Source organism: Roseateles sp. 22389 (assembly GCF_052044995.1).
Taxonomy (GTDB): domain Bacteria; phylum Pseudomonadota; class Gammaproteobacteria; order Burkholderiales; family Burkholderiaceae_C; genus Roseateles.
Genome location: NZ_JBQEOF010000013.1, coordinates 1 through 56,524, shown reverse-complemented (window position 1 = coordinate 56,524; position 56,524 = coordinate 1). Strand labels below are relative to the sequence as shown.

46 protein-coding genes and 3 tRNA genes (1 of these 49 cut by a window edge) are annotated in these 56,524 nt (G+C 70.1%); 32 read left to right on the top strand and 17 right to left on the bottom strand.

Features of this window, described 5'->3' with window-relative positions; genetic code table 11:
• Both ACTJKJ_RS18045 and ACTJKJ_RS18040 read left to right on the top strand, forming a co-directional pair.
• Nucleotides 1–594: the 3' portion of a helix-turn-helix transcriptional regulator gene (locus tag ACTJKJ_RS18045; protein WP_297380439.1), read on the top strand. Its footprint begins 102 nt before the window's first position; 594 of the gene's 696 nt are visible here — the last part of the coding sequence; the start codon falls outside the window, past its left edge; its stop codon occupies nt 592–594.
• The gene (locus ACTJKJ_RS18040) at nt 591–1,151 is read left to right on the top strand and encodes a DUF6036 family nucleotidyltransferase (RefSeq protein WP_091728250.1); all 561 of its coding nucleotides are present in this window, start codon (nt 591–593) and stop codon (nt 1,149–1,151) included. Before ACTJKJ_RS18045 ends, ACTJKJ_RS18040 begins: the two co-directional genes overlap by 4 nt.
• Before the next feature lie 14 nt (nt 1,152–1,165).
• Here the strand turns inward: ACTJKJ_RS18040 and ACTJKJ_RS18035 are convergent, their stop codons facing one another.
• Nucleotides 1,166–2,671: a M28 family peptidase gene (locus ACTJKJ_RS18035; protein ID WP_297380453.1), complete on the bottom strand. Its 1,506-nt coding sequence runs from the start codon at nt 2,669–2,671 to the stop codon at nt 1,166–1,168.
• A gap of 66 nt (nt 2,672–2,737) precedes the next feature.
• Nucleotides 2,738–3,409: a dienelactone hydrolase family protein gene (locus ACTJKJ_RS18030; RefSeq protein ID WP_297380455.1), complete on the bottom strand. Its 672-nt coding sequence runs from the start codon at nt 3,407–3,409 to the stop codon at nt 2,738–2,740.
• A gap of 104 nt (nt 3,410–3,513) precedes the next feature.
• Here ACTJKJ_RS18030 and ACTJKJ_RS18025 point away from each other — a divergent pair, with 104 nt between their 5' ends.
• Both ACTJKJ_RS18025 and ACTJKJ_RS18020 read left to right on the top strand, forming a co-directional pair.
• Nucleotides 3,514–4,464, top strand: a complete 951-nt coding sequence (locus tag ACTJKJ_RS18025; RefSeq protein ID WP_297380457.1) for a DUF2157 domain-containing protein — start codon at nt 3,514–3,516, stop codon at nt 4,462–4,464.
• Nucleotides 4,461–6,110 carry a GDYXXLXY domain-containing protein gene (locus tag ACTJKJ_RS18020; RefSeq protein ID WP_297380459.1) on the top strand — a complete coding sequence of 550 codons (1,650 nt, stop codon included), beginning with the start codon at nt 4,461–4,463 and terminating at the stop codon, nt 6,108–6,110. Before ACTJKJ_RS18025 ends, ACTJKJ_RS18020 begins: the two co-directional genes overlap by 4 nt.
• 92 nt (nt 6,111–6,202) lie before the next feature.
• Here the strand turns inward: ACTJKJ_RS18020 and ACTJKJ_RS18015 are convergent, their stop codons facing one another.
• Nucleotides 6,203–6,430 (bottom strand): hypothetical protein, encoded by a 228-nt coding sequence (locus ACTJKJ_RS18015; RefSeq protein WP_297380460.1) that lies wholly within the window; start codon nt 6,428–6,430, stop codon nt 6,203–6,205.
• Between the two features lie 53 nt (nt 6,431–6,483).
• Here ACTJKJ_RS18015 and ACTJKJ_RS18010 point away from each other — a divergent pair, with 53 nt between their 5' ends.
• Nucleotides 6,484–6,765: a DUF427 domain-containing protein gene (locus ACTJKJ_RS18010; RefSeq protein WP_091728236.1), complete on the top strand. Its 282-nt coding sequence runs from the start codon at nt 6,484–6,486 to the stop codon at nt 6,763–6,765.
• A gap of 58 nt (nt 6,766–6,823) precedes the next feature.
• Here ACTJKJ_RS18010 and mltA read toward each other — a convergent pair whose 3' ends face one another.
• From mltA to apaG, 3 genes are all read right to left on the bottom strand, one after another.
• Nucleotides 6,824–8,116 (bottom strand): murein transglycosylase A, encoded by a 1,293-nt coding sequence (gene mltA, locus ACTJKJ_RS18005; protein WP_440821283.1) that lies wholly within the window; start codon nt 8,114–8,116, stop codon nt 6,824–6,826.
• A 127-nt stretch (nt 8,117–8,243) separates the two neighbouring features.
• Nucleotides 8,244–10,268 carry a site-specific recombinase gene (locus ACTJKJ_RS18000; protein WP_440821282.1) on the bottom strand — a complete coding sequence of 675 codons (2,025 nt, stop codon included), beginning with the start codon at nt 10,266–10,268 and terminating at the stop codon, nt 8,244–8,246.
• Nucleotides 10,268–10,642, bottom strand: a complete 375-nt coding sequence (gene apaG / locus ACTJKJ_RS17995; protein ID WP_091728220.1) for a Co2+/Mg2+ efflux protein ApaG — start codon at nt 10,640–10,642, stop codon at nt 10,268–10,270. The genes ACTJKJ_RS18000 and apaG overlap by 1 nt, the downstream gene beginning before the upstream one ends.
• A 110-nt stretch (nt 10,643–10,752) precedes the next feature.
• Between apaG and ACTJKJ_RS17990 the strand changes: the two genes are divergently transcribed.
• From ACTJKJ_RS17990 to ACTJKJ_RS17975, 4 genes are all read left to right on the top strand, one after another.
• The gene (locus tag ACTJKJ_RS17990; RefSeq protein WP_297380466.1) at nt 10,753–11,637 is read left to right on the top strand and encodes a substrate-binding periplasmic protein; all 885 of its coding nucleotides are present in this window, start codon (nt 10,753–10,755) and stop codon (nt 11,635–11,637) included.
• Between the two features lie 76 nt (nt 11,638–11,713).
• Complete coding sequence (rpe, locus tag ACTJKJ_RS17985; RefSeq protein ID WP_147241869.1) at nt 11,714–12,400, top strand: ribulose-phosphate 3-epimerase; 687 nt, start codon at nt 11,714–11,716, stop codon at nt 12,398–12,400.
• 22 nt (nt 12,401–12,422) lie between these two features.
• Complete coding sequence (locus tag ACTJKJ_RS17980; protein ID WP_217648453.1) at nt 12,423–12,902, top strand: low molecular weight protein-tyrosine-phosphatase; 480 nt, start codon at nt 12,423–12,425, stop codon at nt 12,900–12,902.
• A gap of 94 nt (nt 12,903–12,996) precedes the next feature.
• On the top strand, nt 12,997–13,605 hold the full coding sequence (locus ACTJKJ_RS17975; protein WP_440821281.1) for a DNA-3-methyladenine glycosylase I: 609 nt from the start codon (nt 12,997–12,999) through the stop codon (nt 13,603–13,605).
• A 90-nt stretch (nt 13,606–13,695) separates the two neighbouring features.
• On the opposite strand, the gene ACTJKJ_RS17970 is transcribed toward ACTJKJ_RS17975, so the two are convergent.
• From ACTJKJ_RS17970 to exaC, 5 genes are all read right to left on the bottom strand, one after another.
• A complete protein-coding gene (locus tag ACTJKJ_RS17970) occupies nt 13,696–16,857 on the bottom strand; it encodes an efflux RND transporter permease subunit (protein ID WP_440821280.1) in 3,162 nt (1,053 codons plus the stop codon).
• 50 nt (nt 16,858–16,907) lie between these two features.
• Entirely contained in the window at nt 16,908–18,218 is a 1,311-nt protein-coding gene (locus ACTJKJ_RS17965) for an efflux RND transporter periplasmic adaptor subunit (protein WP_297380473.1), read from the bottom strand.
• Nucleotides 18,219–18,375: 157 nt separating this feature from the next.
• Complete coding sequence (locus ACTJKJ_RS17960) at nt 18,376–19,308, bottom strand: pseudouridine-5'-phosphate glycosidase (protein WP_297380476.1); 933 nt, start codon at nt 19,306–19,308, stop codon at nt 18,376–18,378.
• A 30-nt stretch (nt 19,309–19,338) separates the two neighbouring features.
• Nucleotides 19,339–20,424 (bottom strand): carbohydrate kinase, encoded by a 1,086-nt coding sequence (locus ACTJKJ_RS17955; RefSeq protein ID WP_297380479.1) that lies wholly within the window; start codon nt 20,422–20,424, stop codon nt 19,339–19,341.
• A 212-nt stretch (nt 20,425–20,636) separates the two neighbouring features.
• Nucleotides 20,637–22,157 (bottom strand): acetaldehyde dehydrogenase ExaC, encoded by a 1,521-nt coding sequence (gene exaC / locus ACTJKJ_RS17950; protein ID WP_091728193.1) that lies wholly within the window; start codon nt 22,155–22,157, stop codon nt 20,637–20,639.
• 292 nt (nt 22,158–22,449) lie between these two features.
• Here exaC and ACTJKJ_RS17945 point away from each other — a divergent pair, with 292 nt between their 5' ends.
• Nucleotides 22,450–24,561: a sigma-54-dependent Fis family transcriptional regulator gene (locus ACTJKJ_RS17945; protein WP_440821279.1), complete on the top strand. Its 2,112-nt coding sequence runs from the start codon at nt 22,450–22,452 to the stop codon at nt 24,559–24,561.
• A gap of 328 nt (nt 24,562–24,889) precedes the next feature.
• Here the strand turns inward: ACTJKJ_RS17945 and ACTJKJ_RS17940 are convergent, their stop codons facing one another.
• Nucleotides 24,890–25,879: an endonuclease/exonuclease/phosphatase family protein gene (locus tag ACTJKJ_RS17940; protein ID WP_440821278.1), complete on the bottom strand. Its 990-nt coding sequence runs from the start codon at nt 25,877–25,879 to the stop codon at nt 24,890–24,892.
• 363 nt (nt 25,880–26,242) lie between these two features.
• Here ACTJKJ_RS17940 and ACTJKJ_RS17935 point away from each other — a divergent pair, with 363 nt between their 5' ends.
• Together ACTJKJ_RS17935 and ACTJKJ_RS17930 are read left to right on the top strand one after the other, a co-directional pair.
• A complete protein-coding gene (locus ACTJKJ_RS17935) occupies nt 26,243–28,729 on the top strand; it encodes a PAS domain-containing protein (protein ID WP_440821277.1) in 2,487 nt (828 codons plus the stop codon).
• On the top strand, nt 28,722–30,245 hold the full coding sequence (locus ACTJKJ_RS17930) for a CHAT domain-containing protein (protein WP_440821276.1): 1,524 nt from the start codon (nt 28,722–28,724) through the stop codon (nt 30,243–30,245). Before ACTJKJ_RS17935 ends, ACTJKJ_RS17930 begins: the two co-directional genes overlap by 8 nt.
• A 33-nt stretch (nt 30,246–30,278) precedes the next feature.
• Here ACTJKJ_RS17930 and ACTJKJ_RS17925 read toward each other — a convergent pair whose 3' ends face one another.
• The 3 genes from ACTJKJ_RS17925 to ACTJKJ_RS17915 all read right to left on the bottom strand — a co-directional run bounded on the left by ACTJKJ_RS17925 (nt 30,279) and on the right by ACTJKJ_RS17915 (nt 34,266).
• Nucleotides 30,279–31,439, bottom strand: coding sequence for a hypothetical protein (locus ACTJKJ_RS17925; protein WP_440821275.1), 1,161 nt, complete (start codon nt 31,437–31,439; stop codon nt 30,279–30,281).
• Nucleotides 31,440–31,568: 129 nt separating this feature from the next.
• On the bottom strand, nt 31,569–32,579 hold the full coding sequence (locus ACTJKJ_RS17920; protein ID WP_440821274.1) for a patatin-like phospholipase family protein: 1,011 nt from the start codon (nt 32,577–32,579) through the stop codon (nt 31,569–31,571).
• An 82-nt stretch (nt 32,580–32,661) separates the two neighbouring features.
• The gene (locus tag ACTJKJ_RS17915; protein WP_440821273.1) at nt 32,662–34,266 is read right to left on the bottom strand and encodes an OmpA family protein; all 1,605 of its coding nucleotides are present in this window, start codon (nt 34,264–34,266) and stop codon (nt 32,662–32,664) included.
• 193 nt (nt 34,267–34,459) lie between these two features.
• On the opposite strand from ACTJKJ_RS17915, the gene gph reads away from it, so the two are divergent.
• Complete coding sequence (gph, locus tag ACTJKJ_RS17910) at nt 34,460–35,119, top strand: phosphoglycolate phosphatase (RefSeq protein ID WP_440821272.1); 660 nt, start codon at nt 34,460–34,462, stop codon at nt 35,117–35,119.
• Nucleotides 35,120–35,141: 22 nt separating this feature from the next.
• Here gph and ACTJKJ_RS17905 read toward each other — a convergent pair whose 3' ends face one another.
• The gene (locus ACTJKJ_RS17905) at nt 35,142–35,837 is read right to left on the bottom strand and encodes a chalcone isomerase family protein (protein WP_091728171.1); all 696 of its coding nucleotides are present in this window, start codon (nt 35,835–35,837) and stop codon (nt 35,142–35,144) included.
• A gap of 379 nt (nt 35,838–36,216) precedes the next feature.
• On the opposite strand from ACTJKJ_RS17905, the gene trpE reads away from it, so the two are divergent.
• From trpE to ACTJKJ_RS17830, 15 genes are all read left to right on the top strand, one after another.
• Complete coding sequence (gene trpE / locus ACTJKJ_RS17900) at nt 36,217–37,701, top strand: anthranilate synthase component I (protein WP_440821271.1); 1,485 nt, start codon at nt 36,217–36,219, stop codon at nt 37,699–37,701.
• Nucleotides 37,702–37,721: 20 nt separating this feature from the next.
• Nucleotides 37,722–38,306, top strand: coding sequence for an anthranilate synthase component II (locus ACTJKJ_RS17895; protein ID WP_440821270.1), 585 nt, complete (start codon nt 37,722–37,724; stop codon nt 38,304–38,306).
• Nucleotides 38,303–39,388 (top strand): low-specificity L-threonine aldolase, encoded by a 1,086-nt coding sequence (gene ltaE / locus ACTJKJ_RS17890; RefSeq protein WP_440821269.1) that lies wholly within the window; start codon nt 38,303–38,305, stop codon nt 39,386–39,388. Before ACTJKJ_RS17895 ends, ltaE begins: the two co-directional genes overlap by 4 nt.
• Nucleotides 39,389–39,401: 13 nt before the next feature.
• Nucleotides 39,402–40,442, top strand: a complete 1,041-nt coding sequence (gene trpD, locus ACTJKJ_RS17885; protein ID WP_091728158.1) for an anthranilate phosphoribosyltransferase — start codon at nt 39,402–39,404, stop codon at nt 40,440–40,442.
• Between the two features lie 78 nt (nt 40,443–40,520).
• Entirely contained in the window at nt 40,521–41,312 is a 792-nt protein-coding gene (gene trpC, locus ACTJKJ_RS17880) for an indole-3-glycerol phosphate synthase TrpC (protein WP_440821268.1), read from the top strand.
• Nucleotides 41,313–41,320: 8 nt separating this feature from the next.
• Complete coding sequence (locus ACTJKJ_RS17875; RefSeq protein ID WP_440821267.1) at nt 41,321–42,022, top strand: uracil-DNA glycosylase; 702 nt, start codon at nt 41,321–41,323, stop codon at nt 42,020–42,022.
• A gap of 187 nt (nt 42,023–42,209) precedes the next feature.
• Nucleotides 42,210–43,154 carry a BadF/BadG/BcrA/BcrD ATPase family protein gene (locus ACTJKJ_RS17870; RefSeq protein ID WP_147242518.1) on the top strand — a complete coding sequence of 315 codons (945 nt, stop codon included), beginning with the start codon at nt 42,210–42,212 and terminating at the stop codon, nt 43,152–43,154.
• Between the two features lie 16 nt (nt 43,155–43,170).
• On the top strand, nt 43,171–43,914 hold the full coding sequence (locus ACTJKJ_RS17865; protein WP_091728146.1) for a GntR family transcriptional regulator: 744 nt from the start codon (nt 43,171–43,173) through the stop codon (nt 43,912–43,914).
• A complete protein-coding gene (gene nagA / locus ACTJKJ_RS17860; protein ID WP_440821266.1) occupies nt 43,911–45,050 on the top strand; it encodes an N-acetylglucosamine-6-phosphate deacetylase in 1,140 nt (379 codons plus the stop codon). Before ACTJKJ_RS17865 ends, nagA begins: the two co-directional genes overlap by 4 nt.
• Nucleotides 45,040–46,050 (top strand): SIS domain-containing protein, encoded by a 1,011-nt coding sequence (locus ACTJKJ_RS17855; protein WP_147242522.1) that lies wholly within the window; start codon nt 45,040–45,042, stop codon nt 46,048–46,050. Before nagA ends, ACTJKJ_RS17855 begins: the two co-directional genes overlap by 11 nt.
• 67 nt (nt 46,051–46,117) lie before the next feature.
• Nucleotides 46,118–47,599: a beta-N-acetylhexosaminidase gene (nagZ, locus tag ACTJKJ_RS17850; protein ID WP_440821265.1), complete on the top strand. Its 1,482-nt coding sequence runs from the start codon at nt 46,118–46,120 to the stop codon at nt 47,597–47,599.
• Between the two features lie 22 nt (nt 47,600–47,621).
• On the top strand, nt 47,622–48,941 hold the full coding sequence (locus ACTJKJ_RS17845) for an MFS transporter (RefSeq protein ID WP_440821264.1): 1,320 nt from the start codon (nt 47,622–47,624) through the stop codon (nt 48,939–48,941).
• On the top strand, nt 48,938–49,840 hold the full coding sequence (locus ACTJKJ_RS17840; RefSeq protein ID WP_440821263.1) for a glycoside hydrolase family 16 protein: 903 nt from the start codon (nt 48,938–48,940) through the stop codon (nt 49,838–49,840). Before ACTJKJ_RS17845 ends, ACTJKJ_RS17840 begins: the two co-directional genes overlap by 4 nt.
• A 28-nt stretch (nt 49,841–49,868) precedes the next feature.
• On the top strand, nt 49,869–50,942 hold the full coding sequence (locus ACTJKJ_RS17835; protein ID WP_440821262.1) for an acyltransferase family protein: 1,074 nt from the start codon (nt 49,869–49,871) through the stop codon (nt 50,940–50,942).
• 28 nt (nt 50,943–50,970) lie between these two features.
• The gene (locus tag ACTJKJ_RS17830) at nt 50,971–51,681 is read left to right on the top strand and encodes a DUF6445 family protein (protein WP_440821261.1); all 711 of its coding nucleotides are present in this window, start codon (nt 50,971–50,973) and stop codon (nt 51,679–51,681) included.
• A gap of 129 nt (nt 51,682–51,810) precedes the next feature.
• Here ACTJKJ_RS17830 and ACTJKJ_RS17825 read toward each other — a convergent pair whose 3' ends face one another.
• Nucleotides 51,811–54,450, bottom strand: coding sequence for a TonB-dependent receptor (locus ACTJKJ_RS17825; RefSeq protein ID WP_440821260.1), 2,640 nt, complete (start codon nt 54,448–54,450; stop codon nt 51,811–51,813).
• A gap of 468 nt (nt 54,451–54,918) precedes the next feature.
• On the opposite strand from ACTJKJ_RS17825, the gene ACTJKJ_RS17820 reads away from it, so the two are divergent.
• From ACTJKJ_RS17820 to tuf, 4 genes are all read left to right on the top strand, one after another.
• Nucleotides 54,919–55,004, top strand: a tRNA-Tyr gene (locus ACTJKJ_RS17820).
• An 82-nt stretch (nt 55,005–55,086) separates the two neighbouring features.
• A tRNA-Gly gene (locus ACTJKJ_RS17815) sits at nt 55,087–55,160 on the top strand.
• A gap of 71 nt (nt 55,161–55,231) precedes the next feature.
• A tRNA-Thr gene (locus ACTJKJ_RS17810) sits at nt 55,232–55,306 on the top strand.
• Between the two features lie 43 nt (nt 55,307–55,349).
• Nucleotides 55,350–56,524 (top strand): elongation factor Tu (gene tuf / locus ACTJKJ_RS17805; RefSeq protein ID WP_440821259.1); only part of this gene is annotated, 1,175 nt, incomplete at its 3' end.

Here is a 56,524-nt window from a genome sequence, read left to right as displayed (position 1 = left end):
GACATGGCTGCGAAAGTCGGCATCACTCGAAACACGCTGAGGGCGGTGGAGTCGGGCGATCCTGCGCCTTCCATCGGGAGCTACCTGCGCGTGATGTCCGTCTTGGGCGTGAGCGCTGAACTTGCCTTGCTGGCTGGCGACTCGTTGCAGCCGCCGCCGGCGGATTCGGCTGCTGCGAGATCGCGGCGCGACGCGCCGGTGGTGCGCGTGCTGGTATCGGCCCGGGAGACGCAACATCGACTTCAGGATCTGCAGAGCCTCGCCTTGCATGAAGAGGCGGTGCGGCGAGTCAAGGCCGATCCGTCGCTCGTGCATCGCGCCGAGGCCACCGTCGAGCGCTGGCTGGCGGCGGGGGATGCCAGATCGGCGCCGCTGTGGCGGGAATGGCAGGACATCCTGCGCGCCGGGAGCTGGCGCAAAGTGCTTGGCGTGTCGCGCCGGGCGCAGCAGTTGCGGCAGGCATCGCCGCTGGTCACGGTCCTCCCGGATGAGGTGCGACAACACATCTTGAGGCAGGTGAATCAACTGAAGACAGGCGTCATGCTTGGCCCGGATTCCGGCACTCCGCCGGACGGGCCAGGACAGACATCTTGAAGCGTCAGGAACTCGAGCACATCATCCGCGCCAGCGGCGACATCACGGACCAATACGAATTCGTGATCCTGGGCAGTCAGGCCATCCTCGGCACCGAGGCCCACCCCGATGCCGTCTTCACCGTCTCCATGGAGGCGGACATCTATCCATTGCGCGCGCCGCAATTGGCTGATCGGATCGATGGCGCGATCGGTGAAGGCTCCCGCTTCCACGATACCTACGGCTACTACGCCCAGGGCGTCGGGCCGGAAACGGCAGTGCTTCCTGATGACTGGATGACGCGTGTGCGCCGCGTGCAGAACGGCAATACCAACGATCGGGTCGGCTACTGTCTGGGTGTCGTGGACCTGTTCCTTGCCAAGGCGGTCGCGGGGCGCGACAAGGACCGGGAGTTCTGCATGGCGCTGCTGGCACAGGGTTACGTCCTGCCGGAAGACGCGTTGCGATTGACGGAGCGCATGGACCTGGATGCCCAGGCAGAACGACGGCTCCGCGCCACGATCCGTCGATGGGCGGAGGCGGCTTGTCCCACCCGGCCGGCCGGACCGGAGGGCTGACGTGAAACGACGCCTCAGCGCGCCAGCGGCAGCGGATAACTCGCCAGGCTCGCGTGGCCGGAACGGGACACCGCCTGCACGCCGAAGATCAGGTTGTCCTTGGACTGCGGCAGCGTGACCGTCGTGACCTTGCCGACGTCCTTGGCGCCCTCCCAGGCCTGCGACTCGCTGCGGCGCCAGACGACGCGGTAACCCGCCAGCTCCGGATCGGTGCTGGCGGTCCACAGCAGCGTCGTGTCGTTGGTCAGCTCGCGCGCGTCGATGCGGGCGCCCTTGACCGGCGCGGGCGCCCAGGCCAGGGTCGCCAGGCCGGCGAGGTTGATCCGCGCCACATCGGCCACGTAGGCGAAGTCGACGAATTCCGGCAGGTCGCCGTAGACCACCCCCTGCTCGGTGCGCAGGTTCTGGTGCTGGTGGCGGAAATCCTCGAAGGGCTCGGAGAAACGCACCGCCGCGTAGCCGCGCTCCAGGAAGGGCAGGTGGTCGCCGCCGCGCAGGTAGCGGTCCCGGCGCTGGATCAGGTCGATGCGGAAGCCGGGCAGGTAGCGCTCGCCCTCGGCCTTGAGGTGGCGGCCGAACTGCTGCGTCGGCAGGTCCTCGCCGCCGCCGGCCATCGCCAGCGGCTGCAGCTGCTCGCGAATCGCCGCGTTGGTCTTGACCTCGTCCTCGTTGGCCGGGCTGTTGGCGTTCGCGTTCACCAGCAGGCGCAGCAACGGATCGAAGCCATCCGCGAACAGGCGCAGCCGCTTGGGATCGTGCTCGCCCTTGTCGCCGCGGGAGCTGCCGATGATGTCGTTGGTGATCATGCCCTCGACGTTCAGCCCCTGCGCCCGGGCCCGTCGCGCCCAGTGCCGCGCGCCGAGCAGGCCCTGTTCCTCGCCGGGCACCGCCATGAATACGAGCGTCGCGTCGAAACGCTGCTTCGCCGCGGCGCAGGCCATCTCCATGACGGCCGCGGTGCCGGAGGCATCGTCGTTGGCGCCCGGCGCCTCGCCCTGCGCATCCATGACGTCGCTGTTGCGCGAGTCGTAATGGCCGCTGACGACCAGCACCCGCTCGCGCGGCGTGCCGGCCGACGCGCCGGGCAGCGTGGCCACGACGTTCACCAGCTCGGTGGGCGCCGACAGCCGGTTGCCGGCCGGCTCGATGAAGGCGTCCATCGTGACTTGCAGCCGCCCGCCGGTCTTCGCGCTGCAGTCCTTGAGCTGGCGCTCGATCCAGCGCCGCGCCGCGCCGATACCGCGCGTGTCGCTGGTCGTGTCCGACGCCGTGTGGCGCGTGCCGAAGCCGGCGAGCTTGCGGATCGTCTGTTCGATGCGCTCGGCGGAGATGTCCGCGAGCATCGGCGCCACGCGCGGATCGGGCGGCGGCGGGGCGGTCTCCGAGACGGCGCGCGCCGTGGCCGTCGCCGGTCCGGACGCCGGCGTGGTCTGCGCGGCGGCGGACGCGGCGATCAGGGCACCGGCGGCGGCGAGGGAGGCCGGGCGAACCAGACGAACCAGAAGAAGAGGACGGCGCATGGGCGATGGCGTTGGGGTGAGGGGACCGGCGGGCGCCAGGGCCGAGGCCCGGCGGACGGAGGCGCGTCAGGCGAGGTGTCGCTTCAGGAAGTCCAGCGTGCGCGACCAGGCCAGTTCGGCCGCCGCCTCGTCGTAGACCTCGGGGCGCGTCTTGTTGAAGAACGCGTGGTCGGCGACGTAGCGGTGGATGACGGGCTGCCTGCCGGCCGACTGCATGCGCGCCTCGAGCGCATCGACCTTCTCCGGCGTGCACCAGTCGTCGCGGGTCGCGAAGTGGCCGAGGAAGGGCGTTTCGATGTGCGCCGGATCGGCGAACTCGGCCGGCGGGATGCCGTAGAAGCAGACCGCCGCCTGCAGGTCCTTGACGTGCACGCCGGCCGCGATCGTCAGCGCGCCGCCCATGCAGAAGCCCATCACGCCGACCTCGCCGCAGCCCAGGTGCTCGCGCAGATGGTCCAGCGCGCCCTGCAGGTCCTGCGTCGTGGCGTCGGCGAAGTCCAGGCCGTTCATCATGTGGCTGGCCTCGTCGGCATCCGCGGCCAGGCGGCCCCGGTAGAGGTCGGGCGCGAGCGTCGTGATGCCGGCGGAGGCCAGGCGCTCGGCGATGTCCTTGATGTGGGGCTTGAGCCCCCACCACTCCTGGATGAGGATCATGCCCGGCGCGCCGTCGCCGGCGCTGGCCAGGTAGCCGGCGGTGCGTCCGCCGTCGGGGCGGTCGAATTCGATCATCTGTCCCATGTGGAACTCCCAGTGCGAGAACGGAGGATGGAAGGAAGAATCGACGCCCTCGAAGAACACCACGAGCGATCCCTGCGGGCGGTCGCATCCTGAGGGAGGACCCTGTGAGTCTGCACGAGCAGTTGTACCAATGGACGGCCCGCCAGGGCCTGGATGCGACCAGCGCACGCCGCTTGCGGGCGCTCAGCGGCCTCGATGATCCGCCACGCGACCTGTGGACGCCGCTGCGCCTGGGCGCGGGCGCGCTGGCGGCGGGGTTGATCGGCTTCGGGCTGATCCTGTGGGTGGCGGCGAACTGGGACGACTTCGGCCGCGCGATGCGTTTCGGGCTGCTCGAGGCGGTGACGGCGGTCAGCCTGGTCGCGGCGGCGCTGCTGGCGGCCTGGCGGGCGCCGCTGGCGCTGGTGGCCTTCCTGACGCTGGGCGGCCTGCTGGCCTACTTCGGCCAGACCTACCAGACCGGCGCGGACACCTACCAGCTGTTCGCGCTGTGGGCCGCGCTCGGACTGCCGATCGCCTGGGCGGCGCGCTCGGACCTGGTGTGGACGCCCTGGGCGCTGGTCGTCGCCACGGGGATCGGGCTCTGGATGGAAACCTTCGGCGGGCACGGCTGGCGTTTCGACGGCTCGACGGTGCCGGTGCATGCGCTGGGCTTCGTCGCCTACGGCGCGCTGTGCGCGGGGCTGGCGCTGCGGCCGTCGGCGGCGTCCCAGCCCTGGGCCTGGCGGCTGGCGGTGCTGGCCTCGGTGATCGCGGTCTCGGCGACCGCGCTGGGCGGGCTCTTCGCGCGGCATGTCGCGCCGCAGTACTTCCTCGGCCTGGGCGTGATGGGCATCGGGCTGGTGCCGGCCTGGCGCCGCGCCGAGGTCTATGCGCTCAGCGCGCTGGCGCTCGCGGTGGACACGCTACTGGTGGCAGGGCTGACCCGCCTGGTCTACGACGCCAAGGGCGACCTCGGCGGCCTGTTCCTGATCGGCCTGGTCGCCTGCGGCCTGCTGGCCGTCAGCGTGAGCCTGATCATGCGGCGCGTGCGCGCCGTGGAGGTCCGGGCATGAGCGACCAGGACTGGATCGAACGCGCCCGGGCCGAAGGCCTGGCGCCCGCTGCCGAGGCGCAGACGCCGCGGCCCTGGCCGGTCGTGCTGCTGACCGCGCTGGGCGCCTGGCTGGCGGTGCCGCCGTTCCTGCTGCTGTTCGCGACGCTGTTCGGCGGCGACTGGGACCAGGGGCCGATGCCGTATGTCGAGGGCATCGCGCTGGTCGCGCTGGCGGTGGTGCTGCTGCGCAAGCCCTCGACGCCGCTGTTCCTGGAGCAGGCCGCGGTGCCGCTCCTGCCCACCGGCCTGGCCTGCCTGGGCTACGGGCTCGTGCGCGACCTGTCCCGGGCCGATGCCGCCTGGGTCGGGCTGCTCATCGGCGCCGGGCTGATCGCGCTGCTGAAGCAGGGATGGCTGCGGTCGCTGCTGGGCATCGGCATGGCGATGCTGGCGGGCTTCCTGGGGCATCTGGCGCTGGAGGGCGTCGCGCCGCGTGACTGGTATGAGCGCGGGGGCGGGCTGTCGCTCGCGGCGGCCGCGCTGCTGCTGGCCGAGGGGCTGCTGCTGATGCTGCTGCAGCGGCGCCTGGGCCGGGAGGCGCGCACGGCGGGCGCGGCGGCGGCGCTCGAGCCGGCGCTGGGCGGCTGGTGGGTCAGCGTGCTGGCGATCCATGCGGTCGCGGCCGGCTGGTCCTTCGTCGCGGCCGGGCCGATGGGGGGCGGCGTGCTCATGCAGGGGATGGCGGAGGTGCTGACGCCGTCGCACCGGGTGCTGATCGGAGCGAGCCGGGCGCTGGCGGTGCTGCTGACGCTCGCGGGCGCGCTCTGGCTGCTGCGCCGCTGGCGTCCGGCCGGCGCGATCCGCCTGCTGCCGCCGCTGGTCGTGCTGGCGGCGCTGGCTGCGCTCATGCCGGCGCTGGGCGGCATCCTGCTGCTGCTGGCGCTGATGGTCTCGACCCGCCGCTGGCGCCTGGCCATGCTCGCCGGCGTGGCGGCGGTGTGGGCGCTGGGCGCGCTGTATTACGAATGGCGCCTGCCGTTGGCGCACAAGTCGCTGGCGCTGGTGGTGGCCGGCGTGGCGCTGGCCGCCTGGGCGCGCTGGCTGGCCTGGCATCCGACCGCGGGAGGCTCGACGACCGGGGCGTCGCGCGCCGTGCTGGCGATGCGCGGCGCGCCGGCGGTCCTGGTCGGTGCGGGCGTGCTGGTGCTCGTGGTGGTGAATCTCTCGATCGCGAGTCGCGAGCGGCTGATCACCGAGGGCCGGCCGATGTTCGTGAAGCTGGCGCCGGTGGATCCGCGTTCGCTGATGCAGGGCGATTTCATGCGGCTCAGCTACGAGCTGCCGGGTGTCGACTGGCGCAGCCGCCTCGACCGCGACGTGCCGCTGCTCTGGGGCGAGCGGCCGCGGATCGCGGTGATGCTCGATGCGCGCGGGATCGCGCACTCGCCGCGCTTGCTCGCGCCGGGCGAGGCGCCACCCGCCGGCAGCCAGTTGCTCGAGCTGACGCCCAAGGGCGGTGGCTGGACCTTCGTGTCCGATGCCTGGTTCTTCCGCGAGGGCGAGGCCCGGCGCTGGGAGCCCGCCCGGTATGGCGAGTTCCGCGTGACGCCCGAAGGCAAGGGCTTGCTGGTGGGAGTGGTCGGCGAGGACTTGAAGCCGTTGTGACGCCCGCCGATCGGTGCTGCATCGACTCGAGTCGCGCTAATCGCCTCATTTTTGAGGCGATTAACCCGAAGAATCGCCTCACCGCCCGCCGCTCACTCCCCTCGCAGGCCCTCCGGCTCGCCGCCGTCGATCATCAGGTCGATGAGTTCGCGCAGGAAAGCGAGGGCCTCCTCGGCGGTGGCAAAGTAATACTCGCCGCCCAGGTCGGCGGCGTCGCCGTCGGGCCCGACGTGGACGACGGACCATCCCTCCGCGCCGCCGCCGATCGCGCAGATCCCGAAGCTGCCCGGCGTGAGGTCGCGCACGGAGCCGGCGGTCACGAAGATGTCCTTGCCCCGATGGGCGAAATAGCGTTTGAACACGAGGAGTTGGAATGAAGGCAATCTGGAACGGCGAAGTCATCGCCGAGAGCGACGACACCGTGGTGGTCGAGGGGAACCATTACTTCCCCGCGTCCGCGCTGAAGCGCGAGTTCACCACCTTCAGCAACCACCGCACGACCTGTCCCTGGAAAGGGCAGGCGCACTACTTTAGCCTGCTGGTCCACGGCGACATGAACCCCGATGCCGTCTGGTATTACCCGGAACCGTCCGAGGCGGCGGCCGAGATCAAGGACCGCGTCGCGTTCTGGAAGGGCGTCCAGGTCACCGAATGATCCCGCCCGCGGCGCCCGGCTGATCGAGCGCCCCCGCGCCGCCGACGAGCCGCGCGGCTCAGCGGTCGATCACGGTGCCTGCCGTCCCGGTCGCCCCCGCGGCGCCCGCCATCGCGCCGGCCTCGCGGGGCCACAGCACCCACAAGCGCAGCGGCTGCTTCATCCGGCCCGCCTGGGCTTCGGCCAACTCGCCCCAGCCCCAGAAATAGTCGGCCCGCACGGCGCCGACGATGGCGGCGCCGGTGTCCTGCGCCATCACCAGGCGTCGCAGCGGCGTGGTCGACAGCGGCTCGGTCGTGTCCAGCCACACCGGCGTCCCGTAGGGGATGCTGGCCTTGTCCACCGCGATCGAGCGCCCCGGCGTCAGCGGCACGCCCTGGCCGCCGCGCGGGCCCACGGCCAGGTCCGGCAGGGGCTCCTCGCGGAAGAAGACGTAGCGCGGGTTCGCCCACATCGCTTCCTTGAGCCGCTGCGGATTGCGCCGGCCCCAGTCCTTGATGCCCGGCCACGAGGCCTCGGTGGGCCGCAGCTCGCCTTGCGCGATCAGCCACTGGCCCATCGAGCGGTAGGGCTGCTCGTTGTGCCCGGCGAAGGACAGGCGCACCCAGCGGCTGCTGCCGTCGCGCTCGGTCACCCGCAGCCGCCCGCTGCCCTGGATCTGCATCACCAGCGCGTCCAGCGGGTCCTGCACCCAGGCCAGGCTCAGGCGCGCCAGCGCCGGGTTGCTCTCGATCTGCTGGCGCGTGTCGTAAGGCTTGCGCTGCGCCAGGTCCTGCGGCGGCGCCAGCAGCGGCACGCGGAACTCGCCCTGCGCCTGGCGGCGCGCGTCCAGTTCGGGCTCGTAGTAGCCGGTCACCAGGCCCTCGCGCTGACCGTCGGGCGACTCGACGCGGTAAGGCTGCAGCATCCGCATCAGCCACGCCGTCGCCTCGCGGTCGGCGCCCGGGCGGAAGGCGCGTGCCTGCGCGCAGACCCCGGTCCAGCCCGGCATCGGCTTCTCGCAGCCGCGCAGCAAGGCCGGCCACCATTCCAGCGCGCGGTCCTGGCCCCAGCCAGGCAACTCGTGCCATTCGGCCGCCACCCAGCGGGCGCGCTCGCGCTGCAGGACGCGGCGCCCGGTGCTGTCGTCCTCGCCGTTGAGCAGCTTCTCGGGGTCGACGGGCGCGCGCGCCACCGGCGCCGGCGCGGGCCTGGTGGCAGCGGTGGGGGCGGGGGCGACGGTCGTCGCCTTCGGGGAAGCCCCCGGCTCGCGCACTGCGTGCTGCGGGCCGGCGCAGCCGGAGAGCGCGCCTAGAATCGCCAGCGCCGCGCTCCAGCGGCGAGTTCTGCAACGGATCGGACCACGAATCATGGGCGTGATTTTGCTGGAGGCGCTCGGCGCGCTCGCGCTGCTCGTCTTCATCGTCTGGTGGACGATGTTCTCCGGACGCAAGGGCGGCGAGCGGCCCGACGACCGCGACGCCGCCTGAGCGCCGCGCTCAGCCCTTGGGCGGCACCAGGAAGCTCAGCGGCTGACGGCGCATGCGCGCCCAGATCGCCGCGCGCACCCGCTTCTGGTCGGCCAGCCGGATCCCGCGTGAGCGCAGCGCCACCTTGAACGCCAGGAAGAAGCTGACGCCCACGTTCAGCACGCCGGTGCCCAGGATGCTGATCACGCAGAGCCAGAACGGCCAGTGCCGCAGCACCTCCCACCCGAGCGCCCCGGCCGCCGCGGCCAGCTGGCCAGTCGACAGCGTCACGTGCCTGACCTCGATCGGCAGGCCGAAGAAACCCAGCAGCGCCGGCACCAGCCCCAGCATCAGGCCCAGGCTGATGTTGGCGGTCAGGCCCGAGATGTTCTCGCGCCACCAGCCCGACCAGCGCTTGGCGCGGGTCGCGCCCAGCGTCGCGACGATGCGCGGGTTCCAGGCGATCGCGCTGTCCAGGCGATGGAAGACGAACCAGTTCTCGACCCAGCCCGCGATCAGGCTGGACGCGAACAGCAGCACCCCGGTGAAGGCCGCGAAGAACAGCGACGGCCCCAGCACGGTGAGCGAATGCAGCACGTGCTCCGCCTCGTGCGCGCCGACCAGTGGCTTACCGAAGCTCAGCCATGCCGCCAGTTGCACCACCAGCACCATCGGCGCCGCGAGCGCCAGGTTGCCGATGATGCCGGCGGTCTGGGAGCGGAAGAGATGCGCGACCTCGTCCACGAAGGCCGACAGGCCGGCGTCGCTGTCGATGTGGCGTAGCTTGTCGGCCAGGGCCGGCGCGGTCATCGCGGGCTGCTTGGTCGCCACCGTCCAGTGCAGCAGCAGGATGAGCACGAAGCTCACCGCGTAGTTCACGCCCGCCCAGAAGCCGCCCCAGAAGGCCGACAGCCCGATCGCGGCGATCGCGAACTTCATGAAGGTCGTGCCCGCGATCACCAGCCCGCCGCCACCGGCCCGGCGCAGCATGTCGCCGTACTCCTCGCGGTTGCGGGTGATGTAGTGCTCGCCGGTCTCCGCGCTGCGCTCCGCGACCTTGCGCGCCAGCAGCGAGTAATGCCGCGCGAACAGGGTGCGGATGCTGCGGCGCTCATGCACGACCGCCACCAGGTCGGCCACCAGCCGCAGCAGCTCGCGCTGCGGATGCTCGGCCAGCAGCACCGCGAGCAGTTCCTCGACGCGGCGCAGCCGCGCCTGCATCTGCTCGACGCCGAACATCAGGTCCACCGACACGCCGTGCTCTTCCAGGTGGTCCGGCACCGAGCGCACCGCGGCCCGGCATTCGTCCAGCAGCCCGCGCAGGTACTGCAGCCGGGCCGGCAGCCCGGCGTGCGCCGGATCGACCAGCGCCTGCTCGACCTGCTCCCAGGCGGTGGCCAGGTTGCGGAACGGCCGGCTGGCCAGCCGCTGCGGGTCCATGCGCACGCGCAGCGCGCCGGACAGGCCGGCCGAGCGCACCGCGCTCACCAGCACCGTGATGGCGGCGCGCATCTCCTCGCGCCAGTCGCCCTCGGGCGCGCCGGCGAAGAGCAGGCCCAGGCGCTCCAGCAGCTCGTCGTCGACGGCGTTGATCCACTGCTCGTCCTGCTCATGCGGGAAGAGCAGCTCGAACAGCTCGGCCAGTTCGCGCGTGTCGGCGCTCAGTGGCAGCAGCCGGCGGCGCAGGCGACCGAGGAATTCATTCCACAGCGCCATTCGCGGCGCGAAGCCGACTTCGGCGAACAGGCCGATCGCGTCCACGTCGGCCCAGACGCTGGCGATCACCTCGGCGAAGGCCTTGGCATGGTCGGGATGGCGCTCCAGCATGCGGAGCAAATAGCGCAGGCGACGCACCGGCAGCGGCGCGGACGGCGCCGCCGGCGCGGCCGGGGCAGAGCCCTCGGCGGCCGCGGCGGTCGCCCGGTCGTCCTTCAGCGGCGCATGGCGCAGCCATTCGATCAATCGCACCAGCCAGAGGTTGCGCTCGGCCAGCGGTGCCTGCGGATGCGCCGCGTTGAGCAGCGCGGTGAGGTCCCAGCCCTGACGACGCAGCATCAATGCAGCGATCCGGAGTCGGCCAGCAGGAACTCGGGCACCTCGGCGTGGAAGACCTCGGCATGCTCGGTGACGCACAGGAAGCGGCCGCCCATCGTGCCGTGGCGGGTTCCGATCTGGGCCCAGGAGCTGTACTGGAAGCGCTCGCCCGGTTGCAGCAGCGGCTGGTGGCCCACGACCGCCAGCCCGTGGACTTCCTGCACCTTGCCGTTGGCGTCGACGATGGTCCAGTGGCGGCCGATCAATTGCGCGGTGACGTCGCCGCGGTTCTCGATGGTGATCGTGTAGCTGAACGCGAACTCGTTGCGCTCGGGGAAGGTCTGGTCGGCGAGCGGCTCGACGGCCACGCTGCAGTGGAAATGCGGATGTGCCATCGGCGGATTCTAGAGGCGGCCTCCGCTATGCTGGCTACCGCACACAGCAGTGGCAGTACCCGCTCGAACGGCTCCCCCCACGCGACCGGCGCGACCCGGCCATCTCCGTCATGGCAACCAGAGCAGGACCTCCCTCGGCCCCTTCCCGCCCCGACCGGCGCGACGCGCTGGCGCGCGGCTGTGCCCTCGCCGGTGCCGCCGCCGGGCTGGGCCTGGGCGGCTCGCCCGCTGGCGCCACCCGTGATGCGGCCCGCGACACCCCCACCGGCGATGCGCCCCTCCCGGCCACCGCCAACGCCCCCGGGCCGCTGCGCCTGCGCAGCGCGGCGCAGGCGGGCGCGCCGGCCAAGTACGGCTCCGGCGATCCGCGCCGCCCGGGGCTGTGCGGCGAGATCGTCGCCGCCGTGATGCGCATCGATCCCGGCCTGCGCATCGAGGGCCTGGACCAGTCCGTCCCGCTGCGCCGGCTCGAGCTGATGCTCAGCGCCGGTGAGCTCGACGTGTTCTTCTGCCTGCTCAAGTCCGAGCACCGCCATCCGCTGATGCGCTACCTGCCGGTGCCGCTGTATCGGATCGCGCATGTGCTGGCGATGCGCTCGGACGACGAGCGCGTGCCGCGCAGCTGGGACGAGCTGCGCGCCTTCGCCCGCCGCCATCCGCTGCTGCTGGCGCAGGGCACCAAGCTGGCGTCGACGCTGCAGGTGGCCGACGTCGCCTTCCAGGACACCGCGCGCAGCGACCGCGAGGCGCTGCAGATGCTGGTCAAGGGCCGGACCGCCGCGGTCTATGGCCAGGACGTCAACCTGCGCGAGGCCGCGCGCGGCGCGGGACTGGAGGGCCAGGTCCGCATCGGCCCGCAGGTCTTCGAGGAGGAGACCCAGTACGCCGTCGTCTCGCGGCGGCTGCCGGAGCCGGTCGTCGAGCGCCTGACCGAGCGGCTGCGCCAGCTCAGCGCTTCCGGCGAGATCGCACGCCTGGCGGAACGCTACCGCTGAGCCGGGGCGTCGCGGCGGCGGCCGCCTTCCTACAATCGTCGACTTTCCCCGTCCGCGGCTCCGCGCCCGCCCCGCCATGAACCCGCCCACCTATCGCATCGCCCCCAGCATCCTGTCCGCCGACTTCGCCAACCTGGGCGAGGAGGTCCGCAACGTGCTGGCCGCCGGCGCGGACTGGATCCACTTCGACGTGATGGACAACCATTACGTGCCCAACCTGACCTTCGGCCCGATGGTCTGCGAGGCGCTGAAGAAACACGCGATCAAGCCCGACGGCACGCCGGCGCCCATCGACGTCCACCTGATGGTGCAGCCGGTGGATGCGCTGGCGCAGGCCTTCTGCCGCGCCGGCGCCAACCTGGTGAGCTTCCATCCCGAGGCCAGCCAGCACGTCGACCGCACGCTGCAGCTGATCAAGGCCGAGGGCGCGCAGGCCGGCCTCGTGTTCAACCCGGCCACGCCGCTGGACGTGCTGGAGTGGGTCATCGACAAGGTCGACCTGGTCCTGATCATGAGCGTCAACCCCGGCTTCGGCGGCCAGAGCTTCATCCCGGGCGCGCTCAAGAAGCTGCAGCAGGCCAAGGCGATGATCCTGGCCAGCGGCCGCGACATCCGCCTGGAGATCGATGGCGGCGTGAAGGTCGACAACATCCGCGAGATCGCGGATTCGGGCGCGGACACCTTCGTCGCCGGCTCGGCCATCTTCGGCAAGCCGGACTACAAGAGCGTCATCGACGCGATGCGCGCCGAACTGGCGCGCTGATCGGCCAGGAAGCGCGGATCCGGTGACCCGACTGCTGCTCGTCTGCGCGGCCAACCTGTGCCGCTCGCCGATGGCCGAGGCCGTGCTGCGCCTGCGCGCCGGCGAACTGGGGCTGACCGAGGTGCGCTCCGCCGGCGTGTTCGCCTCCTCGAAGGCGCATCCCGTGGACAAGCGCGCGCTGGCGGTGCTGGAGCAGCGCGGCTACGGCATGGACCGGCGCTGGCGCTCGCGCAAGGTCAGGCCCGAGGACTTCGACACGCACGACCTCATCCTCGCCATGGACCGCCAGGTGCTGCGCGGCCTGCGGGCGATGAAGCCGGCGGTGTCGCCGGCGCGGCTGGGGCTGTTCCTGGCGGGCATGACCGGGCTGGGCCTGGACGAGGTGCCCGATCCCTACTACGGCGCGGGCAGCGGCTTCGTGCATGTGCTCGACCTGATCGAGGCCCGCGTCCACACCTGGCCACGCGACGCGGCGGTCTTCCACAAGTCCGTCACCGCCTGATCGCCCCCGCCTGATCGCGCCGCTGTCCTCCTGTCACGCCCCGACGGCCGTCGCGCCAGAATCGCGCGTCCATGAACTGCCGGGAGGGGCGACGATGAGCGAGCGATTGGCGCAGGGGCCGGATGGTCAGTGGCGATGCAAGTGGTGCGAGGCGCCGGGCTTCGACGCCTACCGCGACTATCACGACACCGAGTGGGGCTACCCGGTCCACGAGGACCGCCGGCTCTTCGAGAAGCTCTGCCTGGAGGGTTTCCAGTCGGGCCTGTCATGGCGAACGATCCTGGCCAAGCGGGAGAACTTCCGCCGGGCCTTCAAGCAGTTCGAGATCGCCAAGGTCGCGAAGTTCAAGGAAGCCGATGTCGAGCGCCTGCTGGCGGATGAGGGCATCGTGCGCCATCGCGGCAAGATCGAGGCGGTGATCCACAACGCGTCGCGGGCGCTGGAGTTGCAGAAGGAAGCCGGCTCGCTGGCTGCGTTCTTCTGGCGCTTCGAGGACCCGGAGGAGGGCGGCGACGTGCGGCCGACTTCGGACACCTCGATCAAGCTTTCCAAGGAACTGAAGAGGCGCGGCTGGAAATTCGTCGGCCCCACGACGGTCTACGCATTCATGCAGGCGATGGGCCTGATCAACGACCACGCGCCGGGCTGCATCGGAAGGAGCGCCGCCACCGCCGCCCGCCACGAATTCCGACCGCCCCGGTGACTGTGGGCCGGCATGGGGCTTGGGGGTCCAGGAGGGAGCCCCCATGCCCCGTGGAGGCCGCGCTTGGCGATGGCAGTTGGGCGGCCTTCGTCAGTCCGCCTGCCCTGGCGCCGGCTGCTGCGCCGGATGCGCCGGATGCGCGGCATGGGCAGGATGTTCAGTCAGCCGCGTGTGGGCCACCTCCCGCGTATCCGGCCCCTTCCCGCTGAAGCGATCGAGCGCCAGGTAGATCACCGGCGTGATGTAGAGCGTCACCGCCTGCGACAGGATCAGCCCGCCGACCACCGCCAGCCCCAGCGGCTGGCGCAGTTCCGCGCCGGCGCCCAGCCCCAGCGCGATCGGCAGCGCGCCCATCAGCGCCGCCATCGTCGTCATCATGATCGGACGGAAGCGCAGGATGCAGGCCTCGCGGATCGCCTCGGCCGGCGTCATGCCGCCGTTGCGCTGCGCGTCCAGCGCGAAGTCGATCATCATGATCGCGTTCTTCTTCACGATGCCCACCAGCATCAGGATGCCGATCGTCGCGATGATGGTCAGCTCCATGCCCGCCAGCTGCAGCGTCAGCAGCGCGCCCACCGCCGCCGACGGCAGCCCCGCCAGGATGGTCAGCGGATGGATGTAGCTCTCGTAGAGCACGCCCAGCAGCACGTAGATCACCGCCACCGCCAGCACGATCAGCAGCACCTGGCCGCCCTGCGAGTCCTTGAACACGGCCGCGTCGCCGCCGTAGCTCGTGATGATGGACGGCGGCAGTCCGATCTCGCGCGTGAACTGGTCGATCTTCGCGGTCGCGTTGCCCAGCGGCACGTCGGGCGCGAGGTTGAAGCTCAGCGTGATCGCCTGCAGCTGGCCCTGGTGGTTGACCGCGGTGGGACCGAGCTCGCGCTTGACGCTGGCGAACGCGGTCAGCGGCACCATCGTGCTGTTCCTGCCGCGCAGGTAGATCTTGTCGAAGGCGTCCTCGCTCAGCCGGTCGCTGTCGGTCGCCTCCATGATCACCTGGTAGGTGTTGCTCTCCGCGTAGATGCTCGACACCTGGCGCTCGCCGAAGGCCGAGTACAGCGCATTGCGCAGGTCCTGCATCTGCACGCCCAGCAGCGTGGCGCGCTCGCGGTCGATCACCAGGTTGGCCTGCAGGCCGCGCAGCTGAGAGTCGCTCGTGACATCGCGGAACACCGGGTCATTGCGCAGCTTGTCCTGCAGCTTCTCCGCCCAGCTGTTGAGCTCGCCGGCGCTGACCGACTGCAGCGTGTACTGGTAACGGCTCTTGGACTGCCGGCCGCCGAGCTGCAGGTTCTGCACCGGCCGTAGGTACACGGCGATGCCAGGCACGGCGCGCAGCTTCTTGCGCAGCTGCTCCAGCACCTGCGGCATCGCGGGGCGCTCCGAGCGCGGCTTCAGGTTGATGAAGAGCCGGCCGGTGTTGACGTTGCCACCGCCCCCGCCGCCGCCCACCGCGGCGGAGACCGACGACACCGACGGATCGTCCTGCACGATCTTCGCCACGCGCTCCTGCAGCACCGTCATCGCGGCGAAGGAGATGTCCTCCGACGCTTCGGTGCTGGCCTGGATCTGGCCGATGTCCTCTTCCGGGAAGAAGCCCTTGGGGATCGTGACCCACAGCCAGGCGCTGGCGACGAAGCTCGCGATCGCCACCGCGCCGATCACCCAGCGATGCCGCAGCGCCCAGTCCAGCGAGGCCGTGTAGCGGTCCAGCACCCAGGTGAAGCCGGCTTCGAACGTGCGGCCCAGCGCGTTTTCTTCGACCTCGTGATGGCTGCTCAGGAAGCGGCTGCACAGCATCGGCACCAATGTCAGCGACACGCCGGCCGAGACCATGATCGCCAGCGACACCACCACCGCGAACTCGTGGAACAGCAGCCCGATGACGCCAGGCATGAAGAAGATCGGGATCAGCACCGCCACCAGCGAGATCGAGATCGACATGATGGTGAACGCCATCTCGCGCGCGCCGCGGATGGCGGCGTCGAACGGGGCCATGCCGTCCTCGACGTGGCGCACGATGTTCTCGAGCATCACGATCGCGTCGTCGACCACCAGGCCCACGGCCAGCGTGATGCCCAGCAGCGAGATGTTGTCCAGGCTGTAGCCCAACGCGAACAGCAGCGTCACCGCGCCGATCAGCGAGATCGGCAGCGACAGCGTCGGGATCAGCGTCGCGACCATGCGGCGCAGGAACAGGAAGATCACCATCACCACCAGCGCCACGGTGAGCGCGAGCGTGAAGTAGACGTCGTGCAGCGACTCGCGGATCGAGACCGAGCGGTCGTTGAGCGTGCTCATTTGCACCGAGGCCGGCAGCTGCGCGGCAAAGCGCGGCAGCATCGCCTTGACCGCGTCCACGACCTTCACCGTGTTGGCGTCGGGCTGGCGCTGCACGGCCAGCACGATGGAGCGCTCGCCATTGAAGTTGGAGAAGGACTTGACGGTCTCGTAGCTGTCCTGGACGTCGGCCACCTCGCGCAGGAACACCGGCGCGCCGTTGCGCGTGGCCACGACGATGCCGCCGAAGGCCGCGGCGTCGCGCAGCTGCTTGTTGGCCTGGATGGTCAGCGTCTGGCGCGTGCCGTCGAGCGTGCCGACCGGCGTGTTGGCGTTGGCGCCCTTGACCGCGGCCTGCAGCTCGTCTAGCGTGATGTTGCGCTGCTGGAGCAGCTCGTTGCGCGCCTTGATGCGCACCGCGAAGCGCTTCTGGCCGTAGATCGAGACCTGCGCCACGCCGTCGATGGTGGACAGGCTGGGGGTGATCAGGTTCTCGGCGTAGTCGTTGAGTTCGGACAGGTTGATCGACGGCGAGGTCAGCGCCACCAGCAGCACCGGCGCGTCGGCCGGGTTGACCTTGCGGTACGACGGCGGCGTCGTCATCTCGGTGGGCAGCGCGCGCAGCGAGCGGAACAGCGCCGCCTGCACGTCGACGGCGGCGGCGTCGATGTCGCGCGAGGGGTCGAACTCCAGCGTCAGCGAGCTGTTGCCCAGCGTGTTGGTGGACGAGATCGTCGTGATGCCGGCGATGGTGGAGAACTGCTTCTCCAGCGGCAACGCGACCGAGGAGGCCATGGTCTCGGGACTGGCGCCGGGCAGCACCGCCTGGACGTTGATGACCGGCGTGTTGAAGCTGGGCAGCGCGGCGACCGGAATGCGGCTCCAGGCGGCGATGCCGGCGACGACCAGCGCCAGGTTCAGCAGCACGGTCATGACCGGCCGCCGGATGAAGAGTTCGGTGAGGTTCATGGCGTCGTTCGCGGCGAGGGCGGGGGCGTCGAGTCGGAGCCGGGGCTGGCTCAGGGCGCGGCCACGTCGGTGGCCGACGCACCACCGCCCGCGGCGGCGGAGGCCGCGGCCAGGCGCGCGGCCGCGGCCGGATCGACCGCGGCGGGCTGGGTGCGCAGCGGCGTGCCGGGGCGCAGGTTCTGCTTGCCGTCGAGCACGACCATCGCGCCGGCGTCCACGCCGTCCACCACCGCCATCTCGCCGAATGTGTAGCGCAGCTTGACGGGCTTGAGCTGGGCGGTCTTGTCCGGGCCGACGACGTAGACCTGGCGGTCGCTGCCGCGCAGGATGATCGCGGCCTGCGGGATCACCACGACGCCGGGCAGGCTGCGCAGCGTCATGCGCACGCGCAGGTACTGGCCGGGCCAGAGCTTCTGGGCGCCGTTCTCGAACTCGGCCTTGAGCTTGATGGTCCCGGTGGTGGCGTCGACGAGGTTGTCCACGAAGGTCAGCTTGCCGCGCGCGACGGCGTCGACCGGCTTGCCGCCGCGGCTGTCCTTGCGAGAAGGGCCGCCCTCGATGGCGGGAAGCACCACCTGGACTTCGGGCGGCGCGGCCTTGGCGTTGCCGCCTTGCGGGCGCATCGCGTCGAGTACCGGCGCGAGTTCGGTCTCGGGCAGGTTGAAGCTGATGGCGATTGGATCGATCTGGACGATGTTGACCAGCGGCGAGCCGGTCGCGCTGGCCTGCACCAGGCTGCCGGGCCAGGCGTTGACGGCGCCGGCGCGGCCGCCGAAGGGCGCGCGGATCTCGTTGTAGCTCAGCGCCACGGTGGCGGACTGGACGGCGGCCGCATCGCCATCGACCAGGCTGCGGCCGGCCTCGAGGTTGGCCAGCGCCGTGTCGACCGCGCTTTGCGCGACGAACTTCTGCGCGAGCAGGTCCTTGGCGCGTTCGTACTGGCGCTGCAGGTCGGCGAGGCTGGCCTTGTCGCGGGCGAGCTGGGCGCGGGCCTTGTCGAGGTTGGCCCGGTCCGCGCGCTCATCGAAGCGGAACAGCGGCTGGCCCTTGGCGACGGTCTGCCCGTCGCGCACCAGCACGTCGCGGACGGTGGAGGTGGTCTGGGCGCGGATGTCGACCTGGTTGATCGGCGTGACGGTGCCGCTGGCCTCGACGGTGACCGGCACGTCGCGGCGCTGCGCCGTGATGACGCCGACCAGCTGCGTGCCGCCCGTGCCCGAGGCCCCGCGCGCCGGCGCGGGGGCGCCGTCGGCGGTGACGGCCCCGGACCGGCCGTCGGCCGATCGGGCCTTCCACCACCAGCCGCCGCCGGCGACCAGCAACAGGACGATCAGGGACAGGGCGAGGGACTGGCGGCGCATGAACACGTTCTCCAACGACGGTCTTCTTCGAGGGGCGCGGAAGCTTAGGTCGCGGTCCTGCGATGAATGTTTCGTTCAGGTTAATCCTGCGTAGGACAGAGGAAAACCGTGCGATTGGAGCGTGTTCGGGCGGGGCGGGGGCCGGCGCCCGCGGGCGTCAGAGGCCCTTGAGCGCCTTCGCCAAGGCGGCGCCCACCTGGGCGTTGTGTTTGACCAGCGCGATGTTGGTCACTAGGCTCGCGCCGCCGCTGAGGTCCTTGATGCGGGCGAGCAGGTAGGGCGTGACCGCCTTGCCGCTGATGCCCTGGGCGCCGGCCTCGGCCAGCGCCTGCGCGATGAAGCCGTCGATCAGCGCCTTGGGCATCGCGTGCGCTTCCGGCACCGGGTTGCTGATGACCGCGCCGCCGCCCAGGCCCAGCGCCCATTTCGCGCGCAGGAACCTGGCCTGCTCCGCCGGCGCGTCGATGCGGAAGTCCGCCTTCAGTCCGCTGTCGCGCGTGTAGAACGCGGCGAAGTTCTCCTGGCCCACCGACAGCACCGGCACGCCGTGCGTCTCCAGGTATTCCAGCGTCAGCGCCAGGTCCAGGATGCTCTTGGCGCCGGCGCACACCACGGCCACCGGCGTGCGCGCCAGTTCCTGCAGGTCGGCCGAGATGTCGAAGCTGGTCTCCGCGCCGCGATGCACGCCGCCGATGCCGCCGGTGACGAAGACCTCGATGCCGGCCAGCCGGGCGCAGATCATCGTCGCGGCGACCGTCGTCGCGCCGATGCGGCCGGTGGCCAGCGCGTACGGCAGGTCGCGGCGGCTGAGCTTCATCGCGTCGGGCGACTGGCCCAGCAGCTCGAGCTGCGCGTCGTTCAGGCCGACGCGGATCTTGCCGTCCAGCACCGCGATCGTCGCCGGCACGGCGCCGTGCGCCCGGACGATGGCCTCGACCTCGCGGGCGGTCTGCACGTTCTGCGGATACGGCATGCCGTGGGAAATGATGGTGGACTCCAGGGCCACCAGCGGGCGGCCCTCGGCGCGCGCAGCGGCCACCTCGGGGGAGAAATCGATCAGGGTGGCGTCGAAGCGGTCTTGCGTGTTCATGCGGTCTCTCTCGAATTCATGGGGTCGGGGTCAGACAAGCAGCGCCGGGCTCAGCGCCTCGCTGACCGTCGCGTCGCTCTGCAGCGTCAGCGCGGCCAGTCGCAGGCCCAGCGCGCACGCGCCGCGCAGGTCGTCGGGATCGCGGTGCAGCGCCGCGGCGATGCCGGCGGTCATCGCGTCGCCGGCGCCGGTGACTTCGCGGATGGCCGCGGGATCCAGCGGCGGCGGGGCGAGCACGGCGAGCTCATCCCCATCGGAATGGCGCACGCCCCGCGCGCCATCGCTGATCACCAGCCGCCGCAGGCCGGCCTCGCGCAGCGCATGCCAGGCGCCGCGGAGTGCGCTGTCGTCGGGCAGCGCGCGGCCGACCAGCGCCTGCAGTTCGCCGCGATTCAGCACCAGCAGCTCCACACCGCGCAGGTCGGGGCCCAGGCGCGCCATCTTCGGTTCCGACACGGCGACGAGCAGCAATCGCTGCTCGCGCAGGCGGGCCTCGGCGCGCAGCTCGTCGAGCGTCTCGTGCGGCAGGTTCAGATCGGCGACGAGCCAGCGCGCCGGCGCCCGCTGCGGCGCGGTCTGGCGCAGGAAGGCGGGGTCGAGCCGGTCGGTGAGTTCCATGTGCGCGAGCGCCAGCACCAGCTCGCCTTGCGGATCGAGCACGGCGGTGTAGCTGCCCGTGGCGGCGTCCACGGCCTGCAGCGAGCCGGCGCAATCGACGCCGAGCGCCTGCAGCTGCGCCAGCAGGGCCTGCCCCGCGGCATCGCGGCCGACGGCCGTCAGCAGATGCACCGGCAGGCCCAGGCGCGCGAGGTTCTCGGCGATGTTGCGGGCGACGCCGCCGGCGGTCTCATGCTGGGTCGCGGGATTGGAGCTGCCCATCCGCAGCGGTCCGAGTCCGCGCAGCTTGCGGTCGAGGTTGGTGCCGCCTATGCAGACGATGGGCTGGCGCTGCGGCAGCACATAGGCGCGCCCGAGGATGCGGCCCTCCTTCGTCAACTGCGCGAGATGGCCGGCGACGGCCGAGCGCGACAGGCCAAGCTGGTCGGCCAGTTCCTGCTGGCTGATGAAGGGGTTGGATTCGACCAGGGCGAGCAACTGGTCTTTGGAAGACGACATGCAGGCATTCTAGACAAATGTCTTTGTAAGAAACAAATGTCCAATGCGATTCTGCGGTCAAGGCGCTTCCACTCGTCCTGACCTTCCATGTTCCAGCGCTGCTGCCCATCGGGCCGCCCCCTCACCCCCACCCTCTCCCCCTGCGGGGGCGAGGGAGTAAGTAATAGGCCCTCTCCCGCTTGCGGGAGAAGGAGGGGTGAGGGCCAGCGGCCTCAGAAGAACCCGAGCTTCTGCTGCGAGTAGCTGACCAGCAGGTTCTTGGTCTGCTGGTAATGGTCCAGCATCATCTTGTGGGTCTCGCGGCCGATGCCCGATTCCTTGTAGCCGCCGAAGGTCGCATGCGCCGGATACGCGTGATAGCAGTTGGTCCACACGCGCCCGGCCTTGATGCCCTTGCCCATCCGGAAGGCGGTGTTGATGTCGCGCGACCACACCCCCGCACCCAGCCCATAGGGCGTGTCGTTGGCGATGCGCAGCGCCTCCTCCTCGGTCTTGAAGGTGGTGACGGCCAGGACCGGGCCGAAGATCTCCTCGCGGAAGATCCGCATGTCGTTGGTCCCCTTGAACAGCGTCGGCTGGATGTAATACCCGCCCGCCAGGTCCCCGCCGAGCTGCGCGCGTCCGCCGCCAATGAGGCACTGCGCGCCTTCCTGCTTGCCGATCTCGAGATAGGACAGGATCTTGTCGAGCTGCATCGACGAGGCCTGCGCGCCCATCATCGTGTCGGTGTCGAGCGGGTTGCCCTGCTTGATCGCCTTGACGCGGTCGATCGCGCGGGCGATGAAGCGGTCATAGATCGATTCATGGATCAGCGCGCGCGACGGGCAGGTGCAGACCTCGCCCTGGTTGAACGCGAACAGCACCAGACCTTCGATCGCCTTGTCGAAGAGGTCGTCGTCCTGGGCGGCGATGTCGGGGAAGAAGACGTTGGGACTCTTGCCGCCGAGCTCGAGCGTCGCGGGGATCAGGTTGGTCGCGGCCGCCTGCGCGATGACGCGGCCGGTCGCCGTCGAGCCGGTGAACGCCACCTTGGCGATGCGCTTGCTCTGCGCCAGCGGCATGCCCGCTTCCTTGCCGTAGCCGTTGACGATGTTGAGCACGCCCGGCGGCAGCAGGTCGGCGATCAGCTCGGTCAGCACCAGGATGCTCACCGGCGTCGACTCCGCCGGCTTGAGCACCACGGCATTGCCCGCGCCCAGCGCCGGCGCCAGCTTCCACGCCGCCATCAGGATCGGGAAGTTCCACGGAATGATCTGGCCCACGACGCCCAGCGGCTCGTGGAAGTGGTACGCGACGGTGTTCGCGTCGATCTCGCTGAGCGCGCCCTCCTGCGCCCGCAGGCAACCGGCGAAGTAGCGGAAGTGGTCGACCGCCAGCGGCAGGTCGGCATTGAGCGTCTCCCGCATCGGCTTGCCGTTGTCGATGGTCTCGGCGTAGGCCAGCCGCTCCAGGTTCTGCTCGATGCGGTCGGCGATGCGCAGCAGCACGTTGGCGCGCTCGGCCGCCGGGGTCGCGCCCCAGCGCTCGGCGGCGGCATGCGCCGCGTCCAGCGCCAGTTCGATGTCCGCGGCGTTCGAGCGCGCCGCCTGCGTGTAGACCTGGCCGGTGATGGGCGTGATGACGTCGAAGTACTGGCCGTCCCTCGGCGCGGTCCATTGGCCACCGATGAAGTTGTCGTAGCGGGGCTTGAACTGCAGCGGGGCGCCGGCGGCGTTGGGCTTGGCGTAGATCATGGTTTGTCTCCGTGGTTGATGAGGCGTCGAACGCCCGCCTCCGCTTTGCATGGGCCGTGCCAGCGGCCGCTTCGCGCCGAAGACCCTGCTCGGCGGCGGAAAGCCGCTTCTCTTTTCGACAGGCTTTGGTCAGGATCGGTCCACAGACTGGTCCCGGCATCGCCGCGATGGCGCAGGTGTTCCGGAATGGCGCAACCCGGGTGCGGATTCCGGCTCAAACCCGCGATCGCTTCGATGGCGAGGACCGGGCGGACCGTCGAGGCCGCGGGTGCCGACGCAAGGAGACGACAGGATGGTGAAAACCCCGAGCGGCGCCGCGCTGGCGCCGAGGCTGCTGCGCGCCGCGCGGCGCGAGCTGCTGGACACCGGTCGGCTCAGCGTCGAGGCGCTGGACGAGGGCCTGAGCCGCAGCTGGCTGCGCAGCCGTGATTTCGGCCTGGACCCGGTCGGCCGTCCGCCGGGCGCGCCGCATGCGTCGGGCGCCCAGCTCCGGCGTGCGCTGGAGCGGCAGCACGAGCTGGTGGCCCATGCGCGGCCGGTGATGGAAGACCTCTTCGAGCAGACGCGCGACAGCGACGGCCTGGTCGTCCTGGCCGACGCGCAAGGCCTGCTGCTCGGCGCGCTGGGGGATGGCCGCTTCGTCGACCGGGCGCAGCGGGTGGCGCTGCGGCCCGGCGCGATCTGGGACGAGCGCTGGCGCGGCACGAACGCGATCGGCACGGCGCTGGCGGAGCAGCGGCCGGTGGCGGTGCTCGGCGGCGAGCACTTCCTCGAGCGCAATGCCTTCCTCAGCTGCACCGCGGCGCCGATCCGCGATCCGCAGGGGCGCGTGCTGGGCGTGCTGGACATCTCCGGCGAGCAGCGCGGCTTTCAGCGGCACACGCTGGCGCTGGTGCGCTCGGCGGCGCGGATGGTGGAGCACCGGCTGTTCCAGACGCGTCATGCCGACGGGCTGCGCCTGCAGCTCCACCTGCAGCCGGAGGGCCTGGGCACGCCGACCGAAGGGCTGCTGGCGCTCAGCGACGACGGCTGGATCCTGGGCTGCAACGCGGCGGCACAGGCATGGCTGGGCGCCGAGGCGGCGCGGCCGAGTCCGCTGGAGGCGCTGCTGCCCCTGCGGTGGGCCGAGCTGATGGACTGGGCGCGGGAAGGCAGCGAGGGCGCACGGCTGCTGCGCCGCGAGGACGCGCCGCCGCTGTGGTTGCGGCTGGACGCGCCGCGTGGATGGCGGCGACCGGCGCCGGCGCCGCGAGGGCATGGGGCGACGGTGGTCGATGTGGAGGCCCAGGCCGAGGTGGCGATGACGCGCCCGGTGGCGCTCGATCTCGCACCGGCGGAGCAGGTGTCGCGCACGGCGATGCCCGCGTCGACGACGCCGGATGCGCTGCATCTGCTGGACCTTGGCGACGCGGCGATGCACCAGGCGGTGATGCGGGCGCGGCGGGTGCTGGACAAGCCGATCCCGTTGCTGCTGCAGGGCGAGTCCGGCGTGGGCAAGGACCTGTTCGCGCGCGCCGTCCATGACAGCGGCCCGCGACGTGGCCGCGCCTATGTCGCGGTGAACTGCGCGGCCCTGCCGGAGTCGCTGATCGAGGCGGAGCTCTTCGGCTACCGGCCCGGCGCCTTCACCGGGGCCTCGCGCGACGGCGCGCAGGGGCGGCTGCGGGAAGCGCATGGCGGCACCTTGTTCCTCGACGAGATCGGCGACATGCCGCTGCCTTTGCAGGCGCGGCTGCTGCGCGTGCTGCAGGACCGGCAGGTGCAGCCGCTGGGCGGCGGGCCGGCGGTGGCGGTGGACTTCCAACTGATCGGCGCGAGCCACCGGCCGCTGCGGCAGCTGGTCGCGCAGGGCCTGTTCCGCGAGGACCTGTACTACCGGCTCAACGGGCTGACGCTCTGCCTGCCGCCGGTGCGTGAGCGCCAGGACCTGCCGATGCTGGTGGCGCGATTGCTGGCGGCGATCGAGCCGGCGCGGCGGGTGGAACTGGACCCGCCGCTGGCGCGCGAGCTGATGGCCTACCGCTGGCCGGGCAATGTCCGGCAGCTGGAGCAGGCCCTGCGCATCGCCTGCGCGCTGATGGAGCCCGGCGAGTCGGTCATCCGCCGCGGGCACCTGCCGGATGACCTCGTCGAGGAGCTGGACCAGGGAGCGCCGCTGCCGATTCCGGTGCTGCGGCCGGAGCGGCCGGTCGCCGCCGAGGTCGAGCGGAGCCCCGAGTCCGCGCGCGCTGAGGAGGGACGTCCGGCGCCCCCGGCGATGTTGCGCGAGCAGTCGCGGGCGCACGCCCGCCGCGTGCTGGCGGACTGCGGCGGCAACCGTTCGGAGGCCGCGCGGCGGCTGGGCATCGGTCGCAACACGCTGTACCGGCTGCTCAAGGGGCCGGCATCCGCGTCGGGCGAGTAGCCCGCGGGCGGTCGGCGTTGGGCCTGTAGGTCGACGCCTGACAGGCTGATCAGCGGATCGCTGCCGCCGCCTTACGCCGAACCCGGCTTCCGACGGCGAGCCGGCGCCCCTATTCTTTCGGTCATGCGGTCCAGGTTTCTGGTGGTGGATTGCAGAGGCGCAAGCCGGACGTCAATGGGTAAGGCGGGCATCCGAAAGGATGTCCGCCTTCGTCTTTTGGGGCGCTGCGATGGGCCGCGCCGGGAGCGATCAGGCGTCGATCAAGCGGCGAATTGGCGGATCGCCCGACCCACGCGCGCGGTTTCGAGCAGGACGCCCAGTTCCTCCATCAGCTCGTCGCCATGCGAGCACGGGATGCACGGGATGCACGGGAGGTCGGAGAAGGCTGCCTTTCGAAGTGTCCGACGATGGGAAGGTGGTCGAAGAAGGGATGCGGGGCGAGGGGATCGCCGCTCGACTCGAGCGCCGGCAGGGGAGCGACCCGGGTGTTCGCCTCGTTCAGGCGCCAGCCGAACCGTCCGCAGAGCACCGAGGACGAGACGATCAACTGGTCGAAGGTGCGCCAGTGGGAAAAGCGGCCGCCGGCGTGGAAGTAGGTGCCCGGGTCGCAGCTGCGATCCTCGGCGGCGCCCGGCGGAAAGGCGTGGAGATGCCGCCAGAAGGGGTTGTAGAAGAGCCGCCGGTTCCGCTTCACCCGGTCGCGATCGCGGCTTGCATGGAGATAACGCTCCATGCCCTCGTCGAACGGTTCATCGTTGAAGTCGCCGACCAGGACGACGTTCGCATCGGGCAGGTACCTCAGGATCTGGTCGTCGATCCAGCGACGCAGGAAAGCGGCCAGGTGCGTCCGTTCGACATCGTGCCGGTCCATGAACAGCCGGCTCGGCCAGTGCGATGCGATCAGGTGCAGCGGCTGGTTGCCATCGCGCAGGCGGACCAGGAAGGCCTGGCCGACCTTGCGGATCCCGCCTCCCTCGTCCTGGATGATCGACCGGTCGAACTCCACCGTGATGCGATCGGTCCGGCTCAGGACGCATTGCGAGAAGCGGCTCCGTCCCGCAGGGTGGAAGGCCTTCAGCCAGGTGTAGTCCGCCCGCGCGATCGGGCAGGCGTCGTGCAGTCCGTCGATGCTGCGTTCGGCCATCTCGCCCAGCACGATCACGTCCGCCCGGACCACCTCGATCAGGTGCCGCAGCACCTGCGCGGCCGCCTGGAAATGGGCCGGGCCAGCGCGGTCCGGGACGCGCGTCGGCGACAGGCCGGTGTTCCACCACGCGATGTGGATGCCCGGATCGGCGGGGAGGGACGAAGTCTTCATGGTCGGCGTCGGTAGGGGCGGGCAGTCACTCTACGAGGACGTCCGCGAGCGCGCCACGCCGGCGGCGCAATCGAATGAGTGGACTTCGCGCCGGTCCTGCCGGACATGAGTCAGCGCGCCCACCGACTCCTGCGCTTGCGGCCGCCGGACCGGCGCGCGGGGCCGTCGCGGCCGGCCCATTCGCTCTTGGCCGAGGCCGCGCGGCGTGGCATCTCCGCCACGGAATCGCTGCGAAGGCCGATGAAATCGGCCTCGGAGGGCGTCGGATCCCTATGTTGTCAGGCGCGCCGCGCGCGCAATCGGCGTAGCCTTCGGGCCGTTGACTGACGGGACTGGCGGCCAGCGATGGCCAGGGAGGCCCTCATGGACGACTCCGCGCACGAGCGGCCCACGTCCGCCGCGGCGGCCGCGCTGCTGGGGCAGATGAAGCGGGCGGTCTTCGACGGCTCGCGGATCGCCGTGATCCAGCGCGACCTCGCGAACCGCGTGCTCTACGCGAATGCCGCCGCCTTGGCGATGAGCGGCGCCGCCCATGTCGACGAGCTGCGCCTGGACCAGCTCTTCGCCGGCGAGGCCGGTCGCATCCTCGACGAAGAGACGCGCGGTCGACGCAACGGCGAGCTCGGCGCTTATCGCGTCACGCTGACGCGCCTGGACGACCCCGGCCGCCAGGTCGCCGTCGAGGTCACCGGCCTGCCGCTGATGGACGCGCGGGGCGCGGTGGTCGGCTCGCTGGGGTTCTTCCGCAGCCTGCAGCACCAGGTGCTGACCGACCGCCTGCGCGAATTGACGCTGAGCCACGCCGGACGCCCGGACCTGCTGCCGCGGATGGCCGAGGCCCTGCGCAGCGAGCTGCCCTACGACCTGATGCTGGTGTCCCGCGTCGTCGCGGACGGCGAGCATTGGGAATCGGAGATCGTCTTCAACCACCCGCCCTTCCGCCAGGACGTGCCGACCGCCTGGTACGAGCTCAATGACGCACAGCGCGCCTTCATGGAAGCGAACGACGGCGGCATCCACGATTTCGACGCGGTGATGAGCGCGCCGCCCTGGTCCGACATGGCCGACGAGCCGATCTGCCGCCAGATGCGCGCGATGGAGCTGAAGTCCAGCATGTGGCGACGCATCACCCGCGGGCAGGGCAGCGACGAGCGCACCGTCGCCATCCTGACCCTGCTCAGCCGCGAGCGCGATGCCTACGGCGAGTCCCATCAGACGCTGTTCAACCAACTGCCGCTGGTGGAGACGGTGCTCTGCGCGCTGGACCACGCGGCCCAGGAGCGCGACCGGCGCCAGCTGCGGATGTTCCGCGCGCTCAACCGCTGCGTCGACATCCAGGGCGCCTGCCGCTGCCTGGCCGACGCGCTGATCGAGATCTTCGACTGGCAGCATGTCGCGCTGTTCCGCATCGACAGCGCGCGCGAGTCCATCGTGCGCGTGGCCTCGGCGCGGCGCGGCGATGATGGGTGCGCGGTCGATACCGGCACCGTCTGGGGCGACTACGCGCAGCACCTGGGCGTGGGCATCCTCGGCCGCGTGGCGCGGACGATGACGGCGCAGAAGATCGCGGATGTCTCGCAGGACCCCGACTACCTGCGCACGCCCGATGGCGAGCCGATCCGCTCCGAACTGGCGGTGCCCATCCTGTTCTCCGAGGGCGAGCGGGTGCGCTTCATCGTCAACGTCGACGATCCGCGGGTCAACGCGTTCTCGCGCGAGCATGTCCGGCAACTGACCGACATCGCCCACGAGGTCGCCGGCGCGATGGAGCGCATCAGCGACCTGACCTTGATGACCGAGTGCGTGAACAACGTCGCCGATCCGGTCATCGCCACCGACGCGAAACTGCGGATCCGCCGGGTCAATCCGGCCGCGGAAGCGCTGTTCGGCGCGCGTCGCAAGGCGCTCGAGGGGCGCAGCCTGATCGACCTGTTCCAGGATCCGCAGCCGCTGGTGGCGCTGCTGCAGGGCACCGAGGCCGGTGACCGGCTCGGGGAGTTGCACGTGCGCCGCCCGGCCTGCGAGGACGCGGCGGCGGAGGCCGCCCAGGGCTCGGAGGCGTCGGGCGGGATGGGGGAGGCGCCCAGCTCGGTCTTCGTCACCCGGCGCGACTTTCCCGGCAAGCTCGGCGGCCATGTGTTCATCGCGCGCGACCTGCGGCCGATCCGCCGGTCGGTGCAGCTCGAATTCCTGGAGGAGACCGCCTACGAGCTGGCCGTCGAGACGCAGGCGCCGCTGGGCATGGCGATGTCCTGGCTGGAAAGCGAGCTCGAGTCGGCGCATCGTCCCGGCGCCGCGCGCGACCCGGACCGGGCCCGCGACCTGCAGACGGTGCTGCGGCAGCTGGGCCGGGTGAAGCACGCCTTCACGCGGCTGGCCATGTACAACCGCGAGGCCCGCGTCGCCGCGCGCGCGGTCAGCACGGTCCAGCTCGACAGCGAGCTGGAGGCGCTGCTCGCCAGCCTGGCCGCATCGGAACGGGAGAAGGTGCGGCTGGTCTCGGCGGCACGGCGGGTCGAGGTCGAGGCCGACCACACGCAGATGCACATCGTCGTCGAGAGCCTGCTGTCGGTGCTGCTGCGCGCGGCGCCGGAGACGGCGACGGTGCAGCTCACGCTGGTGCCGGACGACCGGGAGGTCTTCCTGCGCCTGCGCGGCAAGCTGCCACCGGCCCGTCGGCACGGCGCGCGTTTCGCGGCGCCCGAGGCGGCGCAGGCGGATCTGCGGCTGGCTCATCCGCTGCTCGACAAGCTGATGCGCAACCAGGGCGGCAGCCTGCGCATTCACGCGCTGGCCGATGGCGAGACCGAGTTCGTGCTCGGCTTCCCAAGGGGGATCGCTCATGGCTGACTTCCTCCTGGTGTTCTGTCCGCAGCAGCAAGGCATCGAGGTCGAGCAGATCAAGAAGCAGCTGCGGCGCTTCGGCGCGCATGCGGTGCAGCAGGAGACCACCTGCGAGACCGCCCTGGAGCAGCTGCAGCAGCAGCGCTTCGACTTCGTCATCGTCGGCAGCCGCCTCGCGGCCGATGCCGGCGCGGTGGTGGAGGACGGCGGCGGTCTCGACTTCTGCCGCAAGGCCAGGCTGCTGACGCAGACGCCGATGATGCTGCTGGCGCCGGCGCTGACCTCGGAGCTGCAGCGTGAGAGCGCGCGCGTGCCGGGCCTGACCGCCTATGCCGATCCGGGCACCGCCGGCGGCTTCGCGCTCGAGCTGCTGCAGCGCGGCCAGCGCGTCGATCCCTGCCTGGCGATCCGCGTCAAGGCCAGCGAGACCGGCTGGAGCTTCGACATCGACGGCATCGGTTTCAAGTTCCATGGCGACGGCATGCTGACCGTGCCGCGCTCGGCCTGGATGCGCTGGGAGGCGCAGCACATGTTCCAGCCCGACTGGTACGACGAGTTCTCCGACATCGGCGAAAGCATCCGCATCGCGCTGTGCGACGAGAACCCGCATTTCAAGGTCCAGCGCGAGCTGGGCCGCGCCGCCGCGGCGATGCAGCTGGGCGATGCCGGGCGCGAGCTGCCGGACCGGCTCACCTTCGCGGTGTCGGAGGCCTGTTATCCGCTGATGCTGGAGGCGGTCTTCGATCCGTCGCTGCGGCCGGAGCCCTGGCTGGCGCAAGCCGCCTCGGTGGCGCGGCGCCTGCTGGAAAGCGATGGCGACGCGAGCCAGGACCTGTTCTCCGGACCGCCCGCCGCGCGGCGCGCGCTGCTGATCTGCGCCGACACGCATGGCAGCGTGTTCAGCGCGAAGCTGCTGGGCGGGCAGGTGCGGCTGGATCCGCTGACCTCGGTGCGGCTCGAATGCGCGCGGGTGCGCAAGCTGCTGACGACCCGCGACACGCGCACCGGCCAGCCGCTGTTCTACGAGGACAACATCCGCGTGCTCGGCATGGACGGGCCGGTGACGCGCGCGGCGCTCGACGCGGCGCTGCGCGAGGGCAGCTGGGACCTGATCCATTTCGCCGGCCACACCTGCTTCCAGCGCCATGGCGCGCAGCAGCGCGGCGGCACCGGCTTCCTGTTCATCGGGCCGGCGGAGGAGCCGGAAGGCATCGACTTCGGCGACATCGTCAGCTACATGCGCGAGGCGCGCTTCGTCTACCTGAGCAGCTGCGAGAGCGGCAACTCGGGCTTCGCGGCGCTGGCCGCGGCCGCCGGCATCCATGCGGTGCTGGGTTATCGCTGCCGCGTCAACGACCGCACGGCGGCGCTGCAGGCGCGGCTGTTCTACCGGATGCTGCTGCGCAGCCATTCGTTGAACGCGGCCTTCGGCCTGGCGCGGCGCCGCATCTACAAGCGCTATCGCGACCGGGACAACGCCTGGGCCTCCGCGATGCTGGTCACGCCGGAATTCCGGTCGTGATCGGGGAAGGCGGTCTCGTCGACGCGTTCTCGCTCAACCCGGCTCGCTGGTCATCAGGTCCAGCGCGATGCCGGCGGCGGGATCCTGCGGGTAGAAAGCTTGATGGCCGTGCGCGGCGCGCATTGCCGGCTCGCCCCATGGCGCGGTGCGTGCGGACCGGTAGTTGAAGAGCAGGCGTGCGCCTGGCACCTGCCGAACGACCGCGTGGATCGCTTCGTCGTCCGGATGCTGGAAGAGGCTGCCGTCGGTGGAGACCAGCCAGGTGCCGCACTCGATCCGGCCGAGCAACTCCGGGCTGAGGTTGGCGGCCGAGCCGTGATGAGCCAGCTTGACCGCATCGAGCCGCAGCGTCGCGGCGCCTGTCGCGGCCGCCAGCCGACCCAGCGTCGCCGCGAGCGTCGGCGCATGCGCGTCGCCGAGCAGCGCGAGGCGTCGACCGGCGTATTCGGCGATGACGGCGATGCTCGAGCCGTTGGCCACCGCGTCATCCATCGGCCCGAGCGCCAGCGCCGCCGACGACATCATCTGGTCCGGCGTCGGCCGCAGCCGCGCGCCCGAGGCGCGATAGGCCGCGCGGCCATCGAGCCGCGCACGCAGCGCCGCCTCGTTCGCCGGATCGACCTCGGCGCGCTCCAGCGCGCGGCTCCAGGCGGTGCGCAGCTTGACGAGCTTGTCCAGCGTCGGCGAGAGCAAGGTGAGCCGCAGGCCGCCGGGCAGCTCGCGCACCGGCAGCGGTCCGGTCGCGGGCACGAACACCGGCGCGCCGTCGAAGGCCGCGTTCCATTGGCGCCCATCGATGCGTACGCTGATCTCGGTGCCCTGCGTCGCGCTGCGCTGGTGGGAGTCAGCCTCGTCGGAGGGCGCTTGGCGTGCGGCGGGCGGCGGCTCCTTCAGTTCCTGCGCGATGTGCGGCCAGCCGTTGAACCAGATGTCCCGGAAGGTCGCCAGCTCCGGATGATTCAGCAGCTTGAGACAGCCCTCGATGTGATCGCCGTCGACATGCGTGATGACCAGCAGTTCCAGCTCGCGCTGGTCCTCGGGCAAGGTCGCCAGGCGGGCCGACAGCGCGCCATAGGCGCCGATCGGTCCGCCGTCGATCAGCACGCGATGGGGCCGCGCCGCGTCGCCATAGCTCAGCAGCAGGCAGTCGCCGTGCCGCGCCGGCAGCAGCTCGATGCGGAACACCTCGGCCATGGCGGTCGTGGCGACGCGCTCAGGACAGCGCGTGCCGCGGATAGGGCCAGGCGGGTGCCTGGGGACGGAAGACCACCGCCGGCGCGCGGGAACGCAGCGCGGCGTCGCTGACCGCGTAACCCCAGTTGATCAGCTCGCACTGCTCCTGCTCCTTGAAGCGGTCCAGGCGCGTGCGGATNGGTCGGCGATCCGCGCCGGATCGACAGGCAGCGCCGGCACCTCGGTCGCGGGGTAGTCGGCGATGTCGGTGTCGATGGCCCAGAACGCGCCCTGGGCCTCGCCGCGCCCGTAGGCCGCGATCAGCATGCGCTTGCGCAGGGCCAGCGCCTGGTTCAGGCCGATGTCCATCGCGCGCAGCACCTGCCGCGGGGCCATCGTGCCGATGCCGGCGTCGATGTCGAAGGGCTTGCCGGCGTCGCTGACCAGCACCGTGGCATGGCGGCCCCAGACGGTTTCCAGCCCGAGGTTGTCGTAGACGCCGCCGTCGGCCAGCATCAGGCGACGGCGGTAGTCGACCTGGTCGTAGAGGTCGGCGCCCTCGACGCGGGTGAAGTCCTCCGGCCGCACGTCCAGCGCGATCGGCGCCAGGACCGGCGGGAAGGCGCTCGAGCAGGCCACCGCGGTGGCCACGTCGAAGCGCGGTTTCGGGATGAGGCCGATGCGGTAGTCGCCGGCGTAGGGCTTGGAGAAGCGGAAGCTGACGCCGGTGGCGTAGTTGGTCGCGTTGAACACGAAGCGCGGCGTGTCGGGCAGCGACTGCAGCGAGGCGTCCAGCCCCAGGCGCTGGCGATATTCCTCGGCGACGGCCTCGCCGGCCGAGCGGAAGGGATTGAAGGCGCCCGACAGCACCGAGGCCACGTCGATGTTGCGGGCGCAGAACTCGCGCAGCGGCGTCACGACCTCGGCCTCGAAATGCGCGGAATGCCCGTCGCCGTCGAAGGCCAGCCGCGGCCAGCGCACGGCCAGCAGCCCCGAGGCGATCGAGCCGCCGGAGACGCTGGACAGGCGCGCCAGCCGGCCCAGCACGCCCAGCTCGTTGAGCCGCCACAGCACGCCGACATGGAACAGCACGGCCCGGAAGCCGCCGCCGGATAGCGCGAGCGCGATGCCGTCGGCACGCGCGTCAGGGTCGAGGGGCATGGCCGTCTCCCGCAGTGGCAATGGTTCAGCCTAGGCAGCGAGGGAGGAGGGCGCAAGCTTGCAGTTGGGGATGGGCATCCAATCAACTGCTCGTCGCGGATGGCTCGGGTGGCTTGATGAGCAATTGGACTTCGACTCGGCGGCTTCGAGCGTTGCATTCGGCTAGGGCCGCGGCCTCGCCTTTGATCGGACACGGCTGCCCGCGCGTATCGCGGGCTGCGCTGCTTTCAATCACGAATTTGGGAAGAGTGGCATGGGGCCGCTGGGTTTCGAGTCGACTGGCGAGGAGATCGGCCACCGCTTGAGCCCGGGCATGACCGAGGTCCAGGTTGGTTGACTTGCTCGGGGGCATCGGATCGGCATGGCCGCGTACGCGCACCTCCACGACCTTCCACCCCTCTGGCGCCACGTGTTCCGATCGGGCGTAGCTGTCGAACAGGTTCTCCAGCTCTTGCGGGTCAATCGGTTTGGACGAATTCGTTCCGAAGTGAATTTCTTCCGGGAGCTCGGCACATTGCTGCGGAAGAGGATCCAGCATCCTCACGTCGGCCGTCTCGAGTTCGATGCGTCCTTCGGACAGCGCGCCCGAGGCTTTGGCACCCGCAGGCCGAATGAGGCTGCGACTGCCGATACCGTGCCAAAGCACCTGAGCGCGGCTGATGAGCAGGGAACCGTCCGCCAGTCGGCAGCCTCGAGCCGCCATGCCGTGTTCCGCGCTGAGCTGCCAGACTTGTTCTGCCGCCTTGTTGGTGACGACGAGATCGGCGGCTTTGCGATACAGCCCCAAACGGTCGAAGGTGACCTCCATGGTTGGACTGATCGGACGATCGCCTTTCAACAGGAAGGCGGAATAGATGGGCGCGCCGAGATTGAACGCAATCAGGATGGGAATGCCTTGGCGCCGGGTCTTCTCAAATCGGGGGTCGAAGCACAACGACAAGAGGAACGAGGCGAGCGTGCCCTGAATGAGAATGGTCTGGACGGCCCACCATTCGGCTCTGCCGATCAAAAGCACCATCAAGCCAGTGCTGATGAAGGCGAAAGTCGCCGAGGCAAGCGCGGCGTCCCATCCCTTGCCTGGGGCGAGATGCCTCTTGAGGCAGAAGGTCGCTATGGGGTAGCTGAGGATGATTCCAGCGATCACGATGCCGGGAGGTCCACTCTTCTTCGCATCGACCAAGATCGAGAGCGCCCAGTAGGCGGTGAGGATCAAGAAGATTGCGAACCCCAGCGCGGCGGTCCACGCCAACCATCCCCACCGCCGGAATGCCGACCGGCTGTCTCCAGGCGTTTTATCGAACAGGTGTACCGCTTCCAGTATCGGTCCGACAAAGTACTGCCCGAATGCAGCGAAGAAGATTCCAATGACGCTGAAGCTGGTGCCGACGAAGATCAGGAACAAGCTGTCCGCAGCGCTCAAGCCGGTGGGGAAGAACCCGATGGTGAAAAAGCAGTATGCGAAAACAAGAGTGCCGCCGTATAGAAGACCGAGCTTGGCACCAAGGGTCAGCCAATCGCCTAGCCGCTGGGTCCAGCCGGCATTCCCAGGATCACTTTCATGGTTGGCGGGCGGCGTTCGGTTTGCCCGCGCGAGCGCATGCCGTACCGGACGGCGAATTCCTCTGATGCTCATGTGTGGGGTTCCCTTGTCCCCGCAATCGATACCGGCTTTGGCGCCGGTTTTCATATCGACATTGACCGGCCGAATGCTGCTGACTCAACGTCGCTGGAACACAAGCTCGGTGGGTCGCAAAGTCTATCTTGATGGTGGATGGCGGTGCGCATCGCTGAAGTTCTGAGGCAGTCACGAAACCGCGCGCTATGGGCGACGGCTACGATGCGGCGCCGCCTGTCGCTTGCCCTCTTCGCTGTCCGACGTCATGCCCACCCTTGTCCCCACCCCCACCGCCTTCATGCTCGACCTCGACGGCACGCTCGTCGACACGCTGGGCGATTTCGTCGCCGTGCTCAACCGCGTGATGGTCGACATGGCGCTGCCCGAGGTCTCGCGGGCCTTCGTCGAGCACACCATCGGGCAGGGCAGCGAGCACCTGATCCGCAGCGTGCTCGCCGAGGCGGGCGCGCCGCAGCAGCGCTACGAGGAGGCCTGGACGCTGTACCAGCGCCATTACGAGGTGCTCAACGGCGAGCACGCCGATGTGTTTCCCGGCGTCGTCGAGGGACTGGACGCGCTCAAGGCGCTCGGCCTGCCGATGGCCTGCCTGACCAACAAGCCGGCCGCCTTCGCCCGTGAGCTGCTCCGGCGCAAGGGCCTGGCCCACTACTTCGACCGCGTCTTCGGCGGCGACGACTTCGAGCGCAAGAAGCCCGATCCGCTGCCGCTGCTCAAGACCTGCGAGGCGCTAGGCAGCGCGCCGGCCACGACCTGGATGATCGGCGACTCCAGCAACGACGCCCGCGCCGCCCACGCGGCCGGCTGCCCGATCGCGCTGGTCAGCTACGGCTACAACCACGGCGAGCCGATCCGCGGCGTGCCCGCGGATCGCTACCTGGACCGGCTGGACGAGCTGCTCGGCTGAGCGCTCGCGGAGCGCCGCAACCTCAGCGGTTGCTGCCCGCGGCGTTGCGGCTGCTCGTCGCAGCAGGCTTGGCGCCGCCCAGCAGCGCCACCTTCAGGTCGGAGTCGGCCGGCGACTTGCCCAGCCAGATCTTCAGCAGCATGTGGAAGAAGTCCTCGCCCTTGATCGGCTCGCCGGGAATCAGCTGGCCGTTGACGAAGACCACGGTGCCGGTGCCGGGGATGTAGTCCACACCGAAGCTCTCGCCGGTCTTGAGCTTCTTCTTCTGCACGAAGATCTCCGACATGCGCAGCACGCCGCTGATGGAGCGGCCGAATTCCTCGCGCGTGGCGTTCTGCTCCATGCCCTTGGTGAAGAGCTTGCCCAGTTCCTCGCCGTCGATGTCGCGCAGCATCTGGATGTGGATGCGCTTGGGACCGTTGTTGGCCAGCACGGCCTCCGGCGTGGTGGCCTTCGCGTTCAGGTACAGGCCGGCGGTGTAGACCTTGAAGATCGCCTTGTAGCGGATCCCCGCGCCGTTGAGCTGCAGCTTCTGGCCGGCGACCTCGGCGGTGCCGTCGTACTTGACGCCGGCGAGCTCGACTGGCGCCGGGGCCGCCGCGGGCGGGGCGGCCGGCGCGGCCGATGACGCGCCCGGTGGCGTCGACTGGGCGGACGCCCCGACGGGCGCCAGCATCGCGGCCGCGAGCGCGGCCATCAGGACATTGCGCTTGGACATGGTGTCTCCTTCCCTCCGGAGGATCGGCCGGCTCCGCGGCCGACTCTGGACGGGGAGTATGCGCGAACCGCCCCGCGGCCGGCCCCCGGGAATCCGCCTGCTACACTGCGCCGCACCATGTTTATCACGCGCAAGCACATCAAGGGGTCGAACGACCGGGGAGCCTGGCCCTGGCGATCCTGGCACGACTTCACCTGAAGCCGCCTGCTGCTTGCCACCCGCCGTCCCCTCTATCCCTCGGACGCGGGTCACCGTCACACTCTTGCTGCACCCTACCCGACGGGGCAGGTCCAACAGGCGACCTGAGTTTCCGCTTGCGCGCGCGCCGTGATGCCCAGCATCACCGGCCGTCGCCGCAGCCGACAAGAGGTTTGACGACGTGATCACTGAACTGGAATTCCAAAGCCTGGCCGCCGACGGCTACAACCGCATCCCGCTGATCAGCGAGGCCTTCGCGGACCTTGAGACCCCGCTCTCGCTCTACCTCAAGCTCTGCGCCGGCAACGGGCCCGGCCGCCACAGCTTCCTGCTGGAATCCGTGGTCGGCGGCGAGCGCTTCGGCCGCTACTCCTTCATCGGGCTGCCGGCCCGCACCGTGCTCAAGAGCGAAGGCACGGTCACCCGCGTGATCCGTGACGGCGCGGTGATCGAGACCCACGACGGCGACCCGCTCGCCTTCATCGAGGCCTACCAGCAGCGCTTCAAGGTCGCGCTGCGGCCCGGCATGCCACGCTTCTGCGGCGGCCTGGCCGGCTACTTCGGCTACGACGCGGTGCGCTACATCGAGCCGCGCCTGGCCGACTCCACGCCCGAGGGCGGCCTGCCCACCCCCGACGTGATGCTGCTGCAGTGCGAGGAGCTGGCCGTCATCGACAACCTGTCGGGCAAGCTCTACCTGATCGTCTACGCCGACCCGTCGCAGCCCGAGGCCTACTTCAAGGCCAAGAAGCGGCTGACGGAGCTCAAGGACAAGCTGGGCTACTCGGTGGCCGCGCCGCGCGTGGTGCGCGGGCAGGCCCATCCGGTCGAGCGCGAGTTCAACAAGGCCGACTTCCTCGCCTCGGTCGACAAGGCCAAGGCCTTCATCGCGGCCGGCGACTGCATGCAGATCGTCTTCGGCCAGCGGCTGAAGAAGCGCTACACCGAATCGCCGCTGAGCCTCTACCGCGCGCTGCGCTCGCTCAACCCCAGCCCCTACATGTACTTCTACGACATGGGGGACTTCCAGATCGTCGGCGCCTCGCCCGAGATCCTGGTGCGCCAGGAATCGACGCCCGAAGGCCGCAAGGTCACGATCCGCCCGCTCGCCGGCACGCGTCCGCGCGGCGGCACGCCGGAGCAGGACCAGGCGCTCGAAGTGGAGCTCAAGGCCGATCCCAAGGAGCGCGCCGAGCACCTGATGCTGATCGACCTGGCCCGCAACGACATCGGCCGCATCGCGCAGACCGGCAGCGTGAAGGTGACCGACGCGTTTGCCGTCGAGCGCTACTCGCATGTGATGCACATCGTCAGCAACGTCGAGGGCCTGCTCAAGGACGGCATCGGCAACATGGACGTGTTCCGCGCCAGCTTCCCGGCCGGCACGCTGTCGGGCGCGCCCAAGATCCGCGCGATGGAAATCATCGACCAGCTCGAGCCCGTCACGCGCGGCATCTACGGCGGCGCCTGCGGCTACCTGAGCTTCGGCGGCGACATGGACCTGGCCATCGCCATCCGCACCGGCGTGGTCATGGACCAGGTGCTGTACGTGCAGGCGGCGGCGGGCATCGTGGCCGATTCGGTGCCCGAGCTCGAATGGAAGGAGACCGAGGCCAAGGCCCGCGCGCTGCTGCGCGCGGCGGAACTGGTCGAGGAAGGCTTCTGAGGCTGACGACGGAGAACGACATGCTGCTGATGATCGACAACTACGACAGCTTCACCTTCAACCTGGTGCAGTACTTCGCCGAACTCGGCGCCGAGGTGAAGACGGTCCGCAACGACCAGATCGGCCTCGACGAGATCGCGGCGCTCAAGCCCACTCACCTCGTGCTCTCGCCCGGCCCCTGCACGCCCAAGGAAGCCGGCATCTGCGTGCCGGCGATCCAGCGCTTCATCGGCCAGCTGCCCATCCTGGGCGTCTGCCTGGGCCACCAGAGCATCGGCGCCGCGCTCGGCGGGAACATCATCCGCGCCAAGGTGCAGATGCATGGCAAGTCCTCGACCATCACCACCGACACGCAGGGCGTCTTCAGCGGCCTGCCCGAGCGCTTCGACGTGATCCGCTACCACTCGCTGGCGATCGAGGAAGCGACGATCCCGGCCGAGCTGGAGATCAGCGCGCGCAGCGAGGACGGCGAGATCATGGGCGTGCGTCACCGCGCGCTCGCCGGCACCGCCACGCCGCTGGAGGGCGTGCAGTTCCATCCCGAATCCATCCTGTCCGAGCACGGCCACGCGATGCTCAAGAACTTCCTGGAGTTGGCGCGATGAATGCGTGCACGAATGGGCGCACGACCGCGGGCGCGGCGGGCGCGCGCGCGGCGGTCGTCGACCTGCGCAGCGACACCGTCACCCAGCCCACTGCCGGCATGCGTGCCGCCATGGCGGCGGCGCCGCTGGGCGACGACGTCTTCGGCGACGACCCCAGCGTCAACGCGCTGCAGTCGGCGCTGGCGGAGCGCCTGGGCTTCGAGGCGGCGCTCTTCATGCCCACCGGCACGCAGAGCAACCTGTGCGCGCTGATGGCGCATTGCCAGCGCGGCGACGAGTACATCGTCGGCCAGTTCGCCCACACCTACCGCTGGGAGGGCGGTGGCGCCGCGGTGCTGGGCTCGATCCAGCCGCAGCCGCTGAACCACGCGCCCGACGGCTCGCTGCCGCTGGCCGACATCGAGGCCAACATCAAGCCCGACGACGCGCACTTCGCGCGCACCCGGCTGCTGGCGCTGGAGAACACGATCGGCGGCAAGGTGCTGCCGATGGACTACCTGGCCGCCGCATCCGAGCTGGCGCGGCGTCACGGCCTGGCCCGTCACCTGGACGGCGCGCGCCTGTTCAACGCGGCCGTCGCCGTGGCCGCCGCCGAGGGCGGCGATCCGTATGCCGCGGCGCGGCGCATCTGCGCGCATTTCGACAGCGTCTCGGTCTGCTTCTCCAAGGGCCTGGGCGCGCCGGTGGGCTCGGTGCTGTGCGGCTCGCGCGAGTTGATCCAGCGCGCGCACCGCTCGCGCAAGATGCTCGGCGGCGGCATGCGCCAGGCCGGCGTGCTCGCGGCGGCGGCGCATCACGCGCTCGACCACCAGGTCACGCGCCTGGCCGAGGACCATGCGCTCGCCAGTCGCCTGGCCGAGGGCCTGCGCGGACTGCCCGGCCTGACGGTCGAGGCGCCGCAGACCAACATCGTGTTCTGCGATGTCGACAAGGACATCGCCGCGGCGCTGGTCGCGCATCTGAAGGCGCAGGGCGTGCTGGCGACGGGCCTGTACAAGCTGCGCTTCGTCACCCATCTGGATGTCGACGCCGCGGGCGTCGACCGCGCGATCGCGGCGGTGCGCCGCTTCTTCAACGCCTGAGCGGGAGGCCACCATGCCCATCACCGACAACGAAGCGCTGACGCGGGTCATCGAGCACCGCGAGATCTTCCACGACGAGATGCTGGCGCTGATGCGCCGCATCATGAGCGGCGAGATCTCGCCGGTGACCGCCGCGGCCATCCTGATCGGCCTGCGCGTGAAGAAGGAGACCATCGGCGAGATCACCGCCGCCGCGCAGGTGATGCGCGAGTTCTCCGTCAAGGTGCCGATCACGCCGGGGCCGCATCTGGTGGATGTCGTCGGCACCGGCGGCGACGGCGCGCACACCTTCAACATCTCGACCTGCTCGATGTTCGTGGCGGCCGCGGCGGGCGCGCAGGTGGCCAAGCACGGCAACCGCAGCGTCTCGTCCAAGACCGGCAGCGCGGATGTGCTGGAGGCGCTCGGCGTGACGCTGTCGCTGCCGCCGCAGGCGGTCGCCGATTGCGTGCGCAACACCGGCATCGGCTTCATGTTCGCGCCCAACCATCACCCGGCGATGAAGAACATCGCGCCGGTGCGCAAGGAACTGGGCGTGCGCACCATCTTCAACATCCTGGGCCCGCTGACCAATCCGGCGGACGCGCCCAACATCCTGATGGGCGTGTTCCATCCGGACCTGGTCGGCATCCAGGTCCGCGTGATGCAGCGCCTGGGCGCGCAGCACGCGGTGGTGGTCTACGGCAAGGACAACATGGACGAGATCTCGCTGGGCGCGGCGACCCTGGTCGGCGAGCTCCGCAACGGCGAGATCCGCGAGTACGAGATCCATCCCGAGGACTTCGGCATGCCCATGGTCGCCAGCCGCAACCTGCGGGTGAGCGGCCCCGAGGAGAGCCGCCGCATCCTGCTGGGCGTGCTCGGCAACGAGCCCGGCGCGGCGCGCGACATCGTGCTGCTCAATGCCGGCGCGACGCTGTATGCGGCCAATGTCGTCGAGTCCATCGCCGACGGCATCGTGAAGGCGCGCGCGGCGATCGAGTCCGGCGCGGCGCGCGCCAAGCTCGACGAATTCGTCGCCGAGACGCAGCGGCAAGCCGCGGCGCAGTCCTGACCGTGGCGAGGCCGGGCCCGTGCGGGCCTGGGCGTCGACCGCCTCCGGCCCTGGCGCCGGACCTGAAGTGAGAAAGCCATGTCCGACATCCTGGATCGCATCAATGCCGTCAAGCGCGACGAGGTCGCCGCCGCGCAGGCCCGCGTGCCGCTGGCCGCACTGCGTGCCGAGGCGGAATCGCGCGCCGAGCCCACGCGCGGCTTCGCGCAGGCCTTGCGCGACAAGATCGCCGCCGGCCGCAGCGGTGTGATCGCCGAAGTGAAGAAGGCCAGCCCCAGCAAGGGCGTGCTGCGCGCGGACTTCCGTCCCGCCGACATCGCCCGCAGCTACGAGCGGCACGGCGCGGCCTGCCTGAGCGTGCTCACCGACGCGCCGCATTTCCAGGGCTCGGTCGCCTACCTGCAGCAGGCGCGCGCCGCCTGCGCGCTGCCGGTGCTGCGCAAGGACTTCATGGTCGATCCGTACCAGGTCTACGAGGCGCGCGCGATGGGCGCGGACTGCATCCTGCTGATCGTCGCCAGCCTCGCGGATGGCCAGATGGCGGAGCTGGAGGACTGCGCGCTCGGCCTGGGCCTGGACGTGCTGGTGGAGGTCCACGATGGCGCCGAACTCGAGCGCGCGCTGCGGCTGAAGACGCCGCTGGTGGGCATCAACAACCGCAACCTGAAGACCTTCGAGGTGACGCTGGATACGACGCTGGGACTGCTGGCGCAGGTGCCGGCCGATCGCCTGCTGGTGACCGAGTCCGGGATCCTGGGGCCGGGCGACGTGCAGCGCATGCGCGACGCGCAGGTGCATGCCTTCCTGGTCGGCGAGGCCTTCATGCGCGCGCCCGACCCGGGCGCGGCGCTGTCGGCGCTGTTCGGTTGAGGCCGGCGATGTCCGCGACGCTGCAGGCCATCGACTGGGAGGTCGGCGACGGCTGGCAGCCGCTGGTCGACGCCTGGCGCGCGAGCGCCGACGGCCAGCGCATCGAAGCGCTGCTGAAGGAGCGTCTGGCCGCGGGCGCCGCCATCTATCCGCCGGACCCGCTGCGCGCGCTACGGCTCACGCCGCTGACGCTGGCGACGGTGGTGATCGTCGGCCAGGATCCGTATCACGGGCCGGGGCAGGCGGAAGGGCTGGCGTTCTCGGTGCCGGCGGGCCAGAAGCTGCCGCCGTCGCTGCGCAACATCTTCAAGGAACTGCAGCGCGACCTGGGCCAGCAGCCGGCGATGTGCGGTCACCTGGGCGAGTGGGCCCAGTGCGGCGTGCTGCTGCTCAACACCAGCCTGACCGTAGAGGACGGCGCCGCCGCCTCGCATGCGAAGAAGGGCTGGGAATCGCTCACCGATGCGCTCATCGCCGCGACGGCGAAGGACCCGGCGCCGAAGGTCTACCTGCTGTGGGGCGCGCATGCGCAGGCCAAGGCGCCGCTGATCGAGGCCGCCGGCAATGGCCACCTCGTGCTGCAGGCCAATCACCCGTCGCCGCTCTCGGCCACGCGCGGGCCGGTGCCGTTCATCGGCTGCGGCCACTTCTCTGCGGCGCGGGATTGGCTCAAGGGCAAGGGCGTCGGTCTGGAGTGGTCGCTGGACTGACGGACTGCAAAGGGCGCTGGCCCTCCGCAGGCCACCTCTGCGCGCTTCGTCATTTCAGCCGGCCATCACTGGTACGTTGGTGGTTATCATCCGCGAGCCCCTAGCGGAGCGATTTGTGCATCAGGGTTAAGTCCAGTGCGCTACCAATTGACGCTTCGCGTCTTTTGGTACTAAACTGGTATTAATCATGAACAGCCACCCCTTGGCGGACGCCTGGTCCGCGCCCTTGCAGCCGCGCTTCACCGCCGTCCGCTACCTCGTGGGGGTGGATGGCGGCGGCACCGGCACTCGGGTCCGGCTCAGCGATGTCCACGGACAGCTGCTCGGCCAGGGATGGGCGGGGCCATCCGCGCTGGGGCAGGGCATCGCGCAGGCCTGGCGTCACATCCAGACCGCGGTCCAGGAGGCCGCGGCCAAGGCCGGCATCGAACGCCTGCCGCTGGCCGAGGCCGCCATCGGACTCGGCCTGTCCGGCGCCGGCGTCACCGCGCAGGCGCAGGCCTTCATCGCGCAGCAGCCCGGCTACGCCCACATCGAGCTCGCGAATGACGGCACCACCTCCGTCATCGGCGCCCATGCCGGCCGGCCCGGTGGCGTCATCGCCGCCGGCACCGGCACGGTGGGCGAGGCGCTGCGCGCCGATGGCTCGCTGGTCTGCGTCAGCGGCTGGGGCTGGATCGGCGGGGACGAAGGCAGCGGCGCCTGGCTCGGCATCCAGGCGATGCGCCAGGCGCAGAAGGCCATGGACGGCCGCGCCGAGCCCGGCCCACTCGCACAGGCGGTGTGGGGCGCCGCCGGCTGCCAGCACGAGCAGGATCGCGACGCGATCAACGCCTGGGTCGCCCAGGCCGGCCAGCATGCCTACGCGCAGCTGGCGCCGCTGGTCTTCGAGCATGCGGGCGCCGATCCGGCCGCGGCCGCGCTGGTCGCGCAGGCGGTGGCGGAACTCGAGCAGCTCGCGCTCGCGCTGGACCCCTCACAGCAGCTGCCGCTGTCGCTCGCGGGCAGCGTGGCGCAGCGGCTTGCCGCGCTTTTCTCAGGCAACATTCGGGCCCGTTGCGTGTCGCCCCAGGGCGACTCGGCCGACGGTGCGCTGCGGCTGGTCCGCGGCGCTCTCTCCGACCCCCGTTGAGAAGCAGAGAAGCCCGATGAGCACCAAGCTGCCCTTCCAGTTCAAGCCCGATCCCGCCGCCGCCTCGCCGCTGTACATGCAGCTGGCCCACAAGCTGGCCCAGGCGATCCGCGAAGGGCAGTACCAGGCCGACGAGGCCCTGCCGTCCGAGCGCGTGCTCTCCGAATCCCTGGACCTGTCGCGCGTCACCGCGCGCAAGGCCATCGACCGCCTGGTCGAGCAGGGCCTGATCGTGCGCAAGCGCGGCTCCGGCAACTACATCGCGCCCAAGCTCGAGCAGCCGCTGTCGCGCCTGACCAGCTTCTCCGAGGAACTCCACCAGCGCGGCTTCAAGCCCAGCAGCCGCTGGCTGACGCGCGGCTTCGCCATGGCGGCGCCGGACGAGCAGCTGTCGCTGGGCCTGACCACCGGCCAGCGCGTCGCGCGCCTGGAGCGTCTGCGCCTGGCCGATGCCGTCGTCATGGCCTATGAGCTGTCGGTGCTGCCCGAGGCGGTGCTGCCCGAGCCGCAGAAGGTCGAGTCCTCGCTGTACGAGCACCTCGCCCGGCATGGCGGCGCGCCGGTGCGCGCGCTGCAGCACATCCGCGCGATCAACGCGGACTCGCGCCTGGCGGGTCTGCTGGAAGTGCCGGTCGGCCAGGCCGTGCTGTTCATCACCCGCGTGGGCTACCTCGACCAGGGACAGGCCGTCGAGCTCACCCATTCCTACTGCCGCAGCGACTACTACGACTTCGTCGCGGAGATGAGGCGAGACGGATGACGACCCAGCACATCGACGGATTCGTACTGACACCTGGCGGCTTCATCCGCGGTGTGCTGGAACATGACAAGGGACGCGTGGTCGGCATCGACGGCAGCGCCGTCCCCGAGCACGAGGCCCGCCACGGCGCGCAGGACCTGCCGCTGATCCTGCCGGGCTTCATCGACACCCACGTCCACGGCGGCGCCGGCCGCGACACGATGGAAGGCGGCGACGCGGCCGCGCGGCTCGCGCAGCTGCATGTGCGGCACGGCACGACCTCGCTGCTGGCGACGACGATGACCGCGCCCCTGGACGAGATCCGCCAGGCGATGCGCGCGCTCGCGCCCACGTGCGTCGAGCGGCCCACCGGCGGCGCGCGCGTGCTGGGCGTGCACCTCGAAGGGCCCTACATCAACCCCGGCAAGCTCGGCGCGCAGCCGGACTTCGCCAAGGCCGCGTCGATCGACGAGATCCGCGCCCTGCATGCGCTGGCGCCGATCCGCCTGATCACGCTGGCCCCGGAGCTGCCCGGCAACCTCGAGCTCGTGGAGCGGCTGAGCGAAGCGGGCTTCCGCATCCAGATCGGCCACACGCTGGGCACCTACGAGGACGGCGTGGCCGCGCTGGCCCGCGGTGCCGGCGGCTTCACCCACCTGTTCAACGCGATGACGGGCCTGCATCACCGCGAGCCCGGCATGGTCGGCGCGGCGCTGGCCCACGCGCGCTACGCCGAGATCATTCCCGACCTGCTGCATGTGCATCCGGGCGCGCTCCGCGTCGCGCTGCGCAGCATCCCGCACCTGTTCTGCGTCACCGATTCGACGGCGGCGGCCGGCATGCCCGATGGCGAGTACCGGCTCGGCCGCCATCGCGTCACCAAGTGCCTGGGCGGCGTGCGCCTGCCCGACGGCACGCTGGCCGGCTCGACGCTGACGATGGACCAGGCGCTACGCAATTTGGTGTTGAAGCTCGGCCTGTCGATCGAGGACGCGTCGCGGCGCGTCTCGACGAACGCGGCCGATTACCTGGGTCTGGACGATCGGGGCCGTCTGGCCCCGGGCGCCTGGGCGGACTTTGTCGTGATGGACCGTGGCTTGCAGTTGCACAGCGTGGTCGTCGAAGGAGAAGCGATTGACCTCGCGCATGCTGGATGAGGCGCTGAGCGCGCCGCAGGTGGTGGCCCGTCAACTGGCCGCCGATCAGAACGCCTACGCGGCCCTGGGCGACGCGCTGCGAGAGCAGCCGCCCAGCGCGCTGCTGACGATCGCGCGCGGCAGCTCGGACCACGCGTCGCACTACCTGGCCTACCTGGTCATGGCGCGGCTGGGCCGGCTGGTGACCTCGCTGCCGATGTCGCTGATCACGCTCTACCAAAGCCGGATCGAGAGCAAGGGCCTGGTCTCGCTGGCGTTCTCGCAATCGGGCCAGAGCCCCGATCTGGTCTCGCCGACGCAGTACTTCCGCGCCAATGGCGCGCGCACGGTGGCCTTCGTCAATGCCGACGGCTCGCCGCTGGAGGCCGCCGCCGAGCACGTGTTCCGCCTGCACGCGGGCGTCGAGCAGAGCGTGGCCGCGACCAAGAGCTACATCGCGCAGCTGGTGGCCGGGGCGCGCGTCGTTGCCGCGTGGCAGGGCGACGAGGACCTCGCCGCCGCGCTGCAGGCGCTGCCGCAGGCGATGGAGCAGGCCGCCCGGCAGCGCTGGGACGTGGCGGTGGACGCGCTCAAGGGCGCGGACAAGCTCTTCGTCATCGGCCGCGGCACCTCGCTGCCGATCGCGCTGGAGGCGGCGCTGAAGTTCAAGGAAACCTGCGGCATCCAGGCCGAGGCCTTCTCCGGCGCCGAGGTCAAGCACGGCCCGATGGCGCTGGTGGACGAGGGCTACCCGCTGCTGGTGTTCGCGCCGCGCGGCCCGGCGCAGGCCGGCCTGCTCGCGCTGGCCGAGGAGATGCGCGGCCGCGGCGCGCGCGTGCTGCTGGCGGCGCCGGAAGGCACGCCGGGCGCCGAGCTGCCGCTGACCTGCACCGGCAACGAGGACCTCGATCCGATCGCCGCGGTGCAGAGCTTCTATCCGATGGTCGAGGCGCTGGCCCAGGCGCGGGGACTGAACCCCGACCAGCCGCGCCATCTGGCCAAGGTCACGAAGACGCATTGATCCCGCACGGGTCCCGCTGAGGGGCCCGCATGGATTTCGCATTGATTTCCGGCAGCAAGAGAACGATATGAGCGAGACAGCATTCCATCCGGGCCGGCTGGTGATGGTGGACATCCAAGGCAAGCGCCTGGATGCGGCCACCGCCGCCTTCCTGCGCGACAACCGGATCCGCGCGGTCTGCCTGTTCCGCAAGAACCTGGGCACCGAGGCCGAGGTCCGGCAGCTGACCCGGGATCTGCGCGAGGCCATGGGCGCGGACGCGCTGATCGGCCTGGACCAGGAGGGCGGGTCCGTGGTGCGCGCCACCTTCCTGCCGCAGCCGCCGTCGGCGATGGCGCTGGGCGCGGCGGGCGACGAGGGGCTGGCCGAACAGGTCGGCGCCGCGGTCGCGCGCGGGCTGCGCGGCATCGGCATCAACTGGAACTTCGCGCCGGTCACCGACATCAACAACAACCCGGCCAATCCGGTGATCGCCGAGCGCAGCTTCGGCGAGACCGCGGACACCGTCACCCGCCTGGCCGGCGCCTGGATGAAGGGTTCGATGGCTGCGGGCGTGGCCTGCTGCATCAAGCACTTCCCGGGCCATGGCGACACGCATGTCGATTCCCACCTGGACCTGCCGACGGTGGACAAGTCGCGTGCCGAGCTCGACGCGCTCGAGCTCAAGCCCTTCCAGGCGCTGCGCGACCTGGCGCCGTCGATCATGACGGCGCACATCGTCTATCCGAAGATCGATCCGCTGTACCCGGCGACGCTCTCCAGGACGCTGCTGGGCGGCATCCTGCGCGACGAATACGGCTACGACGGCGTCGTCATCACCGACGCGCTGATGATGAAGGCCATCGCCGAGCGCTACGGCTACGCGAAGGCGGCGGTGCTGGCGATCAACGCCGGCGCCGACATGATCCTGGCGCAGGGCTCGCTGGACGAGCAGGCACAGGCCATCCACGCGCTGCAGGACGCGCTCACGCGCGGCGACCTGAGCGTCGAGCGCGGCCGGCAGGCGCAGGCGCGGCTGGACAAGCTGGCGCGCGATTTCCCGGTCCGCTTCGACGACTACCAGGGCGCGCCGCGCGAGGCCGACGACCGGCTGATGCGTCGAGCCTGGGCCGCGGGCCTGAGCGCGCTGCGTGGCGCGGTGCCGCCGGCGGCCGATCGCCCGACTCGGGTGCTGGTGCAGGACGAAGTGCCGACCGACGGCGTCTCCGAGGCCGGACCGACCGGCGCGCAGGTGCGCGCGCTGTTCGAGGGCTACCGCGATGTCGAGTTCGTCGCGCTCGCCGACATCGCCGCCCTGGACTGGGCGACGGTCCCGGCGGATGGCCGCTTCACCATCGTCGCCTCGACGCACCGGGCGCGCTACGGCGCGCAGGCCGGCAACTGGCGGCCCGACCTGCACCTGGTGCTCTGGAATCCGTTCCAGGCGCTGGACGTCGACGCGCCCACGGTGATCAGCTGGGGCTACGCGGACGGCGCGCTGGCCGCCCTGGGCGACTGGCTGCAAGGCCGCGGCGAGGCCGGCGGCCAGTCGCCGGTGACGCTGAATTGAGCATCGATCCGAGGGCCTCAACATGAGCCAGCCGCAGCCTTCCTCCGCGCCCGCGCGATCGCCGATCCGCTGGGTCTCCAGCCTGTACTTCGTGCAGGGCATGCAGTTCTTCGTCGTCATGCTGATCGCCGGCCTGATGTTCAAGAACATGGGCGTGGCCAACGACCAGATCGCGCGCTGGACCGGCCTGCTGGGCCTGGCCTGGGCGTTCAAGCCGCTGTGGAGCCCGTTCCTGGAACTGGCGCGCAGCAAGAAGCTGATCGTCGTCGCCGGGCAGTTCACCGGCGCTGCGGGCCTGGCGCTGATGGCGGTGGCGCTGCAGCTGCCGATGTGGTTCGCGGCCAGCATCGCGGTGCTGTTCCTGCTCGCCTATGCGTCGGCCACGCACGACATCGCCTGCGACGGCCTGTACATGGCGGCGCTCGACGACAAGCAGCAGGCGGCCTATGCCGGCTGGCAGGGCGCGTTCTTCAACGCGTCGAAGTTCCTGACGCTGGGCGGCCTGCTGGTGCTGGCGGGTCACCTGGAGCGCGGCATCGGCGTCATGAACGCGTGGTCGGTGATCTTCGCGCTGCTGTCGGTGCTGCTGTTCGTGCTGGCCAGCTACAACGCGTACGCGCTGCCCGGCGCGTTCAACACCGATCACGGCGACCTCACGGCGGCCGGCGTCTGGCGCACGCTGCGCGAGGTCCTTGCGGACTTCCTCGGCAAGCCGGGCATCTGGCTGATGATCCTGTTCATCGTGATGTTCCGCTTCGCCGAAGGGCAGGTGCAGACCATCGGGCCGCTGTTCCTGATCGAGGCGCGCGACAAGGGCGGCCTGGGCCTGAGCACCGAGCAGGTGGGCGGGATCTACGGCACGGTGGGCACGGCGGCCTTCCTGCTGGGCAGCATCGTCGGCGGCTACTTCACCAGCTGGATGAGCCTGCGCCGCGCGATGCCCTTCCTGATCGTGGCGATGGCGGTGCCCAACGCGACCTTCTACTACCTGGCCGTCACGATGCCGGCGGATCTCTGGCACGTCGGCTTCGCCGTCGCGGTGGAGATGCTGGGCTACGGCTTCGGCTTCGTCGGGATGATCCTGTTCATCATGCAGGCCGTGGCGCCGGGCAAGTACCAGACGGCGCATTACGCGCTGGGCTCGGGCGTGATGCAGCTGGGCTTCATCTTCTCCAAGACCATCAGCGGCGACATCCAGCTCGCGATGGGCTACGAGCATTTCTTCCTGTGGACCATCGCCTGCGGCGCGCCGGCGCTGATCCTGCTGCTGTTCGTGCGCATGCCCGGACGGGCACCGCAGGAGCCGGCGGTCGCGGCGGCGCCGGTGGAGAACGCGACATGAAGGCGATCGCCGCGGGCCTCGTGGCGCTGTCGATGGCTGGTGGCGCGCACGCCGCCGAGCCGCGGTTCTTCTTCGACGACTTCAGCTACCCCGACACCGCCGCGCTGTTCAAGCAGGGCTGGACGGTCCGCAGTGCGCCGGGCCACCCGGGCATTCCCGGCGCTCGTTGGGCGCCTGAGGGATTGAGCGTCGTCGACGGCCAGCTGCGCCTGCACGGCGTGACCGACGGCACCGGCCCGGGGACGGCGCAGGTGCAGGTGTGCCACCAGCGCAAGTACCTCGCCGGCACCTATGCCGCGCGGATCCGCTTCAGCGACCAGCCGGTGAGCGGCGCCGACGGCGATCCGGTGATCCAGACCTTCTACGCGGTCAGCCCGCTCAAGCACGACTTCGATCCCGAGTTCAGCGAGCTCGACTGGGAGTACCTGCCCAATGGCGGCTGGGGCAGCGACAAGACCCGCATCTACGGCATCACCTGGCAGACGGTGCGTCTCGATCCGTGGCTGGCCTTCAACCAGCAGCACGAGGAGTTCGGCCCGCTCGGCGAGCGCGGCCGCGACTGGCACACGCTGGTGATGCAGGTGGTCGATGGCCGCACCCATTGGTTCATCGACGGCCGCAAGATCGATGAACACGGCGGCCGCAACTATCCGGTGGTGCCGATGTCGATCAACTTCAACCTGTGGTTCTCGCCGGGCGGCCCGCTGCCCACGGGCGTCGCGGGCGGCCCGCCGCGGGTGTACGAGCAGGACGTCGACTGGGTCTTCCACGCGAAGGACACCGTCCTGAGCCCGGCCCAGGTGGAGGCGCAGGTGAAGCGCTGGCGCGCCGGCGGCATCGCACGGCTCGACCAGGTCCCGCCGGCCACGCCCGCGCTCGAGAGTCGCTGCGACTTCTGAGCGTCTGTTCCCTTCCGATCCTCGTCCCATGAACGCTTCCTCGAAACGCATCGCGTCCGTCGACGCGATGCGCGGCCTGGCCGTCGCCGCGATGCTGCTGGTCAACAACCCCGGCGACTGGGGCCATGTCTACGCGCCGCTGGAGCACGCGACCTGGCACGGCTGGACGCCGACCGACCTGGTGTTCCCGTTTTTCCTCTTCATCGTGGGCGTCTCCTTGTCGCTGGCCATGGGCGCGCGCATCGAGGCTGGCGACGGTGCGTCCTTGCGCGCCACCGTCGTCAAGCGTGGCCTGCGCATCGTGGCGCTGGGGCTGGTGCTGCACGCGCTGGCCTGGTGGCTGATGGACAAGCCGGCGCTGCGCATTCCCGGCGTGCTGCAGCGCATCGGCCTGTGCTTCGCGCTCGCCGGACTGATCGCGATCCAGTGGCGGGCCGCCGGTCAACGCGTCTGGCTCGCCGCCTTGCTGGCCGGGTATGGCGCCTTGCTGCTGTGGGGCGGTCCTCTCGACAAGGCGGGCAACATCGCCAGCCGTGTCGATGCGTGGCTGCTCGGTCCGCATGGCTACGAGTGGGATCCGGTGACGGGCCTCGGCCATGACCCGGAAGGCCTCGTCGCGACGCTCGGCGCCCTGGCGACGACGCTGCTGGGCTGGCGCTGCGGCGAGGCGCTGCGCGCCGGCGCCCTCCGGCAGCTCGCGGCCGTCGGGCTCATCGCGGCGGCCACGGGCTTCGCGCTCGACGCCATCGGCCTCATGCCGATCAACAAGAACCTCTGGACGCCGTCCTTCGTGCTGTGGACCGGAGGCCTGGCCGCGCTGGTGCTGCTCGCGGGGCATGTGCTGATCGACCGGCTCGGCGCGCCCGCGCTGTTCCGCAGCTTCGGCGTCAACGCGATCGCGGCTTACGCCGGGGCCTGGATCTGCACCGTGTTCCTCGAAGGCTTCGGTTGGATGCGCCCGATCTACGCGCACGGCTTCGGCTGGCTGGGCGCCTGGCTCGGGCCGCATGCGCAGTCGCTGGGCTTCGCGCTGGCCTTCGTGGGCGTGTGGTGGCTCATCGTGCGCGAGCTCGACCGGCGCCGCTGGTACTGGAAGATCTGAGCGGGCCGCGCCCGCACAATACCGGCCCATGAGCCCGGATACCTTCGCCATCCGCATGCCGCCCGACATCCGCTCGGTGCGGGTCGGCGAGCATCCGGTCGTCGTCATCGACGATTTCCTCGCGCATCCGCAGGCGCTGGTCGAGGCGGCCTGCCAGGCCCGCTTCGAGCGCTGCCCGGGCGCTGACGAGCGCAAGGGCTATCCCGGGCTGCGAGCGCCAGTGCCCGCGGCCTATAGCGAAAGCCTGACGGAGCTGCTGGACCCGCTGATCCGGCTGAACTTCGGCGTCCCGGAGGAGCTGCCGCTGCGCAAGTCGCCGTGCGCCTTCTCGGTGACGACGGTGGCCCCCGAGGATTTGGGACCGCTGCAGCGGGTGCCGCATTTCGATGCCAGCACGCCGCACTTCATGGCCGTGATGCTCTACCTCTGCGACGAGCGCCATGGCGGCACCGCCTTCTACCGCCACAAGGCCAGCGGCCTGCAGCAGATCACCGCCGATCAGCGCGAACGCTACGGCGACCTGATCTACGCGGAGATGGAGCGCCGCCCGGCGCCGCCGCGTTATTTCAGCGACTCGGACGACTGCTTCGAGCTGCTGGGCATGCTGCCGGCGCGATTCAACCGCCTGGTGGCCTACCGGGGCAGCCTGCTGCACTCGGCCATCGTCAACCCCGCCCTGGGGCTCAGCAGCGACCCGCGCCAGGGCCGGCTGACCATCACCACCTTCTACGACTTCTAGCGCGCGAGCGCTGCCCGCCGGCAGGCAGAGGAGCCGCTTGCTTGCGCGGCTGTTCGCCTGCTCAGCCGCGCGGCGCAATGAAGAAAGCCCGGCGGCTGCCGGGCTTTCGAGCTGACGCCGTGGCGTCGGTCAGAACTTGGCGCTCAGGCCCAGCTTGTAGGTGGTCTCGCCCTTGAAGCTCCAGGCCGGGAAGCCCGCGCGCAGCGGATCCTTGATGGCGGTGTTCGAGGCCGCGGCGGCGCCGTACTGGACGTCGTCTTCCTTGGTCAGGTTGATCGCCTCGAACGACAGCCGCAGGTTCTTGGTGATGTTCCAGCCCACGCTGGCGTCCAGCGTGCCGTAGGCATCGTGCATGCGGTTGCCGTACCAGAACGCGCCTTCGCGGATCATGTACTTCGAGCGCCAGTTGTAGGCCAGGCGGGCGAAGTACTGCTCGTTCTCGAAGTAGCCGACCAGGTTCACGTTGTGCTTGGACGACTGCGTGAACAGGCTCAGCCCGTCCAGGTAGCTGCTGGCTGGCGCAGTGCCTTCGGTGAAGGTGTAGTTGCCCTGCGCGCCGAAGCCGTTGCCGAAGGCGTGGTTGGCCTGCAGCTCGATACCGCGGATCTTGCCGCCGCCGGCGTTCTGGAAGCTCTGCACCGTCCAGTTGTCGACGCCGGTCTTGGGGTCGACCAGGCCGACCTTCTGGTTCGGCGTGGCGATGGCGACGACGAAATTGGAGATGTCCTTGATGAAGTAGGTCGCCGACATCATGTTGCCGCGGCCGTAGTAGTACTCCAGGCCGAGGTCAGCCTGGCTCGACTTCATCGGCTTGAGCCCGATGTTGCCGATGGTCCAGGTCTCGTTGCCGTTGCGGTCGTCGTTGTAGCCGGACACCGTCACGCCGAACATGTTGGCGAAGTTCGGGCGCGTGATGGCCTGCGAGGCGGTCGCCCGCAGCACCAGGTCGCTTCTCAGGTCGAAGGCCAGGTTGATGCTGGGCAGCACGTCGTTGTAGGTCGACTTGGTCGACGTGGTGGTCTTGGCCCAGTTCTGGTTGCCGGCGTACTGGTCGGCCGGCGTCACGCCGTCGAACAGGTAACCGGTGCTGGTGGCCTTGGTGGAGACGTAGCGCACGCCGAAGTTGCCGCGCATGCCCTTGGTCTCGAACTCGAACATGCCGTAGACCGAGCGGTTCTTCTCGTTCAGCTCGCCATAACCGGAGCGGTCCTCGACCCAGCCGGAGATGTTCCGGTTGGTGTTGTCCAGCATCGCGCCGATGTTGGCGCGCGGCACCGTCCATCCGCCGACGTTCACCGAGCCGTCGAACAGCCCGGAGGTGGCCACCGGCGTGATCGTCGTGTTCCAGATCGGGCGGTAGCTGCGCTTCTCGAAGGTGTGGTCGGCAAAGCGCACGCCGGTCTTGAAGGCGTTGATCACGCCCCAGTCCAGGTCGAAGGTGGCGTCGAGCTGGCCGAACTTTTCCTTGTCCTTGTTGGGACCGGCGGAGGTGGCCCAGGTTTCCGGTGACATCTGCGCCGGCAGGGAGCCGACGCCCCACGACTGGTCGTTGCTCGGGTTGACCTTGATCTGCTTGCCGGTGGCGTCGATCGTGCCCTGCCAGTTCGGGCGCGTGAACGGGCCGGCGGCGCCATCGAAGGCGGCGGTCTGGTAGTTGGTGGTGGCCGAGGTGCCGCCGTCCGCCTTGGTCGTGCCGACGACGAGGTCGAACTTGGCGCTGCCCAGGGTGTAGTGGGCGTCGGCCACGGCACTTTCCGAGTCCATGCTGGCGCCGCGCGCCCAGACCTGGAAGAACTTGTGCGGCAGCGGGTTGGCGGCCGTGGTCGTGCTGTGCAGGCACATGCCGTTCGGGTTGAAGTCCGACTTGACCGCGGTATTGCGCTGGTCGCAATTCTGGTCATGCATCAGGTAGTCGCTGGAGTTGGAGCTGTCGGCGTCCAGCTTCAGCTTCAACAGGTTCAGGCCGACTTCGAAGCCCTCGACCGGGCGCGCCTGCAGGGCGACGTTGAGCGAGGTGCGCTTGCGCTCCTGCACGAAGGCGGTCGGGGCCACGTCGCTGTTCCAGCGGCTGTCGGCTTCGACGCCGCGGCGGATGTAGTCGCCCTTGGACAGGCCGGCGGCGATCAGCGCGCCAAAGGTGCGGCTTTCGTTGCGCCAGCTGTACAGGCCGGAGGCTTCCTTCTCCGAGTCGCTGATGGTGCCGTCGCCGTAGCGCACGCTGCCGAAGACCGTGTTGGCCTTCAGGTCCAGCGGCTTGCGGGTCTTGACGATCACCGTGCCGCCAATGCCGCCTTCGGTCAGGTTGGCCTGCGAGGACTTGTAGACCTCCATGCCGCCGATCATTTCGGCGGGCAGCAGCGAATAGTTGAACGAGCGGTCGATGTCCATCTGGTCATACCAGCCGGTGGACGCGACGGTCTGGCCGTTCAGCGTGGTGTAGGTCATCTGCGGGTCGGTGCCGCGGATCGACACCGAGGCGCCCTGGCCGAACGCCCGGCCCACCGAGATGCCGGGGATGCGGCCCAGGGCCTGGCCGACGTCGGAGTCGGGGAGCTTGCCCACGTCCTCGGCGCTCACCGCGTCCACGACGGCGCTGGCGTTCTTCTTGATGTTGGCGGCCGACTGCAGCGACGCGCGGATGCCAGTCACCACGACCTGTTCCAGCTGGGTGCCGTCGTCCTTTTTCTGTTCCTGCGCCTGCACGGCGAAGGCCGCGCTCAGCAACGTCAGCGTCACCGCCGCTGCGATAGGGGTCTTGTTGACCTTCATGATGAACTGCTCCTCGAATGGCCTGGAGTTGTTGGCCTTTGATGAAGACTCGGCACCTGAAATCACGACACCCATCGGCGGAGTGGCATGCAGCTGGCGCCCCCGAATACACCTCAATGCAACCAATGCCATGCCACTATAACGAGCGGTAACGCCACTTTGCTACCAGTTTGACGCCGGTGTTTTCCCTGCTGTGGCATCGCCGCGACCCGCATGGACAGCGGTGTCGAGGGTGTGGCGCTCAAGAAGGTCTGCGGGGAGGGCGGGGCCTCGGGGATGAGACCAGTTGGCGTTGAATTGGTATTACTTGTGGTCCGCCCCGGCGGGCGTTGCACTGTGCGCTCCCGCGCTTTGGTGGCGTCTCCCGGGCGCGTTCCGCGCGGAGAGCGCCAATCGCACGCCAGAGGCTCGCGAGCCAAAAAGTATTTGCGCCAAAAAAGAACGGTGCTATAGTCGTGGGCTCGCCTCGGAGGGGTGGCCGAGTGGTTAAAGGCAGCAGACTGTAAATCTGCCCGCTAACGCGTACGCTGGTTCGAATCCAGCCTCCTCCACCAAGGCGAACGGATGCAAGAGCAACGAAGCGGGTGATCGTCACCCGCTTCGCGGTTCAGGCAGCTGGAATTGGAAAACTCCCGGGCGGGAGTAGTTCAATGGTAGAACCTTAGCCTTCCAAGCTAATGACACGGGTTCGATTCCCGTTTCCCGCTCCATCGGAAGTTGAAGGTGTCGTGTCGAGATATCGGCACAGGTTTGCTGATAAGGTCATCAATCCTGTGTCGATGCCCATGTGGCTCAGTGGTAGAGCACTCCCTTGGTAAGGGAGAGGTCACGCGTTCGATCCGCGTCATGGGCACCAACCCTCTTCTCTCGTTTCTTGATCTGATCGCCAGGAGCGCAAGATGGCAAAAGGCAAGTTTGAACGTACCAAGCCGCACGTGAACGTGGGCACGATTGGTCACGTTGACCACGGCAAGACGACGCTGACGGCCGCGATCGCGACCGTGCTGGCGGCCAAGTTCGGCGGCGAAGCCAAGGCCTACGACCAGATCGACGCGGCGCCGGAAGAAAAGGCCCGCGGCATCACGATCAACACCGCGCACGTCGAGTACGAGACGGCCAACCGCCACTACGCGCACGTTGACTGCCCGGGCCACGCCGACTATGTGAAGAACATGATCACGGGCGCGGCGCAGATGGACGGCGCGATCCTGGTGTGCTCGGCCGCTGACGGCCCGATGCCCCAGACCCGCGAGCACATCCTGCTGGCTCGTCAGGTTGGCGTGAAGTACATCATCGTCTTCCTGAACAAGTGCGACATGGTGGACGACGCCGAGCTGCTGGAGCTGGTGGAAATGGAAGTCCGCGAGCTGCTGAGCAAGTACGACTTCCCGGGCGACGACACCCCGATCATCAAGGGTTCGGCCAAGCTGGCGCTGGAAGGCGACAAGGGCGACCTGGGCGAGCAGGCGATCATGCGCCTGGCCGACGCGCTGGACAGCTACATCCCCACGCCTGAGCGCGCGGTGGACGGTGCGTTCCTGCTGCCGGTGGAAGACGTGTTCTCGATCTCGGGTCGTGGCACGGTGGTGACCGGTCGCGTCGAGCGCGGCATCATCAAGGTCGGCGAGGAAATCGAGATCGTGGGCATCCGCGATCTGCAGAAGACCACCGTCACCGGCGTGGAAATGTTCCGCAAGCTGCTGGACCAGGGCCAGGCGGGCGACAACGTGGGCATCCTGCTGCGCGGCACCAAGCGCGAGGACGTCGAGCGCGGCCAAGTGCTGGCCAAGCCGGGCACGATCAAGCCGCACACGCACTTCACTGCTGAGATCTACGTGCTGAGCAAGGAAGAAGGCGGCCGTCACACCCCGTTCTTCAACAACTACCGTCCCCAGTTCTACTTCCGCACGACGGACGTGACTGGTGCCGTGGAGCTGCCGAAGGACAAGGAAATGGTCATGCCGGGCGACAACGTCAGCATCACCGTGAAGCTGATCGCCCCGATCGCCATGGAAGAAGGTCTGCGCTTCGCCATCCGTGAAGGCGGTCGTACCGTCGGCTCGGGCGTCGTGGC

What these genes read in the sequence shown, in the direction of transcription:
- ACTJKJ_RS18035 (WP_297380453.1), bottom strand. Translation starts at nt 2,671, where the DNA reads ATGCGCCGTCCTCTTCTTCTGGTTCGTCTGGTTCGCCCGGCCTCCCTC.
- ACTJKJ_RS18030 (WP_297380455.1), bottom strand. Translation starts at nt 3,409, where the DNA reads ATGGGACAGATGATCGAATTCGACCGCCCCGACGGCGGACGCACCGCC.
- ACTJKJ_RS18020 (WP_297380459.1), top strand. Translation starts at nt 4,461, where the DNA reads ATGAGCGACCAGGACTGGATCGAACGCGCCCGGGCCGAAGGCCTGGCG.
- ACTJKJ_RS18010 (WP_091728236.1), top strand. Translation starts at nt 6,484, where the DNA reads ATGAAGGCAATCTGGAACGGCGAAGTCATCGCCGAGAGCGACGACACC.
- mltA (WP_440821283.1), bottom strand. Translation starts at nt 8,116, where the DNA reads ATGATTCGTGGTCCGATCCGTTGCAGAACTCGCCGCTGGAGCGCGGCG.
- ACTJKJ_RS18000 (WP_440821282.1), bottom strand. Translation starts at nt 10,268, where the DNA reads ATGCTGCGTCGTCAGGGCTGGGACCTCACCGCGCTGCTCAACGCGGCG.
- apaG (WP_091728220.1), bottom strand. Translation starts at nt 10,642, where the DNA reads ATGGCACATCCGCATTTCCACTGCAGCGTGGCCGTCGAGCCGCTCGCC.
- ACTJKJ_RS17990 (WP_297380466.1), top strand. Translation starts at nt 10,753, where the DNA reads ATGGCAACCAGAGCAGGACCTCCCTCGGCCCCTTCCCGCCCCGACCGG.
- rpe (WP_147241869.1), top strand. Translation starts at nt 11,714, where the DNA reads ATGAACCCGCCCACCTATCGCATCGCCCCCAGCATCCTGTCCGCCGAC.
- ACTJKJ_RS17975 (WP_440821281.1), top strand. Translation starts at nt 12,997, where the DNA reads ATGAGCGAGCGATTGGCGCAGGGGCCGGATGGTCAGTGGCGATGCAAG.
- ACTJKJ_RS17970 (WP_440821280.1), bottom strand. Translation starts at nt 16,857, where the DNA reads ATGAACCTCACCGAACTCTTCATCCGGCGGCCGGTCATGACCGTGCTG.
- ACTJKJ_RS17965 (WP_297380473.1), bottom strand. Translation starts at nt 18,218, where the DNA reads ATGCGCCGCCAGTCCCTCGCCCTGTCCCTGATCGTCCTGTTGCTGGTC.
- ACTJKJ_RS17960 (WP_297380476.1), bottom strand. Translation starts at nt 19,308, where the DNA reads ATGAACACGCAAGACCGCTTCGACGCCACCCTGATCGATTTCTCCCCC.
- ACTJKJ_RS17955 (WP_297380479.1), bottom strand. Translation starts at nt 20,424, where the DNA reads ATGTCGTCTTCCAAAGACCAGTTGCTCGCCCTGGTCGAATCCAACCCC.
- exaC (WP_091728193.1), bottom strand. Translation starts at nt 22,157, where the DNA reads ATGATCTACGCCAAGCCCAACGCCGCCGGCGCCCCGCTGCAGTTCAAG.
- ACTJKJ_RS17945 (WP_440821279.1), top strand. Translation starts at nt 22,450, where the DNA reads ATGGTGAAAACCCCGAGCGGCGCCGCGCTGGCGCCGAGGCTGCTGCGC.
- ACTJKJ_RS17940 (WP_440821278.1), bottom strand. Translation starts at nt 25,879, where the DNA reads ATGAAGACTTCGTCCCTCCCCGCCGATCCGGGCATCCACATCGCGTGG.
- ACTJKJ_RS17935 (WP_440821277.1), top strand. Translation starts at nt 26,243, where the DNA reads ATGGACGACTCCGCGCACGAGCGGCCCACGTCCGCCGCGGCGGCCGCG.
- ACTJKJ_RS17930 (WP_440821276.1), top strand. Translation starts at nt 28,722, where the DNA reads ATGGCTGACTTCCTCCTGGTGTTCTGTCCGCAGCAGCAAGGCATCGAG.
- ACTJKJ_RS17925 (WP_440821275.1), bottom strand. Translation starts at nt 31,439, where the DNA reads ATGGCCGAGGTGTTCCGCATCGAGCTGCTGCCGGCGCGGCACGGCGAC.
- ACTJKJ_RS17915 (WP_440821273.1), bottom strand. Translation starts at nt 34,266, where the DNA reads ATGAAAACCGGCGCCAAAGCCGGTATCGATTGCGGGGACAAGGGAACC.
- gph (WP_440821272.1), top strand. Translation starts at nt 34,460, where the DNA reads ATGCCCACCCTTGTCCCCACCCCCACCGCCTTCATGCTCGACCTCGAC.
- ACTJKJ_RS17905 (WP_091728171.1), bottom strand. Translation starts at nt 35,837, where the DNA reads ATGTCCAAGCGCAATGTCCTGATGGCCGCGCTCGCGGCCGCGATGCTG.
- ACTJKJ_RS17895 (WP_440821270.1), top strand. Translation starts at nt 37,722, where the DNA reads ATGCTGCTGATGATCGACAACTACGACAGCTTCACCTTCAACCTGGTG.
- ltaE (WP_440821269.1), top strand. Translation starts at nt 38,303, where the DNA reads ATGAATGCGTGCACGAATGGGCGCACGACCGCGGGCGCGGCGGGCGCG.
- trpD (WP_091728158.1), top strand. Translation starts at nt 39,402, where the DNA reads ATGCCCATCACCGACAACGAAGCGCTGACGCGGGTCATCGAGCACCGC.
- trpC (WP_440821268.1), top strand. Translation starts at nt 40,521, where the DNA reads ATGTCCGACATCCTGGATCGCATCAATGCCGTCAAGCGCGACGAGGTC.
- ACTJKJ_RS17875 (WP_440821267.1), top strand. Translation starts at nt 41,321, where the DNA reads ATGTCCGCGACGCTGCAGGCCATCGACTGGGAGGTCGGCGACGGCTGG.
- ACTJKJ_RS17870 (WP_147242518.1), top strand. Translation starts at nt 42,210, where the DNA reads ATGAACAGCCACCCCTTGGCGGACGCCTGGTCCGCGCCCTTGCAGCCG.
- ACTJKJ_RS17865 (WP_091728146.1), top strand. Translation starts at nt 43,171, where the DNA reads ATGAGCACCAAGCTGCCCTTCCAGTTCAAGCCCGATCCCGCCGCCGCC.
- nagA (WP_440821266.1), top strand. Translation starts at nt 43,911, where the DNA reads ATGACGACCCAGCACATCGACGGATTCGTACTGACACCTGGCGGCTTC.
- ACTJKJ_RS17855 (WP_147242522.1), top strand. Translation starts at nt 45,040, where the DNA reads ATGCTGGATGAGGCGCTGAGCGCGCCGCAGGTGGTGGCCCGTCAACTG.
- nagZ (WP_440821265.1), top strand. Translation starts at nt 46,118, where the DNA reads ATGAGCGAGACAGCATTCCATCCGGGCCGGCTGGTGATGGTGGACATC.
- ACTJKJ_RS17845 (WP_440821264.1), top strand. Translation starts at nt 47,622, where the DNA reads ATGAGCCAGCCGCAGCCTTCCTCCGCGCCCGCGCGATCGCCGATCCGC.
- ACTJKJ_RS17840 (WP_440821263.1), top strand. Translation starts at nt 48,938, where the DNA reads ATGAAGGCGATCGCCGCGGGCCTCGTGGCGCTGTCGATGGCTGGTGGC.
- ACTJKJ_RS17835 (WP_440821262.1), top strand. Translation starts at nt 49,869, where the DNA reads ATGAACGCTTCCTCGAAACGCATCGCGTCCGTCGACGCGATGCGCGGC.
- ACTJKJ_RS17830 (WP_440821261.1), top strand. Translation starts at nt 50,971, where the DNA reads ATGAGCCCGGATACCTTCGCCATCCGCATGCCGCCCGACATCCGCTCG.
- ACTJKJ_RS17825 (WP_440821260.1), bottom strand. Translation starts at nt 54,450, where the DNA reads ATGAAGGTCAACAAGACCCCTATCGCAGCGGCGGTGACGCTGACGTTG.